The 56,435-nt window shown below is 63.8% G+C and carries 54 protein-coding genes and 3 pseudogenes (1 of these 57 only partly in view); 29 read left to right on the forward strand and 28 right to left on the reverse strand.

The annotated features are described in order from the left end of the window. Positions 1-134: 134 nt before the first annotated feature. The 3 genes from xdhC to xdhA are packed head-to-tail and all read right to left on the reverse strand — an operon-like array spanning position 135 to position 5,042. On the reverse strand, positions 135-1,172 hold the full coding sequence (xdhC, locus tag CCA01S_RS06960) for a xanthine dehydrogenase accessory protein XdhC (RefSeq protein ID WP_066456053.1): 1,038 nt from the start codon (positions 1,170-1,172) through the stop codon (positions 135-137). After that, positions 1,172-3,541 (reverse strand): xanthine dehydrogenase molybdopterin binding subunit, encoded by a 2,370-nt coding sequence (xdhB, locus tag CCA01S_RS06965; protein WP_373278637.1) that lies wholly within the window; start codon positions 3,539-3,541, stop codon positions 1,172-1,174. The genes xdhC and xdhB overlap by 1 nt, the downstream gene beginning before the upstream one ends. A 16-nt stretch (positions 3,542-3,557) precedes the next feature. Then, positions 3,558-5,042, reverse strand: a complete 1,485-nt coding sequence (xdhA, locus tag CCA01S_RS06970) for a xanthine dehydrogenase small subunit (protein ID WP_066456055.1) — start codon at positions 5,040-5,042, stop codon at positions 3,558-3,560. A gap of 75 nt (positions 5,043-5,117) precedes the next feature. Between xdhA and CCA01S_RS06975 the strand changes: the two genes are divergently transcribed. Continuing rightward, positions 5,118-6,071 (forward strand): LysR family transcriptional regulator, encoded by a 954-nt coding sequence (locus tag CCA01S_RS06975; protein WP_066456058.1) that lies wholly within the window; start codon positions 5,118-5,120, stop codon positions 6,069-6,071. Between the two features lie 133 nt (positions 6,072-6,204). Then, positions 6,205-7,611: an NCS2 family permease gene (locus CCA01S_RS06980; RefSeq protein WP_084386578.1), complete on the forward strand. Its 1,407-nt coding sequence runs from the start codon at positions 6,205-6,207 to the stop codon at positions 7,609-7,611. 85 nt (positions 7,612-7,696) lie between these two features. Here CCA01S_RS06980 and CCA01S_RS06985 read toward each other — a convergent pair whose 3' ends face one another. Then, a complete protein-coding gene (locus CCA01S_RS06985; RefSeq protein WP_066456067.1) occupies positions 7,697-8,626 on the reverse strand; it encodes a LysR family transcriptional regulator in 930 nt (309 codons plus the stop codon). Positions 8,627-8,724: 98 nt separating this feature from the next. Between CCA01S_RS06985 and uraD the strand changes: the two genes are divergently transcribed. Then, the gene (uraD, locus tag CCA01S_RS06990) at positions 8,725-9,255 is read left to right on the forward strand and encodes a 2-oxo-4-hydroxy-4-carboxy-5-ureidoimidazoline decarboxylase (protein ID WP_066456068.1); all 531 of its coding nucleotides are present in this window, start codon (positions 8,725-8,727) and stop codon (positions 9,253-9,255) included. Between the two features lie 133 nt (positions 9,256-9,388). Beyond that, positions 9,389-9,901, forward strand: a complete 513-nt coding sequence (locus CCA01S_RS06995) for an ureidoglycolate lyase (RefSeq protein ID WP_066456069.1) — start codon at positions 9,389-9,391, stop codon at positions 9,899-9,901. A 93-nt stretch (positions 9,902-9,994) separates the two neighbouring features. Here the strand turns inward: CCA01S_RS06995 and CCA01S_RS07000 are convergent, their stop codons facing one another. The 9 genes and pseudogenes from CCA01S_RS07000 to CCA01S_RS07035 form a co-directional block, all read right to left on the reverse strand. Then, positions 9,995-10,291 (reverse strand): hypothetical protein, encoded by a 297-nt coding sequence (locus tag CCA01S_RS07000; protein ID WP_066456075.1) that lies wholly within the window; start codon positions 10,289-10,291, stop codon positions 9,995-9,997. A 97-nt stretch (positions 10,292-10,388) separates the two neighbouring features. After that, positions 10,389-11,099: an ABC transporter ATP-binding protein gene (locus tag CCA01S_RS07005; protein WP_066456077.1), complete on the reverse strand. Its 711-nt coding sequence runs from the start codon at positions 11,097-11,099 to the stop codon at positions 10,389-10,391. Continuing rightward, positions 11,096-11,857 carry an ABC transporter ATP-binding protein gene (locus CCA01S_RS07010; RefSeq protein WP_066456078.1) on the reverse strand — a complete coding sequence of 254 codons (762 nt, stop codon included), beginning with the start codon at positions 11,855-11,857 and terminating at the stop codon, positions 11,096-11,098. Before CCA01S_RS07010 ends, CCA01S_RS07005 begins: the two co-directional genes overlap by 4 nt. A gap of 1 nt (position 11,858) precedes the next feature. Beyond that, positions 11,859-12,845: a branched-chain amino acid ABC transporter permease gene (locus CCA01S_RS07015; RefSeq protein WP_232304996.1), complete on the reverse strand. Its 987-nt coding sequence runs from the start codon at positions 12,843-12,845 to the stop codon at positions 11,859-11,861. A gap of 11 nt (positions 12,846-12,856) precedes the next feature. Beyond that, positions 12,857-13,777 (reverse strand): branched-chain amino acid ABC transporter permease, encoded by a 921-nt coding sequence (locus CCA01S_RS07020; RefSeq protein WP_066456082.1) that lies wholly within the window; start codon positions 13,775-13,777, stop codon positions 12,857-12,859. Positions 13,778-13,848: 71 nt separating this feature from the next. Continuing rightward, positions 13,849-15,018 carry an ABC transporter substrate-binding protein gene (locus CCA01S_RS07025; protein ID WP_066456085.1) on the reverse strand — a complete coding sequence of 390 codons (1,170 nt, stop codon included), beginning with the start codon at positions 15,016-15,018 and terminating at the stop codon, positions 13,849-13,851. A gap of 46 nt (positions 15,019-15,064) precedes the next feature. Then, a pseudogene (locus CCA01S_RS16000) lies at positions 15,065-15,265 on the reverse strand (4-oxalocrotonate decarboxylase); the annotation flags it as partial. Next, positions 15,262-16,224: pseudogene (locus tag CCA01S_RS07030) on the reverse strand (amino acid permease); the annotation flags it as partial. The pseudogenes CCA01S_RS16000 and CCA01S_RS07030, both read right to left, overlap by 4 nt. A gap of 164 nt (positions 16,225-16,388) precedes the next feature. Then, positions 16,389-17,057, reverse strand: a pseudogene (locus CCA01S_RS07035) (aminotransferase class V-fold PLP-dependent enzyme); the annotation flags it as partial. Here CCA01S_RS07035 and CCA01S_RS07040 point away from each other — a divergent pair. Further along, on the forward strand, positions 17,044-17,379 hold the full coding sequence (locus CCA01S_RS07040) for an Lrp/AsnC family transcriptional regulator (protein WP_066456088.1): 336 nt from the start codon (positions 17,044-17,046) through the stop codon (positions 17,377-17,379). The pseudogene CCA01S_RS07035 and the gene CCA01S_RS07040 overlap by 14 nt on opposite strands. A gap of 63 nt (positions 17,380-17,442) precedes the next feature. Here CCA01S_RS07040 and CCA01S_RS07045 read toward each other — a convergent pair whose 3' ends face one another. The 3 genes from CCA01S_RS07045 to CCA01S_RS07055 form a co-directional block, all read right to left on the reverse strand. Next, positions 17,443-18,375 (reverse strand): LysR family transcriptional regulator, encoded by a 933-nt coding sequence (locus CCA01S_RS07045; protein ID WP_084386579.1) that lies wholly within the window; start codon positions 18,373-18,375, stop codon positions 17,443-17,445. Positions 18,376-18,451: 76 nt separating this feature from the next. Continuing rightward, entirely contained in the window at positions 18,452-19,423 is a 972-nt protein-coding gene (locus tag CCA01S_RS07050; protein ID WP_198149919.1) for a DMT family transporter, read from the reverse strand. Continuing rightward, positions 19,420-20,337 (reverse strand): LysR family transcriptional regulator, encoded by a 918-nt coding sequence (locus tag CCA01S_RS07055; RefSeq protein WP_066456090.1) that lies wholly within the window; start codon positions 20,335-20,337, stop codon positions 19,420-19,422. Before CCA01S_RS07055 ends, CCA01S_RS07050 begins: the two co-directional genes overlap by 4 nt. 217 nt (positions 20,338-20,554) lie before the next feature. Between CCA01S_RS07055 and gcl the strand changes: the two genes are divergently transcribed. From gcl to yedF, 9 genes are all read left to right on the forward strand, one after another. Next, positions 20,555-22,336 carry a glyoxylate carboligase gene (gcl, locus tag CCA01S_RS07060; RefSeq protein WP_066456093.1) on the forward strand — a complete coding sequence of 594 codons (1,782 nt, stop codon included), beginning with the start codon at positions 20,555-20,557 and terminating at the stop codon, positions 22,334-22,336. Between the two features lie 66 nt (positions 22,337-22,402). Continuing rightward, a complete protein-coding gene (hyi, locus tag CCA01S_RS07065) occupies positions 22,403-23,179 on the forward strand; it encodes a hydroxypyruvate isomerase (protein ID WP_066456095.1) in 777 nt (258 codons plus the stop codon). 84 nt (positions 23,180-23,263) lie between these two features. Next, positions 23,264-24,148: a 2-hydroxy-3-oxopropionate reductase gene (gene glxR / locus CCA01S_RS07070; protein WP_066456097.1), complete on the forward strand. Its 885-nt coding sequence runs from the start codon at positions 23,264-23,266 to the stop codon at positions 24,146-24,148. A gap of 211 nt (positions 24,149-24,359) precedes the next feature. After that, positions 24,360-25,619 (forward strand): glycerate kinase type-2 family protein, encoded by a 1,260-nt coding sequence (locus CCA01S_RS07075; protein ID WP_066456104.1) that lies wholly within the window; start codon positions 24,360-24,362, stop codon positions 25,617-25,619. Positions 25,620-25,647: 28 nt separating this feature from the next. Next, positions 25,648-26,091, forward strand: a complete 444-nt coding sequence (locus CCA01S_RS07080) for a GlcG/HbpS family heme-binding protein (protein WP_066456107.1) — start codon at positions 25,648-25,650, stop codon at positions 26,089-26,091. Next, positions 26,088-27,521, forward strand: a complete 1,434-nt coding sequence (pyk, locus tag CCA01S_RS07085; RefSeq protein WP_066456113.1) for a pyruvate kinase — start codon at positions 26,088-26,090, stop codon at positions 27,519-27,521. The genes CCA01S_RS07080 and pyk overlap by 4 nt, the downstream gene beginning before the upstream one ends. 235 nt (positions 27,522-27,756) lie before the next feature. Beyond that, complete coding sequence (locus CCA01S_RS07090) at positions 27,757-29,931, forward strand: malate synthase G (RefSeq protein WP_066456116.1); 2,175 nt, start codon at positions 27,757-27,759, stop codon at positions 29,929-29,931. A 254-nt stretch (positions 29,932-30,185) separates the two neighbouring features. After that, complete coding sequence (yedE, locus tag CCA01S_RS07095) at positions 30,186-31,382, forward strand: selenium metabolism membrane protein YedE/FdhT (RefSeq protein ID WP_066456118.1); 1,197 nt, start codon at positions 30,186-30,188, stop codon at positions 31,380-31,382. Beyond that, a complete protein-coding gene (yedF, locus tag CCA01S_RS07100; RefSeq protein ID WP_103035467.1) occupies positions 31,379-31,636 on the forward strand; it encodes a sulfurtransferase-like selenium metabolism protein YedF in 258 nt (85 codons plus the stop codon). Before yedE ends, yedF begins: the two co-directional genes overlap by 4 nt. A 113-nt stretch (positions 31,637-31,749) precedes the next feature. On the opposite strand, the gene CCA01S_RS07105 is transcribed toward yedF, so the two are convergent. Together CCA01S_RS07105 and CCA01S_RS07110 are read right to left on the reverse strand one after the other, a co-directional pair. Next, positions 31,750-32,940, reverse strand: a complete 1,191-nt coding sequence (locus CCA01S_RS07105; RefSeq protein ID WP_066456120.1) for an acetylornithine transaminase — start codon at positions 32,938-32,940, stop codon at positions 31,750-31,752. Between the two features lie 66 nt (positions 32,941-33,006). Next, positions 33,007-33,900, reverse strand: a complete 894-nt coding sequence (locus CCA01S_RS07110; RefSeq protein ID WP_066456122.1) for an EamA family transporter — start codon at positions 33,898-33,900, stop codon at positions 33,007-33,009. A gap of 127 nt (positions 33,901-34,027) precedes the next feature. Here CCA01S_RS07110 and CCA01S_RS07115 point away from each other — a divergent pair, with 127 nt between their 5' ends. After that, the gene (locus CCA01S_RS07115) at positions 34,028-34,918 is read left to right on the forward strand and encodes an MOSC domain-containing protein (protein ID WP_084386580.1); all 891 of its coding nucleotides are present in this window, start codon (positions 34,028-34,030) and stop codon (positions 34,916-34,918) included. Between the two features lie 72 nt (positions 34,919-34,990). On the opposite strand, the gene dinB is transcribed toward CCA01S_RS07115, so the two are convergent. After that, the gene (gene dinB / locus CCA01S_RS07120) at positions 34,991-36,124 is read right to left on the reverse strand and encodes a DNA polymerase IV (protein WP_269747419.1); all 1,134 of its coding nucleotides are present in this window, start codon (positions 36,122-36,124) and stop codon (positions 34,991-34,993) included. A gap of 343 nt (positions 36,125-36,467) precedes the next feature. Here dinB and CCA01S_RS07125 point away from each other — a divergent pair, with 343 nt between their 5' ends. The 6 genes from CCA01S_RS07125 to CCA01S_RS07150 all read left to right on the forward strand — a co-directional run bounded on the left by CCA01S_RS07125 (position 36,468) and on the right by CCA01S_RS07150 (position 45,202). After that, on the forward strand, positions 36,468-36,752 hold the full coding sequence (locus CCA01S_RS07125; protein ID WP_232304997.1) for a heavy-metal-associated domain-containing protein: 285 nt from the start codon (positions 36,468-36,470) through the stop codon (positions 36,750-36,752). 254 nt (positions 36,753-37,006) lie between these two features. Continuing rightward, positions 37,007-37,969 carry a XamI family restriction endonuclease gene (locus tag CCA01S_RS07130; protein WP_066456270.1) on the forward strand — a complete coding sequence of 321 codons (963 nt, stop codon included), beginning with the start codon at positions 37,007-37,009 and terminating at the stop codon, positions 37,967-37,969. 4 nt (positions 37,970-37,973) lie between these two features. Then, on the forward strand, positions 37,974-39,563 hold the full coding sequence (locus CCA01S_RS07135; RefSeq protein WP_066456129.1) for an Eco57I restriction-modification methylase domain-containing protein: 1,590 nt from the start codon (positions 37,974-37,976) through the stop codon (positions 39,561-39,563). Positions 39,564-39,959: 396 nt separating this feature from the next. Further along, entirely contained in the window at positions 39,960-41,852 is a 1,893-nt protein-coding gene (locus tag CCA01S_RS07140; RefSeq protein ID WP_084386581.1) for a methyl-accepting chemotaxis protein, read from the forward strand. A gap of 16 nt (positions 41,853-41,868) precedes the next feature. Then, the gene (locus tag CCA01S_RS07145) at positions 41,869-43,596 is read left to right on the forward strand and encodes a putative bifunctional diguanylate cyclase/phosphodiesterase (RefSeq protein ID WP_198149921.1); all 1,728 of its coding nucleotides are present in this window, start codon (positions 41,869-41,871) and stop codon (positions 43,594-43,596) included. A 178-nt stretch (positions 43,597-43,774) separates the two neighbouring features. Continuing rightward, complete coding sequence (locus tag CCA01S_RS07150; protein ID WP_232304998.1) at positions 43,775-45,202, forward strand: bifunctional diguanylate cyclase/phosphodiesterase; 1,428 nt, start codon at positions 43,775-43,777, stop codon at positions 45,200-45,202. Between the two features lie 89 nt (positions 45,203-45,291). On the opposite strand, the gene CCA01S_RS07155 is transcribed toward CCA01S_RS07150, so the two are convergent. Both CCA01S_RS07155 and CCA01S_RS07160 read right to left on the reverse strand, forming a co-directional pair. Beyond that, on the reverse strand, positions 45,292-45,717 hold the full coding sequence (locus tag CCA01S_RS07155) for an organic hydroperoxide resistance protein (RefSeq protein WP_066456273.1): 426 nt from the start codon (positions 45,715-45,717) through the stop codon (positions 45,292-45,294). A 117-nt stretch (positions 45,718-45,834) separates the two neighbouring features. Continuing rightward, a complete protein-coding gene (locus tag CCA01S_RS07160) occupies positions 45,835-46,356 on the reverse strand; it encodes a MarR family winged helix-turn-helix transcriptional regulator (RefSeq protein ID WP_066456276.1) in 522 nt (173 codons plus the stop codon). A gap of 177 nt (positions 46,357-46,533) precedes the next feature. Between CCA01S_RS07160 and CCA01S_RS07165 the strand changes: the two genes are divergently transcribed. Continuing rightward, positions 46,534-46,815, forward strand: a complete 282-nt coding sequence (locus CCA01S_RS07165; RefSeq protein ID WP_373278635.1) for an antibiotic biosynthesis monooxygenase family protein — start codon at positions 46,534-46,536, stop codon at positions 46,813-46,815. Between the two features lie 85 nt (positions 46,816-46,900). Here CCA01S_RS07165 and CCA01S_RS16005 read toward each other — a convergent pair whose 3' ends face one another. Continuing rightward, positions 46,901-47,014: a virulence RhuM family protein gene (locus tag CCA01S_RS16005; protein WP_219726136.1), complete on the reverse strand. Its 114-nt coding sequence runs from the start codon at positions 47,012-47,014 to the stop codon at positions 46,901-46,903. Positions 47,015-47,040: 26 nt separating this feature from the next. Between CCA01S_RS16005 and CCA01S_RS16210 the strand changes: the two genes are divergently transcribed. From CCA01S_RS16210 to CCA01S_RS07195, 7 genes are all read left to right on the forward strand, one after another. Continuing rightward, positions 47,041-47,169, forward strand: a complete 129-nt coding sequence (locus CCA01S_RS16210) for a hypothetical protein (protein WP_258005638.1) — start codon at positions 47,041-47,043, stop codon at positions 47,167-47,169. Between the two features lie 42 nt (positions 47,170-47,211). Continuing rightward, the gene (locus CCA01S_RS07170; protein ID WP_066456150.1) at positions 47,212-48,357 is read left to right on the forward strand and encodes a hypothetical protein; all 1,146 of its coding nucleotides are present in this window, start codon (positions 47,212-47,214) and stop codon (positions 48,355-48,357) included. A gap of 10 nt (positions 48,358-48,367) precedes the next feature. Next, positions 48,368-48,652: a TOTE conflict system archaeo-eukaryotic primase domain-containing protein gene (locus CCA01S_RS07175; RefSeq protein WP_066456152.1), complete on the forward strand. Its 285-nt coding sequence runs from the start codon at positions 48,368-48,370 to the stop codon at positions 48,650-48,652. A gap of 186 nt (positions 48,653-48,838) precedes the next feature. Further along, entirely contained in the window at positions 48,839-49,156 is a 318-nt protein-coding gene (locus CCA01S_RS07180) for an HVO_A0114 family putative DNA-binding protein (RefSeq protein ID WP_043679151.1), read from the forward strand. A 128-nt stretch (positions 49,157-49,284) separates the two neighbouring features. Further along, positions 49,285-49,821, forward strand: a complete 537-nt coding sequence (locus tag CCA01S_RS07185; protein WP_066456155.1) for a type I restriction-modification system subunit M N-terminal domain-containing protein — start codon at positions 49,285-49,287, stop codon at positions 49,819-49,821. Then, entirely contained in the window at positions 49,818-50,033 is a 216-nt protein-coding gene (locus tag CCA01S_RS07190; RefSeq protein WP_066456158.1) for a type I restriction endonuclease subunit R, EcoR124 family, read from the forward strand. The genes CCA01S_RS07185 and CCA01S_RS07190 overlap by 4 nt, the downstream gene beginning before the upstream one ends. 70 nt (positions 50,034-50,103) lie before the next feature. Continuing rightward, positions 50,104-51,135 (forward strand): virulence RhuM family protein, encoded by a 1,032-nt coding sequence (locus tag CCA01S_RS07195; protein WP_066456165.1) that lies wholly within the window; start codon positions 50,104-50,106, stop codon positions 51,133-51,135. Between the two features lie 85 nt (positions 51,136-51,220). Here CCA01S_RS07195 and CCA01S_RS16375 read toward each other — a convergent pair whose 3' ends face one another. The 6 genes from CCA01S_RS16375 to CCA01S_RS07225 form a co-directional block, all read right to left on the reverse strand. After that, positions 51,221-51,631: an integrase domain-containing protein gene (locus CCA01S_RS16375; RefSeq protein ID WP_066456168.1), complete on the reverse strand. Its 411-nt coding sequence runs from the start codon at positions 51,629-51,631 to the stop codon at positions 51,221-51,223. A gap of 183 nt (positions 51,632-51,814) precedes the next feature. Next, positions 51,815-53,263, reverse strand: coding sequence for a tRNA uridine-5-carboxymethylaminomethyl(34) synthesis GTPase MnmE (gene mnmE / locus CCA01S_RS07205; RefSeq protein WP_066456279.1), 1,449 nt, complete (start codon positions 53,261-53,263; stop codon positions 51,815-51,817). Positions 53,264-53,394: 131 nt separating this feature from the next. Then, positions 53,395-54,102 (reverse strand): ABC transporter ATP-binding protein, encoded by a 708-nt coding sequence (locus CCA01S_RS07210; RefSeq protein WP_439951501.1) that lies wholly within the window; start codon positions 54,100-54,102, stop codon positions 53,395-53,397. Next, positions 54,099-54,872 (reverse strand): ABC transporter ATP-binding protein, encoded by a 774-nt coding sequence (locus CCA01S_RS07215; protein WP_066456174.1) that lies wholly within the window; start codon positions 54,870-54,872, stop codon positions 54,099-54,101. Before CCA01S_RS07215 ends, CCA01S_RS07210 begins: the two co-directional genes overlap by 4 nt. A 3-nt stretch (positions 54,873-54,875) precedes the next feature. Beyond that, positions 54,876-55,826, reverse strand: a complete 951-nt coding sequence (locus tag CCA01S_RS07220; protein WP_066456178.1) for a branched-chain amino acid ABC transporter permease — start codon at positions 55,824-55,826, stop codon at positions 54,876-54,878. Beyond that, on the reverse strand, positions 55,823-56,435 hold the 3' portion of the coding sequence (locus tag CCA01S_RS07225) for a branched-chain amino acid ABC transporter permease (protein WP_066456181.1). The gene runs 260 nt beyond the window's last position; only the last 613 of its 873 coding nucleotides appear in the window; its start codon lies off the right edge, out of view; it ends in the stop codon at positions 55,823-55,825. The genes CCA01S_RS07220 and CCA01S_RS07225 overlap by 4 nt, the downstream gene beginning before the upstream one ends.

Consider the following 56,435-nt stretch of genomic DNA (forward strand, 5'->3'; position numbering starts at 1 on the left):
TTGCTTGGGGCCCGACGGGCGCAGGCCGCCCCGGGCTGGTGGGCCGACGTCAGCAACGGCTGCGCCCCTGGCGCGGGCTGCACGATGCGGCGATCGACGCCGAAGAAAATGCCGACGTCAATATGGCGTCGGCGTCAATGCGCCAGCGCGACATCGGCCGGGGCCGACAGGGCCTCGCGGCGGGCCAGCTGCGTTCTCAGGCGCATCAGCTGCGCAGCCACCGACACGGCGATCACGGCGGGCTGCTTGCCTTCGATGCCGGGCTCGCCGATGGGACAGGTGATGCGCGCGTAGCGTTCGGGGGCGATGCCCCGGGCATCGAAGCGCTGGCGAAATTTGTGCCACTTGGTGGCCGAACCGATCAGGCCGACGTACGCGCAGTCGTCGCGCTTCATCAGCTGTTCGCACAGGTGCTGGTCGAGCGCGTGGTCGTGCGTCATGACCAGATAGCAGCTGCCCGCGGGCGCCTCGTCGATCACGGCTTCGGGCGTGTCGGTGGCCTCGATCGTGACGTTGGCGGCCACCGTGTCGGGGAACAGGTCTTCGCGGGCGTCCACCCAAGTGACCCGGCAGGGCAAGGTGCCCAGGATCGAGACCAGGGCCTTGCCGACGTGACCGGCGCCAAACACGACCACGTTCAGCGCATCAGGCACCAGCGGCTCGGTGAACACCGGGCAGTCGCGCGGGTCGGTCGGATCAAGCAGACGGCTGGCCTGAAAGCGGTTGATCGGGTGCGAGGCGGCGGTGGGCTCGTGCAGGCTGACCCAGGCGGGCAGCTGCGCGCGCCCCAGGCCCACCTCGCGCTCCAGTGGCTCTTGCCGCCGCAGGCGCGCCTGCGCCTCTTGCAGCCAGACGCGATCCGACTCGCGCAGGCGCTCGAACAAGAGCGTGACCAGCCCGCCGCAACACTGCCCCAGCGAGGCCGCCAGCGGCATGTCCCGCACCCAGCGGTCGGCCACTTCGGCCTTGGCCAGGTGCTCGCGGGCCACCCGCGTGGCCTGCCATTCGAGCTGGCCGCCACCGATGGTGAGCCACTGATGCTGTGCCGACACCAGCATCTTGGCACCGGCTTCGCGCGGGGCCGAGCCGCGCACCGAGGCCACGCTGATCAGCACCACAGGCTGCTGGCGCTCGATGCACCACAGCGCCTGATCGATCCATGCGGTTACCATCACACCGCGCCGCGTTGCCGCAGGCCCTCGACCGCACGCAAAATGGCTTCGGGGGTGGCGGGCGCGCACAGATCGGGCACCCCCTTGCCATCGCCCAGCGCAGCCACGGCATCGGTGATCGCATTGAAGACGCTCACCCCGTGCACCAGCGGCGGTTCACCCACGGCCTTGGAATGGTGGATGGAATCGACGTGGTTGCGCGCTTTGAACAGCTTGACGCGGAAATCACGCGGGCAGTCGCTGATGGCCGGAATCTTGTAGGTGGATGGCGCGTGCGTCGTCAGCCGCCCGTCTTCGCGCCAGACCAGTTCTTCGGTGGTCAGCCACCCCATGCCCTGGATGTAGCCGCCTTCGATCTGGCCGATGTCGATGGCCGGATTGATGGAGGCCCCCACGTCATGCAGGATGTCGGCGCGCAGCAGCTTCCATTCACCCGTGAGGGTATCGACCACCACTTCCGAGACCGCCGCCCCGAAGGCATAGTAGAAGAAGGGGTTGCCCCGGCTGGTGGCCTTGTCCCAGCTGATGTCCGGCGTCTTGTAGAAGCCGTCCGACCACAGCTGCACGCGATCCCAGTAGGCTTCTTCGACCAGCTGCGCAAAGGGCACCGTCTTGCCGTTGACGCTTACCTGGCGCCAGGCAAACACCACGTCGTCGGCGCTGCCGCCATACTTGCGCGCGGCGAAGTCGGCCAGCCGGGTGCGCAGCGTGAGCGCCGCGTCTTCCGCCGCCTTGCCATTGAGATCGGAGCCCGTGGACGCCGCCGTGGCCGACGTGTTGATGACTTTGTAGGTATCGGTGGCCGTGACGCGCACGCACTCCAGGTCGAGCCCCAAGGTGTTCGCCACGATCTGCGCCACCTTGGTGTTCAGGCCCTGGCCCATCTCGATGCCGCCGTGGTTGAGCAGCACCGAGCCGTCGCGATAGATGTGCACCAGGGCACCGGCCTGGTTGAAGGCGGGCACGTTGAACGAGATGCCGAACTTCACCGGCGTGAGCGCCAGGCCTTTTTTCAGCACCGGGCTGCGGGCGTTGAACGCGCGCACCGCGGCGCGCCGCGCGCGGTAGTCCGAGCTGGCTTCGAGCTCGCGGATGATGGGCTCCAGCAGATTGCCCGCCACCACTTCGCCATAGGGCGTGGTGTTGCGCGTCTTGGTGCCGTACAGATTGAGCAGGCGCACGTCCAGCGGATCCTTGCCCAGCTGGCGCGCCACGCGGTCGAGCAGCACCTCGGTGATGAGCGCCCCTTGCGGCGCGCCAAAGCCGCGAAACGCGGTGGCCGACTGCGTGTTGACCTTGCCGCACATGGTGTGGATGTCGGCGGCCGGAATGTAGTAAGCGTTGTCGAAGTGCGCCAGCGCGCGGCTGGCCACGGCCTCGGACAGATCGGCGGAAAAGCCCGAGTGCAGCGTCATGTCGAGCTTCACGCCCAGGATGCGGCCCTCGGTGTCGAAGCCCACGTCGTACTCGTAGTAGAAGCCGTGGCGCTTGCCGGTGATCATCATGTCGTCGTCGCGATCGACGCGCAGCTTGACGGGCCGGTGCAGGCGCGCGGCGCACACCGAGGCCACGCAGGCAAACAGCGCCGACTGCGATTCTTTGCCGCCAAAGCCGCCGCCCAGGCGGCGGCACTCGACCTCGACCTGATGGCGCTGCCAGCCCAGGGCGTGGGCCACGGCGTGCTGCATTTCGGTGGGGTGCTGGGTCGAGCACAACACCTGCATGCCGTCTTTTTCACGCGGGATGGCGTAGGCGATCTGGCCTTCCAGGTAAAACTGTTCTTGCCCGCCGCACGAGAAATTGCCGGTCAGGCGCACCGGCGCCGAGGCCAGCGCCTGCTGCACGTCGCCCTGGATGAGGCGCAGTTCGTCGGTGGTGCCCGCGCCGGCATCCTTGGCCTGCTTGGGCGTCAGCAGAAACGGCAATTCTTCGTAGCTGATCTTGCCCAGGCGGGCCGCGTTGCGGGCCTGATCCACGGTCTTGGCCACCACGGCAAACAGCGGCTGGCCGATGTACTGCACCACGCCATCGGCCAGGATGGGGTCGTCTTCGATCACCGGGCCGCAGTCGTTGACACCCGGGATGTCCTTGGCCGTGAGCACCGCCAGCACGCCGGGCGCCTGGCGCACGGCGTCGAGATCCATTTGCGTGACGCGCGCATGGGGCTTGTCGGACAGGCCCAGCGCGGCGTACACGGTATTGCGCAGCTCGGGGATGTCGTCGGTATAGACGGCCTCGCCGCTGACGTGCAGAACCGCCGATTCGTGCGGGCTGGCCGCCCCCGCGGCGGGTTCACCCACCGCCGGATGGGGGATGCTGTCGTTGCTGATGGCCAGCCGGTCGAGCTCGACCGGCAGATTGACACGCATGTTCATGATGGGCTCCTCAAGCAAGTTCGGCCAAGTTGGCCGTATTCACCTGATGCGTCGCCAGGGGCGCCCCAGGGGCAGTTTCGAGATAAAAGCGGTACAGCAGATTGCGCGAGGCGAGCAGGCGGTATTCACTGCTGGCGCGCATGTCGGTGAGCGGCTTGAAATCCTGGCCGATGGCCTGCATGGCGGCACGCACGTGGGCTTCATCCCAGGGCTGGCCCTGCACGGCGGCTTCGGTCGCCCGCGCGCGGCTGGGCGTGGCGGCCACCCCGCCAAAACCGGTGCGCAGCTGTTGCACGCGGCCTGTTTCGTCGAGCACCACGGCAAAGGCGGCGCAGACGGCGGAAATGTCCTGGTCGAAGCGCTTGGACAGCTTATAGGCGCGAAACCGGCGCCCCGCCACCTTGACCGGCACGCGCAGGCCTTGGACGAACTCGCCCGGCTCGGCGGCGTTCTTCTGATAGGCCAGGTAGAAATCTTCGAGCGGCATCTCGCGCACACGATTACCCTGGCGCAGGATGATTTGCGTGCCCAGGGCAATGAGCGCGGGCATGGAGTCGCCGATGGGCGAGCCATTGGCCACGTTGCCGCCCAGGGTGCCTGCGTTGCGGATGGGGAACGAGGCAAAGCGCTGGCGCAGCTCGGCCAGTTCGGGCACGTGCGCCACCAGGGCATCGTAGGCATCGTTGAGCAAGGCGCCCGCACCGATGACGAGATCGTCGCCTTCGGGGTGGATGTCGCGCAGTTCGCGCACCTGGCCGATGTAGATGAGGTGCGGCAGGTCGCGGTGCTGCTTGGTCACCCACAGGCCGACGTCGGTGCTGCCCGCCAGAATGCGGGCATCGGGATACCGCAGGCGCAGCTGGGCCAGCTGGGCCAGGGTGCGCGGCGCATGAAAGGTGTGCCCGTCGTAGGTGTACGAGAACACGTCGTCGCGCTGCAGGGCGGCCAGCGCCTTGGCGAGCGCGGCGCGGTCGAACTCGACCGCCGGGTATTGGTACATTTCGCCCGCGGCGCGCACGATGGGCTGGTAGCCCGTGCAGCGGCACAGATTGCCCGACAGGGCATCGTCGATTTCAGCGCGCGTGGGCGCGTCGCCGCTGGGGTCATGCGCCAGGTACATGCCCCACAGGGACATCACGAAGCCGGGCGTGCAAAAGCCGCACTGCGAGCCGTGGCAATCGACCATGGCCTGCTGCACGGGATGCAGCGAGCCGTCGGGCTGGCGCAGGTCTTCGACCGTGTAGAGTGCCTTGCCGTCGAGCGTGGGCAGGAACTGGATGCAGGAGTTGACGGCGCGCATGGCAACGCCGCCCTGGCCGTCGGGCTCGGCCACCAGGACGGTACAGGCGCCGCAGTCACCTTCAGCGCAGCCTTCCTTGGTGCCCATGCAGTTCAGATCTTCGCGCAGATACTGCAGCACCGTGCGCGTGGTGGGCTGGTCGGTGACCTCGTGAACCTCGCCACGATACTGGAAGCGAATGGCTGTTGTCTCCATCGTGATACCTTTTATAGTGATGCTGGATATGCGGCCAAGATAGCATCAAGCTGCCAAGCCCGGCATTCTCAATTCATGATGGTCATTATCAAGATGGACAGTCACCTGTTACGCACCCTGCAGATTCTGCTCACCGAGCAAAGCGTGTCGCGCGCGGCCATCAAGCTGGGCCTGTCGCAGCCGGCCATCAGTAATTCGTTGCGTCGCTTGCGCGACCTGACCGGCGACCCGATTCTGGTGCGCAGCAAAACGGGGATGGTGCCCACCGAACGCGGGCTGGAACTGCTGGCGCACGCCAACGACGCGCTGGCCGCCATCGAACGCATCACGCAACCCCCCGGGGCGTTTGACCCGGCGCAATCGACGCGTGAATTTCACTTGGGGGCGCCAGACTATCTGGATGCCATGTTCTTGCCGAACATCGCCGAAATTTTGCGCCGCGAAGCACCCCATGCAAAATTCATCGTACACCCGATCAACGCCGATTACGACTACGCGGGCGGGCTCGAAGACGGGGGGCTGGACGTGGTCATCGGCAACTGGCTCGAACCCCCGCCACAGATGCACATGGCGCGCCTTTTCGACGACGAAGTGGTCTGCATGGTGGGCAGCCAGAACCCGGTGGCGCACCGCGAACTGAACCTCAAGCAATACCTCGAACTGCCCCACCTCGCACCCTTTCCGTACGTTTCCGAACGACAAAGCTTCATCGACGGCTACCTGGCCGCCGAAGGCCTGCGGCGCAACATCCAGATGACCATCCCCTACTTCGGGCAGGTGGCCGGCATGCTGCTGCGCACCGACCTCATCTTCACCACCGGGCGGCAGTTCGCGCAGCATTACGCGCGCTATCTGCCCATCACCGTGCTGCCCTCGCCCTTCGCCTTTCCGCCCATGCGCTTCTACCTGCTGTGGCACCGCCGCTGCCATGGCGCCCCCGAAGTCATCTGGCTGCGCCAGTGCATCGTGCGCGTGGCCTCGATGCTGCAGGCCAGCCTGAACAGCCGGGCCAACATCAGCACAGATTGATAATCGTCATCAGGGCCAGTCGCGCACAGCCCAAAACCTTGTCCCTAGAATGGTTCAGGCCAGTCCCGTCCGGGGCTGCGCCCACCCCATAAAGTCGGCCCACGAGCCGACGCCCATTCAGGAGACAAGGCTCATGAGCGAGCAGGAACAGGTATTGCCTGCGGGTTTCCAAACCGCCGCAAGCGTGGCAGCCTCCACATCCCCCATTGCCCAACCCGCCGACGGCTGGCTGGAGCAGCACTTTCAACTCTCGGCGCGTGGCACCAGCGTGCGCCAGGAAACCCTGGCCGGTTTCACCACCTTCCTGGCCATGGTGTATTCCGTCTTCGTCGTCCCGGCCATGCTGGGCAAGGCGGGCTTTGACACCTCGTCGGTCTTCATCGCCGTCTGCCTCACCAGCGCCTTCGGCTCTTTGCTGATGGGACTGTGGGCCAACCTGCCCATTGCCGTGGGCTGTGCGATCTCGCTCACGGCCTTCACCGCCTTCGACCTGGTGCTGGGCCAGGGCCTGTCACCCGCCGTGGCGCTAGGCGCCATCTTCCTCATGGGCCTCATCTTCACCGGCATTTCCATCACCGGCGTGCGTACCTGGATTCTGCGCAACCTGCCAACGGGCATCGCCCACGGCACGGGCATCGGCATCGGCCTGTTCCTGCTGCTGATCGCCGCCAATGAAGTCGGGCTGGTGGTGAAAAACCCCGGCCCCGGCCTGCCGGTGTCGCTGGGGGCGCTGAACGCCATGCCCGCCCTGCTCTCCATCCTGGGGCTGGCCGCCATCTTCGGCCTGGAACATCGCAAGGTGCCCGGCGGCATCCTGCTGGTGATTCTGGCGCTCTCCGGCATCGGCCTGGCGCTTGACCCCGGCGTTACTTACAAGGGCCTGTTCGCCCTGCCCGAACTGACCGGCGGCCACTCCATGATCGGCGCGCTCGACCTGGGCGGCGCGCTCAATGCAGTGGTGCTGCCCAGCGTGCTCGCCCTGGTGATGACCGCCGTCTTCGACGCCACGGGCACCATCCGCGCCGTCGCCGGCCAGGCCGGGCAGCTGGACGAACAGGGCCAGATCATCAACGGCGGTCGGGCACTGACTGCCGACTCAGTGAGTTCCATCGTCTCGGCGGGTCTGGGCGGCGCCCCGGCGGCGGCCTACATCGAATCCGCCGCGGGCACCGCGGCGGGCGGCAAGACGGGGCTCACCGCCACCATCGTGGGGCTGGGTTTTCTGGCGCTGATCTTCTTCTCGCCGCTGGCCGCGCTGGTGCCCGCCTACGCCACGGCCCCCGCCCTGATGTACGTCGGGCTGCTGATGCTGGGCGGCGTACGCAAGCTGCACCTGGACGACACCGTGGACACCATGGCGGGCATGGTCTGCGCCGTCTTCATCGTGCTCACCTGCAACATCGTCACGGGCATCATGCTGGGCTTTTGCACCCTGGTGATCGGCCGAGTGTTCGCCGGCGAATGGCGCAAGCTGAACGTGGGCACCCTGGCCATTGCCGGCGCCCTGGCCGTGTTCTATCTGGGCGGCTGGGCCATTTGAGGCAGGGCCTTTGAGGCCATCCCGGCATACTGGGAGCGGATGGTTGGCCTGCCTGTCTGGACGTGACGATTCCGGCGGGCGGGTTTCAGACCAGCATGGCCCGCCCGCAATCCCCCAGCAAATGCCGCAACCACTGATGAGAGGGCGCATGATGATTGCGGGCGTGCCACAACTGGTAGAAGCGCATGAGCGGAAATTCGATGGGCGACTCGACGATGGCCAGCGGCAGCAAGCCCGCGTAATAGCGGGCGAAGTGCCGCGTGGTGGTGAACACCAGGTCGGTGCCCGGCAGCAGATAGGGGGCCAGCATGAACGACTGCGCCTCGACGCATTCCTCGCGCTGGATGCGCAGGGACGTGAGCACGGTGTCGATCATGCCGCGCTGCGTCATGGAATACGGCGTGGGCACGACGTGCTGCACGCGGCGGAAGTCGTCCACGGTCATCTTGCGCGCGGCCAGGGGATGGTCGGCGGCCATCAGGCAGACGATGGGGTCTTCGATGAGCACCGACAAGTGCATGCGGTCGGGCGGCTCGGGCCAGTTGCCGATGACCACGTCCAGTTCGCCCTCGGCCAGCGACTGCTCGAAATCGAAGTCGGGCCCCAGCGCATGCAGCACCAGGCGCGCGTGCGGCGCCTCGCGCCGGAAGCGCGCCACCGCCGAGGCGGCGAACGCCGGCGCCAGGTAGTCGGGCGAGCCGATGCGAAACGTCTGGCGGCTGCTGGCGGGGTCGAACGCCTCGCCGCTTTCGAGCATGGTGTCGATCGAGTCGAGCGCCACCTTGGCATGTTCAAGGATGGCCAGCGCCCGGTCGGTGGGCACCATGCCGCCCTTTTCACGCACCAGCAGGGGGTCGTGGAACACCAGGCGCAGGTTTTTCAGCGCCACGCTGATGGCGGGCTGCGACTGGTTGAGCTTCAGGGCGGTGCGCGAGACGCTGCGCTCAGTCATGAGCATGCAGAACACTTTCAGCAGGTAGGTATCCAGCGTGGCATTGCTGCGTCGTGTGACCATGGGGGGAAGTTCCTGTCTGGTGAATGCGCATCAGCTTATACCACTTATACGTTGCCACACCCTTCTTTTGACCGTTGATCCACCGTAGACTTCTCATCATGACGACACCCAATATTCTCACCATGACTCTCACCGAGCTTTCCGCGCTGCCGCAGCCCGAGTTCGTCGCCGAACTCGGGGCCATCTTCGAGCACTCTCCGTGGATTCCCGAGCGCGCCTGGGCGGCGCGCCCCTTCGCCGACGTGGATGCCCTGCACCAGGCCATGATGCGCGTCGTCCAGGCCGCGGCCCCCGCCGAACAGCTCAAGCTCATCACGGCCCACCCCGAACTGGCAGGCAAGGAAGCAGCGGCGGGCACGCTGACCGACCACTCTACCGGCGAACAGCGCGGCGCGGGGCTGGATCAATGCAGCGCCGACGAACTGCAGCGGCTGCGCAGCCTGAACGCGCGCTACCGCGAGCGCTTCGGCTTTCCCTTCGTGATCGCCGTCAAGGGCCGCAACCGCTACCAGATCATGGACGCCATCGAGGCGCGGCTGCTGCATGACCACGACACCGAATTCGCCACCTGCCTGGATCAGATCGGCCAGATCGCCCGCTTTCGTCTGGACGCGCAATTTGCGGCCTAAACTATAGGCACCACAGACACACGTCCAACACCGGGGACACACCCGGGCAATCCTCGTCGCCATCCGATCGCGCACCGACAGGCCGCCTGCTTCGCGATGGCTTCAGACCGACCGGGCACACAAGGATCACACCATGAATACCGTCACGCCAACCCGCCTGAAAATCGAACCCCTCACGCGCGAGGCCTTCGTGCCGTTTGGCGACGTCATCGAAGCCGACGACACGGTGAAGCATTTCACCATCAACGAAGGCAACACCGAGCGCTACCACGACTTGGCCCACATCGATCCGGGCGCCGACGGGCGTGCCATCGTGTCCATCTTCCGCGGCCAGCCACGCACCCTGCCCTTCACCGTCACCATGATGGAGCGCCACCCCAAGGCCAGCCAGGCCTTCATCCCGCTGTCCGAACGCCCCTACCTGGTGGTGGTGGCCCAGGCCGACAGCACCCCCACGGTGGACGACCTGCGCGTGTTTCTGTGCCAGGGCACCCAGGGCGTCAACTACGCGCGCGGCGTGTGGCACCATCCGCTACTGGGCCTGGATGCCGTGTCGGATTTTCTCATCATCGACCGCGCCGGGCCGGGCGACAACTGCGACATCGTGCAGATGGAAGCCCCCAGCATCATCCCCGAACTGGGCTGACGCCACAGGGCGACACCAGGCGGGCGGCAGGCCCGCCTGTACGCCCGCACTCGCTACGCGCGAAAGGCCATCCAGCGAGGGCCACCCAGCGATTCAATCCATCCAGATTTCATCCTGCGTTTCACCCGGCAGCGTCACCTCGGCCAGGTCGCGCAGCAACTGGTTGGACCCGGCATCGAACATCAGCTTCTGGCGCAGGTGCTCCAGTTCCGCGGCGTCCCGGTGATGTGAAATCAAGGCCACCTCGCCGACCGGGCCACCGAAGCGGATTTTCAGTTCAAGCGTCAGACCGTGCTGGTCATGCAGATACTGTACCCGCTCGCGCAACAGGCGCAAGGCCTCGTCGTAGTAACCATTACGCATGCGTACACGGCGAACAAAGGTGATCATATCGGTCTCTCCATTGGCCCGGCACCCCGGTGAATGCGTCTCAGGCGTTTTATGTGACAGTGTGACAAAGCGGGCTCACGGGCCCGCGTGGGTGTCGCTACGCGCCCAGATACCGCTGACGGGCATCGGCATCCGCCCGCAAGGCGTCCGAATCGCCATCCCAGACGATCTGTCCTTTTTCAACGATGTAGTGGTGATCCGCCAGGTGCAAGAGCGGCGCCAGGTTCTTGTCGATGACCAGAATCGCCATGCCTTCCTGACGCAACAGCGCCAGGGCGGCCCAGATTTCCTGGCGCACCAGGGGCGACAGGCCTTCGGTGGCCTCGTCCAGGATGAGCAGATCGGGGTTGGTCATGAGCGCCCGGCTGACGGCCAGCATCTGCTGCTCGCCGCCCGAGAGCTGGTTGCCAAAGTTGCTGGATCGCTCTTTCAGCCGCGGAAACAGCTGATAGATACGTGCAAGCGTCCAGGGATTGGGCTTGTGATGCCGGTCGGCGGCCGTGGCCACCAGGTTTTCTTCGACTGTCAGGTTGGGGAACACCTGACGGCCTTCGGGCACCAGGCCAATGCCACGCTGCGCCACCCGATGACTGGGCAGATTCTGGATGTTGGCGCCATTGAACAGCACCTGCCCCTGCCAGCTTGGGTGCATGCCCATGATGCTTTTGACGGTGGTGGTCTTGCCCATGCCATTGCGCCCCAGCAAAGTGACGCACTGCCCGGCATCCACCCGCAGGCGCATGCCATACAGCACCTGGCTGCGACCATAGCCAGAGACCAGGTCTTCGACCTTCAATAACGTCGTCATGCGGGCACCTCTTCATCGCCCAGATAGGCTTCGCGCACTTCGGGGCTCTGGCGGATGGTCTCGACATCGCCACAGCAGATGACCTTGCCGTAGAACAGCACGCTGATCCGGTCGGCCAGGGAAAACACGGCGTCCATGTCGTGCTCGATGAGCAGGATGCCGTATTGGCCTTTCAGGCGCCGCAAAATGTCGACCATCATGTCCGAGCCCGTATCGCCGTGCCCCATGCCTGCCATGGGTTCGTCCAGCAACAACACCTTGGGCCGTGCCGCCAGGGCCATGGCAATTTCAAGCTGACGCTGCTGGCCATACGACAAGGACATGGCGGGCGTATCCCGCCGCGAAGACAAGCCCATCAGGTTGATCAGCTCATCGGCCCGGTCGGCCAAGGCCGGGGTCTCGGTGGCCGGCGTCCAGAAGTGAAAGCCATGGCCTTCGCACCCCTGCACCGCCAGCACGACGTTTTCCAGCACGGTGAACGGCTGGATGACCGACGTGATCTGGTATGAACGACCGATGCCGGCCCGTACGCGTTGGGCCATGGACAGGGCATCGATGGCTTGCCCGCCCAGGCGGATACTGCCTTCATCACTGGGGATTTCACCCATGATCTGGCTGATGAGCGTGGTCTTGCCCGCCCCGTTGGGGCCAATGATGGCATGCAGCTCACCGGGCTGAATATCGAGATCGACGTGATCGGTGACCAGCAAGCCGCCATAGCGCTTGACCAGACCGCGGATGGATAGCAAAGGCTGCATCTCAGTGCCCCTCTTTATTGGTGCCCACCATGCCCCACAGGCCATTGCGCAGGAACAGCACGATAAGCACGATGATCGGCCCCATGATGATCATCCAGTGATCGGTCAAGCCCTTGAGGACTTCTTCGAGCAGCAGAAACCCGGCGGCCCCAACGACAGGCCCCACCAAGGTGCTGGCGCCCCCCAGCAAGACCATGATGATGAGTTCGCCAGACGAGATCCAGGCCATATAGGCAGGCGAAGCGAAAGCGGTGAGATTGGCCAGGAAATACCCGGCCAGACCGCAGAGTTCGGCTGAAAACACATAGGCCAGCAGCTGATAGCCCAAGGGCGTCGTGCCCACGGCGCGCACCCGCCGAGCATCCATGCTGCACGCCCGCAAAATGAGGCCAAACCGCGAGCGGATCAGGCGCCGTAACAGCCACAGGCTGACAGCCAAGGTGGCCAGCAAGGCCAGATACAGGGCCACCGGACTGCCCGTGAGGCCGCCAAACTGACTGAGTTGACGGATGGGCAAGCCTTCGTCACCGCCATATTGCTTGAGCCCCACCGCCAGAAAATAAAACATCTGCGCCAAGGCCAGCGTAATCATGATGAAGGCGATGCCTTGCGTGCGCAGGGCAATCAGGCCCACCGGCGCGGCAATGAGAGCCGTGACCACCAGCACCAGCAGCAGATGCGCAACACCGCTGTCCTGCCCGTAATGCGAGGCAATGGCGACACAGTACGCCCCGATGCCGATATACATGGCATGGCCGAAGCTCACCATGCCGCCATAGCCAAGCGCCAGGTTCAGGCCGACTGCGGCCAGGGCAAACACCAGGATGCGGCTGAACTGCAACAGCACATACGGACTATCGGTCTGGCTGGCATAGACGGGCACCAGCAACAGAAAGAGAAAGAGCACCGCGGTCAGCACACCGGCCCAAGACCGGTCGGCCGATCGGCGTGTCCAGCGGGTGTCCCCGAGCGAGGATTCCATTTTCATTCGATCGCCCCTTAACGCTTCTTGACCGGAAACAGACCTTCGGGCTTGACGGCCAGCACCACCACCATCAGCACATAGACCGCCAACGAAGAAATGGCCGCCCCCAGCGTGCTGGCCAGCTCTTGGGCCAGCGACTGACTGAGCACCGTCGGCACCACCGTGCGACCCAAAGTGTCCACCAGGCCCACGACCAGCGCCCCCAGAAAGGCCCCGCGAATGGAACCGATGCCGCCGATGACGATGACCACCAGCGTCATGATGAGGATGGAGTCCCCCATGCCGGGCTGCACCGACAGGATGGGCCCCACCATGGCGCCGCCCAGGCCCGCCAGCCCGGCGCCCAGGGCGAAGATGAAGGTATTGAGCCAGCCGATATTGACCCCCAGCGCAGCCACCATGCCGCGGTTGCTGGCCCCGGCGCGGATCAGCATGCCGATACGGGTGCGCTCGATGAGCAGATACAGGCCCAGGGCCACCAGCAGCCCCACCAGGATGATGAGCAGGCGGTACAGCGGATAGGGGGTATCGAGCACCATCACGGTCGATGACAGTGCGTCGGGCAGGCTCATGAAGACGGGGGCCGAGCCCCAGATCATGCGCACGGCTTCATTGCAGAACAGCATGACGCCAAAGGTGGCCAGCACCTGATCCAGGTGCGCACGCGGGTAGAGCCGATAAAAGCCGAAGCGATCCAGCACAACCCCCAGCAACATCGCCCCGCCCAGGCCCACCACGATGGCGAGCGTGAACGAGCCGGTATGACTGAACGTCGCCGCGGCAAAATAAGCCCCCATCATGTACAGGGCGCCATGCGCCAGGTTGATGAAGCTCATGATGCCAAAGACCAGGGTCAGGCCAGCAGCCAGCAAAAACAACAGGATGCCGTACTGCAGGCCGTTCAAGGCCTGCATGAACAATAGCTGCGGACTCATGTCCGTCCTCCGTGGCGGGCGGCAAAGCCACCCGCCGATCAGGGCTGAATCAGGGGCGACTCAGAGGCGACTCAAAGCTTGCACTCCTCGAAATAGGCGTCCGCATGGTCGGGCAGCGGCTTGGCAATGGTCTTGAGGGATACCTTGCCCTGTGCATCCTTGGCGACCTGGAAGGCGTAGAAGTCTTCGATGGGGAAGCCGTTGACGTTGAACTTGTAGGCGCCACGCAGCGAGGCATAGTCGGCCGCGCGCAGGGCATCCCGGAAGGCCTGCTTGTCATCCACCTTGCCGTCCACCTTCTGGATGGCGCTGTCGATCAGCAGGGCCGAATCGTAGGCCTGGGCCGCGTACTGCGAGGGGATGCGCTTGTATTTCTTTTCGAAGGCCGCAACAAAGGCCTCGCTGGTGGCGTTCTTGAAGTCCGGCCCCCAGAAAGTACCCGCATAGGCCCCCAGGGCGGCATCGCCCAGCGCAGGCAGCGTGCTGCCGTCCACGGTCGAGACCGTCAGCAGCGGGATCTTGCCCATCAGGCCAAACTGCTTGTACTGCTTGACGAAGTTGACCCCCATGCCCCCCGGCAGAAACACCCACACGGCCTCGGGCTTGGCGGCCGACAAGGCCAGCAGTTCAGCCGAATAATCCTGCTGACCCAGCTGGGTGTAGACCTCACCGGAAATGCGCCCTTTGTAGAAGCGCGTAAAGCCCTTGACCTGATCTCGACCCGACTGATAGTTGGGCGTGATCATGTAGACGTTCTTGTACTTCTGGTCGGTGGCGAACTGGCCCATGACCTCGGCCTGCTCGTCGTTTTGCCAGGCAGCGAAGAAAAAGCCGGCATTGCACTGATTGCCCGCCAGGGGGGCCGGCCCGGCATTGGAGCCCACGAAGGTCATGTGGGCGTCGGCCAGTGGTTTGGCGATCGCCATCATGACGTTGGAGAACGTCACCCCGGCCACGATATCGACCTTGTCTTTTTCCAGGAATTTTTGCACCGCCTGCACGCCCATGTCGGGCTTGAGCTGGTCGTCTTCCTTGATGAAGGTGATGTCCTGCCCGCCCAGCTTGCCGCCGCGCTCTTCCAGGGCGAGCGTGAAGCCATCGACCATGTCCTGGCCCAGCGCCGCGCCCGCACCCGACAGCGTGGCCAGAAAGCCGATCTTGACCTCGGCGAGGGCCGACCCGGCGGTCAAGCCCAATGACAGCGCCAGCGCCGCCGACAGCACGGTTTTCCGAAGTGCCATGGTTGTCTCCTGAATTTAATAATTTAGTTATAAAGTATTGGCAATCTTACACGAAGCTGAGCGATGTGCTGCCCATATTCTGCATGTGCAGGGTGACTTGATCGCCCGCTGCCACGGCCACCGCCTCGGTGATTCCCCCGGTCAGGATCAAGGTGCCTGCCGGGATCTCGCGGCCGCGCTGCCCCAAGTGATTGGCGAGCATGGCCACGGCATTGGCCGGGTGCCCCAACACAGCCGCCCCCGCGCCCGTGCCAGGCTGAAGAGCATGCGCGTGGAGATATACAGCATGCTGTTCATGGCCGACAATGCCGCCACGATGACGATGAAGTTGAGGATGCTGTCGGCGTAGGGAATACCCACGCCCTGCATCACCGTGACGAACGGGCTGGTCGTGCCCGGTGCCACCAGCGTTTTCCAGGGCACCAGCATCACAATCAGCGACAGGGACAGCAGATAGAAAATCGCCAGGCGTGCAATGGTCGCCTTGAAGGCCGAACGCACGGCCTGCTTGGGGTGCTCGGCCTCGCCCGCCGCCACCGCAATCATCTCGATACTGAAATAACTGAAGATGGAGATGATGACCCCCGTCCACACACCACGCCAGCCAAAGGGCAGGAAGCCGCCATCGCTGGTCAGATTACCGACGACGGTCGAGGTCTGATATGAACCAAAGAGCACGCCCAAGGCCAGCAAAATGAAGGCAACGATGGCAAAGACCTTGGTGGCCGAAAACCAGTATTCCACCGAGCCAAAGGCCTTGACGCTATAGGCATTGACGCCGATGAGCGCCCCCGAGAAGCCCACGATCCAGACCCAGGCGGGCATGCCGGGAAACCAGAATTTCATGTATTCGGCCACGGCCGTCACTTCGGTGCCCACGGCCAGCACGATGCTGGACCAGTAGCCATAACGCACCAAGAACCCGGCCAGCGGGCTGATGTAGTGCTCGGCATAGGCGCCAAAAGAACCGGACGTGGAATGCTGCACGGTCATTTCAGCCAGGCAGCCCATGAGCAACAAGGCAATCACCCCGCCGATCACGTAGCTGATGACCACGCCCGGCCCGGCAAAGCCGATGGCAAACTTGCTGCCCAGAAACAGGCCGGTGCCAATGGCACCGCCGATGGCGATCATGCCCATCTGGCCGGCGGTCAATTTTTTATGCAATCCCGCTTCACGGGACTGAATCTTGTCGAACCCACTCATGGTTTGTCTCCTTCCTTGGATGGGGTTTTGCTGCTTTGTTCGTGGCCGCGCGGTGGCGTGCCCAGGGCGGTGATCCCGCCCTTTTTCTTCTGCGTGCTCTTTGGTGATGGCCGGGTGGTCGGCAAATGCCCCACCCGATCGCAGGCGGCATCCGCCGCGGCCGCTCAGGTCACCAGGCCACGGGCGCGGAATTTTTCCTGATCCCACTCGCCTTGCACCAGCACCGCTTTCAAATGCCGCACAGCTTCCCAGATATCGATGAAGCGCAGATACAGCGGCGTGACGCCAAAGCGCATCACCTCGGGCTCGCGGTAGTCGCCGATTACGCCGCGCGCAATCAGCGCCTGCACCACGGCATAGCCCTCGGGGTGGCGGAAGCTGACATGGCTGCCACGGTACGCGTGATCGCGCGGCGTCACCAGGGTCAGGTTCTGGCCCGCGCATTCCTGCTCGACCAGGGCAATGAAGAGATCGGTCAGGGCCAGCGACTTGCGGCGGATCGCCTGCATGTCGGTCTGCGCGAAGATGTCCAGGCCGCAGGCCACCAGCGCCATCGAAACGATGGGCTGCGTGCCGCACAGAAAACTGCGGATGCCGGGATCGGGCGCGTATTCAGTGGACATGTCAAAGGGCCGCGCATGGCCCCACCAGCCCGACAGCGGCTGCCAGGATTCCGCACGCAGACGCGGATGAACCCACAGCATGGCGGGCGAACCCGGGCCGCCATTGAGATACTTGTAGGTGCAGCCGATGGCAAAGTCGGCATCCGCCGCATTCAGATCCATGGGCACGGCACCAATCGAGTGGCACAGATCCCAGATGACGAGCGCGCCCAAGCTGGGCTTTCGCATCGAGGCTTTCGTGCAGCTCGACATCGGCCAGCTCAACGAAGCCGAGCACCAGTATTTCGCACGCGAAATCCAGGCCATGGACGAAGTGGTCAACGCCTTCATCATCACCGGCCAGGCCAACTACCTGCTGTACGTGCGCACGCGCGACTTCGAAGAATTCTCGCAATTCATCGTCAACCGCCTGAACAAACTGCGCGGCGTCACTCGCATCCACTCGCAGATCGTGCTCGACAAGCTGAAGTCCAAGGGCAAGTTCATCCCGATCGGCGGGCGCCACGACGGCCCCATCGGCACAGAACCCTGAATCGGCGCAGCCCCCCGGGATGGCGCCAGACGCCGGGCACCGTGCACCCGGCGGCGGCCCGGCCTACGCCCGCGTGCCCACTTCCTTGAGCACGTCCACGAAAGTGGCCGCCGCGGGCACCAGCTGGCGCCCGGCACGCACGCTGTAGCCGATGGTGCCAAAGGGCAGGCGTACGTGGATGGGCACCTCGAACAGCACCCCCACCTGGATGAGTGGCCGGGCCGCCACGCTGGGCAGCATGGCCAGGGCATCCGAGCGCGCCAGAATGCCCAGATTGGTGAGCATGGACAAGGAAACGATCTGGTTGGCGGGGATATCCAGCCCACGGCTGACGAAGAACTGTTCGACCTGCCGACGCACGGGCGAGGCGTTCGAGGGCACGATCCAGGGGTAGCCCAGGACGTCTTCGACCGTGCAGGTCGGCTGGCGCGACAAGGGGTGCTTGGCGCGCGCCACGATCATCAATTCGTCCTGGTAGATGGCGTGCATCTCGACGCCCTCGCCCGGGTTCTCGGGCAGGCGCCCCACGATGACGTCCAGCTCGCCCACCTGCAGCATGGGATACAGGATGTCGTTGGTCGCCTCTTGAATCGCCAGCCCCACCTTGGGGTGGCGCTGCTTCATCAGCGCCACGCTTTCGGGCAAGAGCCACGCCGAGGCCGAAATAAGCGTGCCGATGGCCACCAGGCCGCCCTCGCCGCCGCGCAGCGCCGTGAGTTCTTCGCTCATGGCCCGGGCATCGCCCAGCATGGGGCGGATGCGCTCGAGCAGGTGTTCGGCGAACACCGTCAGGCGCACCCCCTTGCTGTGCCGCTCGAACAGCGTGACGCCCAGCAGGTCTTCAAGCTGGCGCACGATCTTCACCACATTGGGCTGCGTCATGTGTACGGCCTCGGCGGCCTTGTGCATCGAGCCCAGGGTGGCGACCCGCTCGAACACCAGCAACTGCTTGAATTTCAGATCGCGTATGCGCGCCAGACTGTCATCGAACATCATCAGCCAACCCTCACGAACACCTGCGGCAGGCCCCCGCCCGAGCCACGGCCATGGCGCCGGACACCGCCACGCCCGGCTATTTTCCGCCCGAGCGCAGGCTGACCACCACCAGCGCCACGGCAATCAGCACCATGCCGACGAGTTCGAGCGCGCCGGGCTGTTCGCCCAGCTGCAGCCAGCCCGCCAGCACCCCCACCACGGGCACGCCCAGGGACGACATGCTGGCGACGCCCGCCGACAGGTGCTGCAGGGCAAAGAGCCACAGAAACCAGGCCAGCGCCGTGGCGATGGCCGCGTTATAGAGCAAGGCGCCATAGAAGTACGGGGCCGGGTCGATAGGCCGCTCGGGCACGATCCAGGCCGCCAGACACAGGGACAAGGCGCCAAACAGCATCTGCCAGGCGGTCAGGGGCAGCGCATCCATGGGATGGTCGCGCTTGATCCACTTGGCCACGATGGTGGCCAGCGCCCAGCACAGGCCGGCGGACACCGCCAGTATTTCGCTCATGAAGTCGGCGTGCAGCGTCCAGGGTTCGAGAATCAGCACCAGGCCCAGCGCCGCGAGCGCCAGGGCCAGCCACTGCAGGCCGCGGATGCGCTCGCCAAAGGCCACCCAGGCCATGGGAATCACCCAGAACGGCATGGTGTAGACCAGAATCGACGTCTTGCCCGCCCCGCCCTGCAGCAAGGCCACCTGGATGAGCGCCGAAAAGGCCCCGGTCTGCAGCACCCCCAGCAAGACCACGCGCGGCCAGGCGCGGATGCGCATGGGGCGGCGCAACAGCACCAGCACCACCATCAGCAACAGGGCGCCAAAGAGCGTGCGCAGCGCCGAGAAATCGAAGGGCCCCACGTAGGCCAGCACCGATTTCATCACCACCCAGTTGTAGCCCCAGCCCAGCGCCATGCCGGCCAGCGCCAGCAGGGCAATCCGTTCGTTGCGCCGCGCCGCCTGCCGCTGCGCGACATCGTGCGCGTCGGCACGCGCGGTCGAGGTCGAGGAAGCCGCGTTCGCGGGGGGCGCGGCGTGAGTTTGCTTCGTGTTCAAGATTTTCCCTGTCCTTCCCAATAACCGGGCTCATGATAATGGCTTCTGAGGTCGTCGATGAAGTAGCGCACCTTGGCGGGCAGATAACGCTGCTGGGGGTACACCGCCTGGATGTCGTAGGCCGGCAGGGCGAACTCGTCGAGCACGGTGATCAGCTCGCCGCGCTTGAGTTCGCGCTGGATTTCCCAGGTGGAGCGCCAGCCCACGCCCAGACCCTGGCGCACCCAGTCGTAGAGCAGTTCGCCATCGTTGCAGGCCAGGTCGCCGCGCACCCGCACGGCAAAGGGCCTGCCGTCGCGCACGAACGTCCAGCCCCGATGCTGGCCGCCTTGCAGGTTGAAGGCCAGGCAGTTGTGGCGCACCAGGTCTTCGGGCACCCGCGGCACGCCATGCGAGGCAAAGTACCCCGGCGTGCCGCACACCACGCGCCGGTTGGGAAACAGGCGCACCGCCACGTAGTTGGGGTCGGTGACTTCGCCGATGCGGATGGCCATGTCGTAACCTTCGCGCACCAGATCGACCACACTGTCGGTGAAGTTGAACGACAGGGCGAGATCGGGATAGCGCGTGCGAAACGCCAGCGCATGGGGCGCCACGTGCTGGCGCCCGAACGAGGCGGGCGCCGACACCACCAGATGACCGCTGAGCGTGCGGCGGCGCGCGGTGATGCTGGCGTCGGCCGCATCGAAATCTTGAATGAGCTGCTGGCACTGTTCAAGGTAGCGTTCGCCCAGCTCGGTGAGCACCAGCCCACGCGTGGAACGGTGCATCAGCTGCACCCCCAGGCGCTTTTCCAGCGCCGTCAGGCGCCGCCCCATCACCACCGGGGTCACGCGCTCGACCAGCGCCGCAGCGGCAAAACTCCCTTTTTCGGCAATCAATACAAAACTGCTGATGTCGGTGTAGCGGCCCACATTGCCTCCTGTCCTTCTTGGCGATAAATGCCCTTGTGTGACAAGGCTTATCTCTGTTTTCAGAACGACTGCCTGATTGAAAATTCTACCGCATGACACGTCAATCAAATACTTTTAGTATCGATAGAAACTAGACCCGCTGGGATTCCAGTGCCGTCATGCTTTCTTTATGCTGGTCTCAAACTCGCACACCTCTGGAACAGATCAAGGAGAAATCATGGCTCGGATGAGAGCAGTAGACGCCGCCGCGGCAGTCTTGCAAAAAGAAGGGATCACCACCCTGTTTGGCGTGCCTGGCGCCGCCATCAACCCTTTGTACTCCGCCCTGCGCAAAAATGGCAGCTTCAAGCACGTGCTGGCGCGCCACGTCGAGGGCGCCTCGCACATGGCCGAAGGCTACACGCGTGCACAAGCCGGTAATATCGGCGTGTGCCTGGGCACCTCGGGCCCGGCGGGCACCGACATGATCACGGCGCTGTATTCGGCCTCGGGCGACTCCATCCCCATCCTGTGCATCACCGGGCAGGCCCCGCGCGCGCAGCTGAGCAAGGAAAGCTTCCAGGCGGTGGACATCGAAACCATTGCCAAGCCCGTCACCAAGTGGGCCGTGATGGCGCGCGAACCCGAACTCGTGCCGCGCATCCTGCAGCAGGCCTTCCACATCATGCGCTCGGGCCGTCCCGGCCCGGTGCTGGTCGATCTGCCCTTCGACGTGCAGATGGCCGAAATCGAATTCGACATCGACACCTACGAACCGCTGTCGGTCTACAAGCCCTCGGCCACGCCGGCCCAGGCGGCCAAGGCGGTTGAAATGCTCAACGCCGCCGAGCGCCCCCTGCTGGTGGCGGGTGGCGGCATCTTCAGCGCCGACGCGGCCCCGCTGCTGCAAGAATTCGCCGAACTCACCGGCGTGCCCGTCGTGCCGACGCTCATGGGCTGGGGCGTCATCCCCGACGACCACCCGCTCATGGCCGGGATGGTCGGCCTGCAGACCGCGCACCGCTACGCCAACGCCAGCCTGCTCGCGTCCGACTTCGTCATGGGCATCGGCAACCGCTGGGCCAACCGCCACACGGGTTCCACCGCCGTCTACACCGAAGGCCGCACCTTCGTGCACATCGACGTCGATCCCACCCAGATCGGCAAGGTCTTTGGCCCGGACTACGGCATTGCCTCGGACGCCGGCGTGGCGCTCACGCTGATGATCGAAGAAGCCAAGCGCCTGAAGGCCGCCGGCAAGCTGCGCGACCGCGGCGCCTGGGCACAGGCATGCCGCACCCGCAAGGGCGAAAAGTCAATGCAGCGCAAGACGCACTTCGAACAAAGCCCGCTCAAGCCGCAGCGCGTGTACGAAGAGCTGAACCGCGCTTTTGGCCGCAACACCCGCTACGTCACCACCATCGGCCTGTCGCAGATCGCCGCCGCCCAGCTGCTGCACGTCTACGGCCCGCGCCACTGGATCAACGCCGGCCAGGCGGGCCCCCTGGGCTGGACGGTGCCCGCCACGCTGGGCGTGGTGGCCGCCAACACGGGCGACGAAATCGTGGCGCTGTCGGGCGACTACGACTTCCAGTTCATGATCGAAGAGCTGGCCGTGGGCGCGCAGTTCAAGCTGCCCTACATCCACGTGGTGGTCAACAACGCCTACCTGGGCCTCATCCGCCAGTCGCAGCGCGGCTTCGATATGGACTACTGCGTGCAGCTGTCCTTCGACAACATCAATGCACCCGAAACCGACGGCTATGGCGTGGATCACGTCAAGGTGGCCGAGGGCCTGGGCTGCAAGGCCATCCGCGTGAAGAAGGTCGAGGAAATCCAGCCCGCCATCGCGCAGGCCCGTGCCTGGATCCAGGAATTCCAGGTGCCCGTCGTGGTTGAATTCATCCTGGAGCGTGTCACCAACATCTCCATGGGTAACGACATCAACGCGATCAACGAGTTCGAGGAAATGGCAGAGCGCGGCGAAGACGCCCCCACCGCCATCACGCTGCTGGATTAAACCCGGCGCGTGCCGGGCCACCGCCTGCGGGCGGTGGCCCGGCCTCGAATCAACAGGAGTCATCACATGCCTAAATTTGCTGCCAACCTCTCGATGCTGTTCACCGAGATCGACTTTCTCGACCGCTTCGCCGCGGCCGCCAAGGCCGGTTTCAAAGGCGTCGAATACCTGTTTCCCTACGCCTACGCCAAAGAAGAGCTGGTCAAGCGCCTGAAGGACAACGGCCTGGAACAAGTACTGCACAACCTGCCGGCGGGCAACTGGGAAGCGGGCGAGCGCGGCATCGCCTGCCACCCCGACCGCGTCGAAGAATTCAAGCAGGGCGTGGCCCAGGCCATCGACTACGCCCACGCGCTGAACTGCCCGCAGGTGAACTGCCTGGCCGGCAAGGTGCCCGCGGGCGTCGATCAAGCCACCGCCCACAAGACCTTCGTCGAAAACCTGCGCTACGCCGCCGCCGAACTGAAAAAAGCCGGCATCCGCCTGGTGATGGAACCCATCAACACCTTTGACATCCCGGGCTTTTTCCTCACCGGCACCAAGCAGGCGCTGGCCATCATCGACGAAGTCGGCTCGGACAACCTCAGCATCCAGTACGACATCTACCACATGCAACGCATGGAGGGCGAGCTGGCCAACACCATCAGCAAGCACCTGAAGTCCATCGGCCACATCCAGCTGGCCGACAACCCGGGGCGCAACGAACCGGGCACGGGCGAGATCAACTACCAATGGCTGTTCCGCCATATCGACCAGGTGGGCTATACCGGCTGGATCGGCTGCGAATACAAGCCGGCGGCGCGCACCGAAGACGGCCTGGGCTGGATCAAGGCGCTGGCCTGAACCTCACACGACACCACCAGCCCTGGCGCCCGTCCATCCGGGCGGGCCCCTCGGGCGCCACAGACATCAACAAGGAGAATCCACATGGCTAAGATCGGTTTCATCGGCCTGGGCATCATGGGCACCCCCATGGCGGCCAACCTCATCAAGGGCGGCCACACGCTCACCACCTTCACCCACGGCAAGACCCCGCAAAGCCTGCTGGACGCGGGCGCCACGGCGGCGGCCAACAGCACCGAAGTGGCCAAGGCCGCGGACATCATCATCGTGATGGTGCCCGACACGCCCGACGTCGAAGCCGTGCTGTTCGGTGAAAACGGCGTGGCCGCCGGCCTGTCCAAGGGCAAGACCGTGATCGACATGAGCTCGATCTCGCCCGTGGCCACCAAAGAATTCGCCAAGAAGATCAACGCGCTGGGCTGCGAATACCTCGACGCCCCGGTGTCGGGCGGCGAAGTCGGCGCCAAGGCCGCCAGCCTCACCATCATGATCGGCGGCAGCCAGGCTGCCTTCGACCAGTGCAAGCCCATCTTCGAGCTGATGGGCAAGAACGTCACCCTGGTGGGCGGCAACGGCGACGGCCAGACCACCAAGGTGGCCAACCAGATCATCGTGGCACTCACCATCGAAGCCGTGGGCGAAGCCCTGGTGCTGGCCTCCAAGGCCGGCGCCGACCCCGCCAAGGTGCGCCAGGCGCTGATGGGCGGTTTTGCCAGCTCGCGCATTCTCGAAGTGCACGGCGAACGCATGGTCAAGCGCACCTTCGATCCGGGCTTCCGCATCACCCTGCACCAGAAAGACCTCAATCTGGCACTCACCACGGCCCGCCAGCTGGGGCTCTCACTGCCCAGCACCGCCGTGGCGCAAGAGCTGTTCAACGCCTGCGTGGCCCACGGCGGCGCCGCCTGGGATCACTCCGGCATGGTGCGCGCCCTGGAAATCATGGCCAACCACGAAATCGGCCAGTAAGCCCCGTGCAACCGCCCCACCGGGTTTGTCGGCAGCCGCCCGCAAACCCGGTGGCCCCCGTCCGGGCCGCCCCGGCATCCGGACGGGACAGCGCATCGCCCGATCAAGCGGGCAGGGCCTGAGCATCAGACCCTGCCCAGTTGACCGGCTCCCGGGAAGCCATCACCATGGTCGTTTCCCCCCAACGCCACGCTCATCCGCAAGGAATCTCATGATCGAGCCCCGTGATCTCCTGACCCGTCTGTTTCACACCGCCGTACGCGCCGCGCAGCCCGAACACTGCATCGCAGCCTTCCTGCCGAAGGCCCCCAAGGGGCGCACCATCGTCATCGGCGCGGGCAAGGCCTCGGCCGCCATGGCGCAGGCACTCGAACAGCACTGGCCCGGGCCGCTCGAAGGCGTGGTCGTCACGCGCTACGGCTATGCCGTGCCCTGCAAGCGCCTGGAAATCCTCGAAGCCGCGCACCCGGTGCCGGATCAGGCAGGCGAAGACGCGGCACGGCGTCTTTTCAAGCAGGTACAAGGCCTTACTGAAGACGATCTCGTCATCTGCCTCATTTCGGGCGGGGGCTCATCGCTGCTGCCGGTGCCCGGCGCCGGAGTCACGCTGGCCGACAAGCAGGCCATCAACCGCGCGCTGCTGAAGTCCGGCGCCACCATCTCCGAGATGAACTGCGTGCGCCGCCACCTCTCGGGCATCAAGGGCGGGCGCCTGGCCGCCGCCTGCGCCCCGGCGCGCGTGGTCAATCTGCTGATTTCCGACGTGCCTGGCGACCAGCCCTGCGACATCGCCTCGGGCCCCACCGTGGCCGACCCCACCACCTGCGCCGACGCGCTGGACATCGTGCGCCGCTACGGCATCGAACTGCCCGCGGGCGCGCGCCAGCTGCTCGAATCCAGCGCGGGGGAAACCATCAAGCCGGGCGATCCGCGCCTGGCCCGCGTCGAAACCCACCTCATCGCCACCCCCCAGATGGCGCTCGAAGCCGCCGCCGCGGTGGCCCGCGATGCGGGCGTCACGCCCGTGCTGCTGGGCGACCGCATCGAAGGCGAAGCGCGTGACGTGGGCAAGGTGCTGGGCGGCATCGCCTTGCAGGTGCGCGACCACGGCCAGCCGATAGCGGCGCCGTGCGTGCTGCTCTCGGGCGGTGAGACCACGGTCACGGTGCGCGGCCAGGGGCGCGGCGGGCGCAACGTCGAGTTCCTGCTGTCCCTGGCCATCACGCTGGACAGCGCGCGCGCAGTGTACGGCCTGGCGGGCGACACCGACGGCGTGGACGGCCAGGAAGAAATCGCCGGTGCGCTCATCACCCCCGACACGCTGGCCCGCGCCTGGGCCGCCAACATGCCGCCGCGCGCCCACCTGGACGACAACGATGGCCACGGCTTCTTTGAAAAGCTGGGCGATTCGCTGGTCACCGGCCCCACACTGACCAATGTGAACGATTTTCGCGCCATCCTGATCCTGTGATCAGGTGGACACCCTGAGGAGACACTCCATGAAAACGATCCGTGTCCTGACCCTGGACGATGCCCGCCGCATGGCCCATGCGGCCGAGAAAGAAGCCCGCGACAACGGCTGGAACGTCAGTATCGCCATCTGCGACGCGGGCGGACACCCGATCTGGCTGCAGCGCATGGACGCCGCCCCGATCATGAGCGCCATGGTCGCGCCCGACAAGGCGCGCGCCAGCGTGCTCAGCGGCAAGCCCAGCAAGGTCTACGAAGACATGGTCAACCAGGGCCGCATCGCCGCCCTGTCCATGCCGGTCGTGCCGCTCGAAGGCGGCGAACCCATTTATTTCGACGGCCAGATCGTCGGCGCCGTCGGCGTCTCGGGCGTGCAGGCCGGGCAAGACGCCCAGGTGGCACGCGCCGGCGTCGCCGCCCTGGACGGCACCGACCACCTGGCCGAACACCTGTACAAAGGAAAACAGGCATGAACCCCGAACGCCGTGCCCGCATCCTGGCGACCCTGGGCCCCGCCAGCTCCACCCCCGAGCAAATCCGCGCGCTGGTCGATGCCGGCGCCAACGTCTTTCGCCTGAACTTCAGCCACGGCAGCCACGAAGACCACGCCGAACGCTACCGCATCATCCGCCAGATCGAGCAGGATGTGGGCCGCCCCATCGGCATTCTGATGGATCTGCAAGGGCCCAAGCTGCGCGTGGGCAAGATCGCTGGCGGCAAGGTCGTGCTGCAGCCCGGCCAGGCGTTCCGCCTGGACCTCGACCCCGCTGAAGGCAGCGCCCAGCGCGCCAACCTGCCGCACCCGGAAATCTTCGCCGCGCTGGAAGACGGCACCGACCTGCTGCTGGACGACGGCAAGCTGCGCCTGCGCGTCGAGCGCCACGGGCCGGACTTCGCCGAAACCACGGTGGTGGTGGGCGGGCCGCTGTCCGACCGCAAGGGGGTCAACGTGCCCGGCGTCATCCTGCCGATCTCGCCGCTCACCCCCAAAGACCGCGCCGATCTCAGCTTCGGCCTGTCGCTGGGGGTGGACTGGGTGGCGCTGTCTTTCGTGCAGCGCCCCGAAGACATCGTCGAGGCACGCGGCCTCATCGGCGACCAGGCCTGGATCATGGCCAAGCTGGAAAAGCCCGCCGCCATCGAACACCTGGACGCCATCATCGACCAGGCCGACGGCATCATGGTGGCGCGCGGCGACCTCGGGGTCGAGCTGCCCCCGCAGCGCGTACCCGTGCTGCAGCAGCGCATCGTGCGCCATGCGCGGGCGGCGGGCAAGCCGGTGGTCGTGGCCACCCAGATGCTCGAATCGATGATCACCGCCCCCGTGCCCACGCGCGCCGAAGCCTCGGACGTCGCCACCGCCGTCTACAGCGGCGCCGACGCCGTGATGCTCTCGGCGGAATCGGCCTCGGGCCAGTACCCGGTCGAGGCCGTCACGATCATGGCCAACATCATCCGCGAAGTCGAAGCCGACCCCTCCTGGCGCGCCAACCTGGACGCCACGCACAGCCCGGCGGAAGCCAACATCCCGGACGCCATCTGCTGCGCCCTGCGCCGCGTGGCCGGCCTGCTGGAACCCGCCGCCACGGTGGCCTATACGGCCTCGGGCTTCAGCGCCCTGCGCGCCAGCCGCGAGCGCCCCACGACGCCCATCCTGGCCCTCACCCCCGAGCAGCGCACCGCGCGCCGCCTGGCACTGGCCTGGGGCGTGCGCCCGGTGCACTTTCCCGAACAGCTGCGCGAATCCAGCGAGATGATCCGCTGCGCCACCAACGCCGCCGAGCAATCCGGGCTCGCCCAGGCGGGCGACACGCTCATCGTCATCGCCGGCCTGCCCTTCGGGCGCAGCGGCAGCACCAACCTGCTACACATCGCCCAGGTGCCCCCGGCAAACGCCCGCTGAACCGACGCCGCCGGGCAAGGCCCCGGCAGGCCGCCCGGCGCGCACAGAAATACGCATTATCCGATTTGGCATATAGCCAGCCCGCTTCTCCGGAAGCGGGCTTTTTCTTTACCTGCCAGGCGCCGGACAGGCCGTGCCGGACGGGCGGCAACCGCATCCGCACCCTTTAACTCTTATACAAGACTGCCTATAATCGAGGATTGACTTAATGATTTATGCTCAGCCAAGGAACATCATGACCGATCGTCTCGCCAGCCATGGACTTCAGGTCGCAGCCGTGCTGCACCAATTCCTCGAACAAGAGGCACTGCCAGGCACCGGGGTACAGCCCGCCGCCTTCTGGGAAGGGCTGGCGGCCATCGTGCATGATCTGGCCCCCAAGAACCGCGCCCTGCTGGCCGAACGCGACCGCATCCAGGCCGCCCTGGACGACTGGTACGGCAAGCATCCCGGCGCCGTGGCCGATCCGGCCGCCTATCGCGCCTTCCTGAAAGAAATCGGCTACCTGAAAGACGTGCCCGCCGACGTCACCGTCACCACGGCCAACGTCGATACCGAGATCACCCAGCAGGCCGGCCCGCAGCTGGTCGTGCCCGTGATGAACGCGCGCTACGCCCTGAACGCCGCCAATGCGCGCTGGGGCAGCCTGTACGACGCGCTCTACGGCACCGACGCCATTTCCGAAGCCGACGGCGCCACGCGTGCCGGCGGCTACAACCCGGTGCGCGGCGCGCGCGTCATCGCCTTCGCGCGCCAGTTCCTGGACGACAGCATCCCCCTGGCGCAGGGCTCGCACAGCGACGCCACGGGCTATGCCGTGGTGGGCGGCGCGCTGCAAGTCACCCTGAAAAACGGCAGCACCACCGCGCTGGCCAACGACCAGGCCTTCCTGGGCCATCGCGGCGACGCCGCCGCGCCCGAGGCGCTGGTGCTCCGCCACAACGGCCTGCACTTTGAAATCCAGTTCGACGCCAACTCGGCCATCGGCAAGACCGACGCCGCCCACATCAAGGACGTGGTCGTCGAAGCCGCGCTGACCACCATCATGGACTGCGAAGACTCGGTCGCCGCCGTCGATGCCGACGACAAGGTCGTGGCCTACCGCAACTGGCTGGGCCTCATGAAGGGCGACCTCGCCGAAGACCTCGTCAAGGGCGGCAAGACCATCACGCGCCGCCTGCACGCCGACCGCAGCTACACTGCGCGCGACGGCGGCACCGGCACGCTGCACGGCCGCTCGCTCATGTTCGTGCGCAACGTCGGCCACCTGATGACCAACCCGGCCATCATCGACCGCGACGGCCACGAAATCCCCGAAGGCATCCTGGATGCCGTGTGCACCTCGCTCATCGCCATCCACGACCTCAAGGCGCGCAAAAACTCGCGCACCGGCTCCATCTACATCGTCAAGCCCAAGATGCACGGCCCCGACGAAGTCGCCTTCGCCAGCGAAGTCTTTGGCCGCGTCGAACAGCTGCTGGGCCTGGCGCCCAACACCATCAAGATGGGCATCATGGACGAAGAGCGGCGCACCAGCGTCAACCTCAAGGCCTGCATCGCCGCCGCCAAAGCGCGCGTGGTCTTCATCAACACGGGCTTTCTCGACCGCACCGGCGACGAAATCCACACCTCGATGCGCGCCGGCGCCCTGGTGCGCAAGGGCGACATGAAATCCCAGGCCTGGATCAAGGCCTACGAGCTGAACAACGTGCAGGCGGGGCTGGAATGCGGCCTGCGCGGCCACGCCCAGATCGGCAAGGGCATGTGGGCCATGCCCGACCTGATGGCCGACATGCTCAAGCAGAAGATCAACCACGTGAAGGCCGGCGGCAACACCGCCTGGGTGCCCTCGCCCACCGCCGCCACGCTGCACGCCCTGCACTACCATCAGGTGGACGTGGTCGAAGTGCAAAAGGCGCTCGAAGGCCACCACGAAGACTACACCGACCGCATCCTCACGGTGCCGGTGGCGGCCGACCCGCACTGGTCGGCTGACGAAGTGCAGCAAGAGCTGGACAACAACTGCCAGGGCATCCTGGGCTACGTGGTGCGCTGGGTCGACCAGGGCGTGGGCTGCTCCAAGGTGCCCGACATCCACAACGTGGGCCTGATGGAAGACCGCGCCACGCTGCGCATCTCCAGCCAGCACATCGCCAACTGGCTGCTGCACGGCATCACCGACAAGGCGCAGGTCGAAGCCACGCTGCGCCGCATGGCCGCCGTGGTCGACCAGCAAAACGCGGGCGACGCCGCCTACGAACCCATGGACGGCCACTTCGACACCTCCTGCGCCTTCAAGGCGGCCAGCGACCTCATCTTCAAGGGCCTGGAACAGCCCAACGGCTACACCGAGCCGCTGCTGCACCGCTGGCGCCAGGTCAAGAAAGCCGAACTCGCCGCCAAGGCGTAATCCGGTCAGCCGTACGGCCGCCGCCTGCGTGTCAGGCGGCGACACCGCCCAAGGCCGCTGCGTGTCATCGACGCCAGCGGCCTTCTTGCGTTCACGCCAGCCCCCTTGGACAGGCCCCTTGCTTATGCGGCAAGAGGGGGTAGAATCCACTCGGCAGAGTCACCCCGCTGACACGCGTATCTTTCAGGGCCCACCCTCAAAGACGCGCCTGATCACTCAAAGCGGGCCATTTCGACCCTCCTGGTACTACACACATGACTTTCTCCGACTTCCGCCACCAGTATCTGGTGCGCTTCTGGTCGCCCATACCCGCGCTCATGGCGCTGGGCGTGGCCTCGGCCTACTACTTTGCCATTACCCACACCTTCTGGGCCGTCACCGGCGAATTCACCCGCTGGGGCGGGCAGATCGTGCGCCTGTTCGGGGCCAACCCCGACCAATGGACGTACTTCAAGCTCATCGGCCTGCAGGGCTCGGTCTTCACCCGCGTCGATGGCGTGATGATCATCGGCATGTTCCTCGGCGCGCTCTGTACCACGCTCTGGGCCAACAACTTCCAGCTGCGCCAGCCCATCAGCAAGCGGCGCGTGGCGCAGGGCCTGGTAGGCGGCATCATCGCGGGCTTTGGCGCGCGGCTGGCCATGGGCTGCAACCTGGCGGCCTTCTTCACCGGCATTCCCATGTTCTCGCTGCACGCCTGGGCCTTCATGCTGACCACGGTGGCGGGCGCCTGGGTGGGCGTCAAGCTGTGCCTGCTGCCTTTCCTGCGCACGCCGCTGCGCGTCAAGGCAAAGGCCAGCCCGCTCTTTGCCGACCCCGCCACGCTCAAGCGCCGCGCGGCCCTGCAAAGCAAGCTGGGCCTGCTGGTGGCGGCCCTGGCCATCGCCTTTGCCGCCTGGCGCTTCGACACCTCGGCCGTGCTGGGCCTGGCAGTGGTCTTCGGCCTGTTTTTCGGCGGCGTCATCGAGCGCGCGCAAATCTGCTTCACCAGCGCCGCCCGCGACCTCTGGACAACGGGTCGCACCAAGATCGCCTACGGCATCCTGCTGGGCATGATCGTGGCCTGTTTCGGCACCTTCGGCGCCATCGCCCTGGGGGTCGCCCCCAAAATCTACTGGATGGGGCCCAACGCCGTCATCGGCGGGTTTCTGTTCGGTATCGGCATCGTGCTGGCAGGGGGCTGCGAAACCGGCTGGATGTACCGCGCCATGGAAGGCCAGGTGCACTTCTGGGTGGTGGGCATCGGCAACGTCATCGGCGGCACCCTGCTGGCCTACTGGTGGGACGAGCTCGGTGGTGCGCTCGCTACGCCCTACCCCAAGGTCAACCTGCTGGAGCTTCTTGGCCCCAACACCGCCCTGCTGTTCAGCGTGGCGGGCCTGAGCCTGGGCCTGCTGCTCGTGTATTTGAATTCCCGCCGCTTTATCGTCAACCGGAGTGTCGCCGCATGACTACCGCAACCATCACCCAAGAACCCGACCTGTCGCTCGACCTGCGCGGCGAGCACTGCCCGTACAACGCCATCGCCACGCTGGAAACCCTGGCCACCATGAAAGCGGGCCAGCTGCTCGAAGTGGTGACCGACTGCGCCCAGTCGCTGCACGGCATCCCCGAAGACACCAAGACCAAGGGCTACGACTGCCTGGCCGTCGAGCAGCACGGGCCGCTGTTCCGGTTCCTGATCCGGGTGCCCGCCACGGCCTGAACCAAACCAGGCCATCACGGCGGCCACCCGGCAAAAGGCCCTTTCAAGCACGGGCTCGAAAGGGCCGATCATCCCGAGCCACCGACGCGGGCCGATGGCTCAACCTGCCGTGCCTACCCACGCACCTGCGCCACCAGCGCGTCCAGCCAGGCAAGCATGGTGTCGATCTCATCGGCCGACACGTTCAGGGCAGGCATGAAGCGCAGCAGGTTGCCGCGCGGGGCATTGAGCAGCAGGCCTTCGGGGGCGCGGTCGCGCGCGGCGGCCACCAGCGCGGGGCCATCGTCGCGATCCATCACCAGCGCACGCAGCAGGCCCAGGCCGCGCTCGCCGCGCATGCCCCATTTGTCGGACAACGCCGTGAGGCCCGCCGACAGCTGTTGCGCGCGCGCATTGACGCCGTCCATGAAACCGGGGGCCGCCAGCACGTCGAACACCGCCACGCCCACCGCCGTCATGAGCGGATTGCCATTGTAGGTGCCGCCCTGGTCGCCGTGCTCGAAGCAGCACACGGCTTCGCGCGCGCACAGCGCCGACAGCGGCACGCCGCCGCCTATGCCCTTGCCCAGCGTCATGATGTCGGGCTCGATGCCGGCGTGCTGGTAGGCGAACATGCGGCCCGTGCGGCCCATGCCGGTCTGCACCTCATCGACGATGAGCAGCAGCCCGTGTTCGCGCGTGAGTTCGCGCAGGCCCTGGAGAAATTCGCGCGTGGCCGGAATGACGCCCGCCTCGCCCTGCACGGGTTCGAGCATCACGGCCACGGTCTGATCATCGACCAGCGCGCGTACGGAATCGAGATCGTTGAGATCGGCCTTGGGAAAACCATCGACCTGCGGCGCGAATTTCACGTCCCAGCCCGGCTTGCCCGACGCCGACATGGTGGCCAGCGTGCGGCCATGGAAGCTGTGATCGAAGGTGATGATCTTGTAGGCCCCCTTGCGGTGCAGCTGACCCCACTTGCGCGCAAGCTTGATGGCGCCCTCGTTGGCCTCGGCACCGCTGTTGGCGAAGAACACGCGATCGAAGCACGAGGCCTCGACCAGGCGTCGGGCCAGATCGATGGACGGCTGGTTGTAGAACGCGGGCGAGGGATTGATGAGTTTTTGCGCCTGGCGCGTGACGGCCTCGACCATGGCGGCGGGGTTGTGGCCCAGGCAGTTGACCGCCCAGCCCTGGATGAAATCCAGGTAGCGCTTGCCGTTGTGATCCTGCAGCCAGGCGCCCTGGCCGCTGACGAACACCAGTTCGGGACGCGACGTAATTTCCATCAGGGCATTGATCCCTGCACGATCGATGGTCATGAGTAAAGATTTCCAGTAAAGAAAAGGCGAAAAGGCCTGACACCAGGGCGTCGTCAAACGATTATTTTAGGTCTGTTGCGCGCCGTGCCGCAGCGCGGCCCACCAGCGAGCCCCAAAGAGATTGACCGCGAGTCCGATCAATACCACAGCGCCGCCCAGCCACTGCCACATCCCCAGTTTTTCATCCAGCACCCAGTCGGCGCACAAAAGCCCGACCACCGGGATCAGCAGGCTCAGGGGCGCCACGCGGGCCACCGGATGGCGTGCCAGCAGGCGCCCCCACAGCACATAGCCGATGAGGGTGGCGATACCCGACAGATACACCACCACGGCCACCGTCTGCCAGCTGAGGTGCAACAGGCTGGCGGCAATGCGATCCGGCCCTTCGAACACGGCGGACAGCAGCAGAAACGGAATGGGCGGCAGGAGCGCCCCCCAGACCACCATCGACAGCATGCGCACCTGCCCGGCGCACTTGAGCACGATGTTGCCCGCAGCCCAGCTGAGCGCCGCCAGCAAGGTGAGCACGAAGCCCACCCAGGGCACCGCCGTGGATTCGGCCCCCATGTCCAGCATCACCAGGCCGACGATGGCCAGGCCGATGCCCAGCACGTGGTGCGCGCGCACGGCTTCGTGCAGCACCAGGGCGGCAATGGCCACGGTGAAGAAGGCCTGCGCCTGCAAGACCAGCGATGCCAGGCCCGCGGGCATGCCCAGGTAGATGGCCAGAAACAGAAAGACGAACTGTCCCAGGCAGATGGTGGCACCATAGCCCGCCACGTAGCGCCAGGGAATGCGCGGGCGCGGCACGAAGAACAGCGCCGGGAACGCCACGAAGAAAAACCGCAAGGCGCCCAGCAGCATGGGCGGCACTTCATCGACCCCGAATTTGATGACGACGAAATTTGCCCCCCAGACCACGATCACGACCAGGGCGGCCAGTACATCTTTCAAGGGCATGAAGGCTCCTGCGAGGGAAAAACGGGGATGAGAACAGGAATGTCCGAACCCAGCCATGCTACGGTATTTTCTGTCGCGCAGGTCGCCCGCCGGGTCTGCCCACGATTAGAATATCCTCCTATTTTCCATGCCCGTTCCTTTGACCATGCGCCTGACCATCCACAGTCTGTACAGCTATCCCGTCAAATCCTGCGCGGGCATCCGCCACGACCAGATCCAGGTGTCCGGCGCCGGGCTCGAATACGACCGCCACTGGGTCATCGTCGATGCCCACGGCGTGTTCATGACCCAGCGCCAGCACCCGCGCATGGTACTCATCCAGCCGCGCCCCCAGGCCGACGGCCTGTGGCTGCAGGCCCCGGGCCAGGACGACTGCTTCGCACCCGTCATCGGCGACGACGCCGCGCCCGTGCCCCTGAGCATTTTCCGCTCCCCCACGCTGGGCGCCGACCAGGGCGATGCCGCGGCCCAGTGGCTCAGCCAGTTTCTGGGCGTGCCGTGCCGCCTGCTGCACGTACACCCCCAGGCGCACCGCCTGGCCAGCCTGCAGCACGTCACCCACTGGATTCAGACCCATCCCGACTGGCCCGATACCTTCCTGCCCGTGAACCGCCACGCCTTCGCCTTTGCCGATGGCTTTCCGTTCCTCGTCACCAACCAGCACTCGCTGGACGAACTCAACGGCCAGCTGCAGGCGGACGGCCACGAACGCGTGGACATGATCCGCTTCCGGCCCAACATCGTGCTGCAGGGGCTGGAGCCCTACGACGAAGACCACCTGGCGGGCTTTCGCACGCAAGGCCTGGGCTTCGCCTTCGTCAAGCCCTGTGCCCGCTGCCCGATCCCCAACGTCGATCCGCTCACGGGCAACACGGCGGCCGAGCCGGGCCGCACGCTGGCGCGGCACCGGCAGTTCGAGCAGGGGGTGCTCTTTGGCGTCAACGCTATCGCCGCGCTGCCCGAAGGCGAGCACTGGCTGCGCGTGGGCGACGCCATCGAGCCCGAATTCGACTTTTAAGCGCCCGGCAGCGTCGAAACGCAACATCGTGACGCGACAACACACAGCGCGCACCCGCCCGGGGTCGGGCCATCAATACAAAGAAAGCTGCACGGGATGTGGCCCCGCGCCCGACTCATCGACGGGTTCGAGCTTGCTGACGCGTACGCCCAGCAAGCGCAGGCGGCGCTCGAAGGCGACCCGCTTCAGGCACTGCCCAGCAGCCCGGTGGATGGCATCCGCCGAGCGGATCGTCTCGTCCAGTGTCAGGTCGCGCGTGACGATGTGAAAATCGTCAAAGCGCAGCTTGACGCCGACGGTGGCACCACACACCCCCTTGCGCGCCAGGTCGTGTGCCAGTTGCTCGCACAGCTCACGAAAAATTTGCGACAGTTGCGCGCGGTCGCGCACCACGTGCAGGTCGCGCTCAAAGGTGGTCTCGCGGCTGAGTGAACGCGGCTCGGACTCGGTCACCACGGGCCGCTCGTCGATGCCGTGAGCCACGTCCAGCAGCCACTGCGCCATGCCCAGGCCGAACTCGTCCTGCAACCGGTCGGGCGGCGCCGCCGCCAGCTGCGCCACCGTTTCGATGCCCATGGCCCGCAGGCGGCGCGTAGCCTTGGGGCCAATGCCATTGACCTTGGACACGGGCAGCGGCCAGATGCGCCGTTCAAGATCGCCGGGCCCGATGAGCGTGATGCCATCGGGCTTGTCCAGGTCGGAGGCAATCTTGGAGAGCAGCTTGTTGGGCGAGATGCCGATCGAGCAGCGCAAACCCGTGGCGTCCCACACGGCCTGTTTCAGGCGCCGCGCCAACGTGGCGGAATCCTCGGGCAGCGCGGTGAGGTCGATATAGATTTCGTCGATGCCCCGGTCTTCGATGTGCGGTGCGATGTCGGCCACCGCCGCCTTGAAGAGGCGCGAATAATGTCGATAACGGACAAAATCCACCGGCAACACGATGGCCTCGGGCGCCAGGCGCGCGCCCTTCATCATGCCCATGGCCGAATGCACCCCCAGCGCCCGCGCCTCGTAGGTGGCCGTGGTGATGACGCCACGCCCGACGTAATCGCGCAGACGCGCATACACACCGTTTTCGGGCCGCGGCCCGCGCCCGCCGATCACCACGGCCTGCCCGCGCAATTCGGGATAGCGCAGCAGCTCGACCGACGCAAAAAAGGCGTCCATGTCCAGGTGAGCAATTCGGCGGGCGGGAAAATCGGGCACGATGCAAGCAGGGTAAAAGCACAGTAGCGGGACGAACACGGCAGCACGTCCCGCCGGACGAATCCCCGTATTTTATGCTGGATGGATGAACAGCACCGCAAGGCGGCGCGCAACATGTGGCGTGCGACATGCACGAGCCCAAAGCGGCAAGCGGCAGGGCCCATGCCACGTTGCACACCCAGGCCAACACACACGGAGCTCCCGGATCAGCTGGCGAGCCAGGGAAGGCACACTAGCGCCCAAGAAGCACCGGCGCTGCTATACTAGCCAGCTCTTAAGATACCTTTAAAATGTATCTATAACCCTGCCCTGTTCAAGGGCACTGCCCCGTTCGCGAGGACTCATGCAAGCCGAAACCCTGAAACGCTCTGTGCAGAAAACCGCCACCATGCAACTGGTGGGCCTGCGTGGCCCCGCGTGTGCCGACAAGGTCGACCACGCCCTGGCCGCGCTCCCCGGCGTCTCTGAAGTCAGCGTCTCGCTGGCCGACGAAAAAGCCACCGTCACCTTCGACACCGCCCATGTCTCCGTCCAACGCCTGCAAGTCGCCGTCGCCGACGCCGGCTACGAGGCCCTCAAGCCCGTCCACGGCGAAGACGGCAACTGCTGCGGCGGGTGTGGGGGATAATTTCAGACGATGGACAGCCCCTGCGGGCTGTCCATCGCAGAAATTATCGGAGCGGCCTGCAGGCCGCTCCCCAAACCGCCACGAGCGATCACCTCTAAGCCCCCATGTCATTTTGGTCGCATTCTTTCCAGGCCCAGGGTTCCTGTCCATGATAGGATCAAAAGCCGGATAACGACCAGCGGTCATCCCCCACACAGGACGGCACACATACTGCGGCCCGATACTGGGCAACGATGATTCGCCAGCGACAAAAAATGCCCATCAACCTCGACAAGCCACATCAATGGAAAGCCGACGTCGCGGCATCCGTTGATATGTACAACAACTGGTTCATGGACTTTGCCCCCCAGGCATTCAGGGCAACCAGGAAGAAAACCACTGCCGACGTCAAAGCCGCACTTCAGATCACAGACAACCTGACAAACATACAGGCGGCCACACTGCGCGCGCATCCGGAGACTTTGCCCACTCTGCGCATGTCGGCGTGCCCTCCACTCGCTGTAGATCGGCTCATCGGCCTGTCTGGCGTCGCACCGAATCTCGTCAAACGCATGGAACTCGACGGGCGCCTGCCTCCTCGCATGTCCGCCGCGGACACATTCCGAGATTTACTCAAACTTGCCACCATCATCGAACGCTTGGCAGACCCAGACATCTTCGTGTGGCTCGGCCGCGACACAGCAGCCACCAAAACCGAGATTCACCGTGCAGCAACGATCGTCGCCGATCGTCTTTGCGGAGCCGTCGCCAACCCCATCATCCGAAACGCACAAGAACAGCGACAACTTGCTGCCCTCAAGGACTGGCTGGAACAGCGGGGCTACGCTCAGCTACCGGCTGGCGACAACACAAAATTCAATGCTTTGCAGCCAGGCACGTTTGGTTTTCGCCTGAACGTGCCAGTCAAACTGGAAGGCGGAGTCACATCGGTCAACATCCCAGTGGATGCTGTCATCATGCCTAAAGCATCAAAGGCAGGCAGTCTGCCGATTTTCTTCGAGGCAAAATCCGCAGGCGACTTCACCAATACCAATAAGCGCCGCAAAGAAGAAGCGACCAAAATGGCTCAGCTTCGCCATACGTACGGCAAGCACGTCAGCTTCAACCTTTTCCTATGTGGCTACTTCGACAGCGGCTATCTTGGCTACGAGGCCGCCGAAGGGATCGACTGGGTGTGGGAACACCGCATCAACGACCTGGCTTTGTTCGGAATCTGAAACTATGACGAACACGCTCAAAGCCGATGACTCCGCAGAAGAGGCTCGCCGCGCCTTGCAAGCACAACTGGACGCGCTCAAGACACAAGAGGCACGCAACAGGCTTGGTCAGTTTGCAACGCCCACCCAGCTGGCCCGCGACATTCTCGCTTACGGCCTGAATCTGTTGCCAACAGAAGAGAATATCCGCTTCCTGGATCCGGCCATCGGAACAGGTTCTTTCTATTCCGCACTCAGAACCACCGTCAAACACCGGCACGTAGCATGGGCGCGCGGCTTCGAAATCGACCCTCACTACGGATACCCAGCGCAAAATCTGTGGCAAGAAGCACCACTCGATATCACCATCGGAGATTTCACACAGCAATTTCCACCAACACAGAACACAGACCAGGCCAACCTGCTCATCTGCAACCCTCCCTACGTCCGACACCATCATCTGAGCAGTCAGGACAAACAGAGGCTGCGCAGCGCAGCCCACAGTGCTGCACATATCGATATACCTGGCCTGGCAGGCCTTTACTGCTATTTCATGGCCCTCTCGCACCGATGGATGAGCGATGGGGGCATCGCCGCCTGGCTCATTCCCAGTGAGTTCATGGATGTCAACTACGGCAGGGCGCTCAAAGCCTACCTGTTGCACGAGGTGACTCTACTGCACATCCATCGTTTCGACCCTAACGACGTTCAATTCGATGACGCCCTGGTGTCATCAGCCATCGTCTGGTTCAAAAAGCAAAAGCCGCCGACAGAGCACGAAACCATATTCTCTTACGGTGGCACACTCGACAACCCGAAGTACAGCAAACGTATACGCGCGCGTGACCTCGATCCAGCCATGAAATGGACGCGCTTTCCAAAGCAGGACATCGCGGTTGTACACGAAGGCTACCAGTTGGGCGATCTGTTCACCATCAAGCGAGGGTTGGCCACAGGCAATAATGGTTTCTTCATCCTGGACGAGGCCCAGGCCCATACACTCGGCATTCCGGCACAATTTCTGCGCCCCGTTCTGCCAAGCTCCAGATACATCAAAAGTGACGAGATCAAAGCCGACGACCAAGGAATGCCATTACTGGATAAACGCTCCTTGCTGCTGGACTGCGACCTGCCAGAAGACGAGATACAGATCCGCTACCCAGCCCTGTGGGCGTATCTGCAGACAGGCCTGAACGACGTTGCGCAGGGTTACCTCTGCCGATCGCGCAGATACTGGTATGCGCAAGAGCGCCGCGCAGCAGCTCCCATCGTCTGCACCTACATCGGGCGCAGTGATCGGGAAGGCAGGCCTTTCCGTTTCCTGCTGAACGGTAGCCGGGCGACAGCCACGAATGTCTACCTCATGCTCTACCCATCACCCTTGCTGGCCGCTCATCTGCAATACAACCCCAAGGCATTGCGCCAATTATGGCTGGCGCTCAATGCCATCAGCAAAGAGACATTGCTCGAAAATGGTCGGGTCTACGGTGGCGGCATGCATAAACTCGAACCCAAAGAACTGGCTCATGTGCCCGCCAATGATCTTGCCGCATTGATAGGCCTAGGTAAAAAACGCTGCGAACAACAACTCGAACTGATTGCGTCCCATTCGTAGCTGTCGCAGCGGCTTCCTCGCCTACGTCAGCGCCTGTAAGGTGATATTGAGGTCAGTGATACGCTCAAGGCAATTGCCCTGGCAGCCCGCCACGATCCCTCTTCAGCAATGTTTCTGGCAGTTACATAAATGTGCAAAAACATGAACACCTGTTCATAAAACACGCATAAAGACATCGGCCTTTACCGGGCGCAATGCGAGCAAGGGCTATCCTACGACACATGTGGCTACACCCATCCGTCTCTCGTACATTCAAACACCGCGCGAGTGCTCCCCAAATTTTGCCTGTAGCTAGCAAGAAATCCTTATCAAATCAGAAACGGCAGCACAGGTCGAAATTTTTCTCATATTTGACAGAAGCACCCGGCATTCGCCCAATCCAGGCCACGACAACCCGTGGCCCGCGCCAAAGCCATTGCCCGATGGGTACACGACACCTGCTTCATGACCTGGGAGCCGTCTCGGTCAGCAAGAGAACAGACACCCATGAACATACGCAACCGAAAAATCAGCACGCGACTCGCCATTGGCTTTGGCGTGCTGCTGTTATTAATGGCGCTCGTGGCCGCCATTGGCATTTATCGCCTGTACGACAACATCAAGCTGGCTACGGCAAGCGGTGAACGCGAAGTGGCAACCGCCATGATCAGCGAGTGGAAGACGCTGCACAACGAGAACAACGTGCGCACCATCACCGAGCCCGTGGTACGCCAGGTCGATCCCGCCATGGCGGATCAATTGAAACAGGCGATGGCAGCCACGGTGAAGCGCATCTCGGCCTTGCAGGCGAAAGTGGACGCACGCTTGACCGATCCGAAGGCCCGCGAACTCTTCGACGCGATTGCCGCCAAACGCAAGGCATACGTCGATGCGCGCAGCGCCGCCCAGGAGGCGCAAAGACAGGGTCGCACCCAAGAGGCCGATCAATTCTTCAAGCACGACATCGATGCGTACCTGGAAGCCTATTCGCAAGGCATCAGCCGGCTCCTGGAATACCAGAACAGCCTGGGAGACAGTGCCGAGCAGACCATGCGCACGACCAACCATACCGGGATTCTCGTCGTTGCCATTGCGAGCCTCATTGCGCTGCTGATCGGTATTCTCTACTCCAGCCACGTCGAGCGCGGCATCACGCATCCACTGGCACGCGCACTGAAGGCGGCTGAAGCCATCTCGCGGCGCGACCTGACGGTGGAAATCCGCGCGCGCTACCAGGACGAGATGGGGCAGCTCATGCGCGCGCTGGCCGCCATGACACAGAACCTGCGCGAGGTCATCCAGGACGTACACAGCGGCACAGCTGCAATCGCGTCGGCTGCGGGCCAAATCTCGGCGGGCAACACGGATCTGGCTTCACGCACCGAAGAGCAGGCCGCTTCGCTGACGGAAACGGCGGCCACCATGGAGGAAATTACGGCAACGGTACGCCAAAATGGAGAAAACGTCGCGCAAGCCACGACGCTTTCCGGGGCCGCCTCCAAGGTGGCCAGCGAGGGCGGGGAAGTCGTGCACGAGCTGATCGCAACGATGAGCGAGGTGGATAAAAAATCCAAGGAAGTCACCGAAATCACCGCCGTCATTGAATCCATCGCCTTCCAGACCAATATTCTTGCCCTGAACGCAGCCGTCGAAGCGGCACGCGCCGGCGAACAAGGACGGGGATTCGCCGTCGTGGCAAGCGAGGTACGCGCGCTTGCCCAGCGCAGCGCGGCGGCAGCCAAGGACATCAAGACGCTCATCGAGGCATCGGTCGTGGCGACCTCTCAGGGTGCCCGACAGGCGGAACGCACCAGCGAGGCCATGCAGAACATCGTCGAGAGCATCCAGCGCGTGACCGACATCATGGTCGAGATCAATGCCGCCAACCATGAACAGGTCAGTGGCATCGAGCAGATCGACACGGCGGTGACACAACTCGACAGCGTCACCCGCCAAAACGCCTCCCTCGTCGAAGCATCGGCCGCCGCCGCCGCAAACTTGAGCAAACAGGCCGACGCGCTCGCACACTTGGTCGATACCTTTCAACTGAGCGCATCCGCCCCGGCCAACGAAACATCTGCGGGATACCGGGCAGACAGCAGCCCCCGCACACCAACGCTGCCTGGAAAGTCCACCCACCCCGCGCCGCGGCGCATGCGCGCGCCAAAGCCAGACACCAGCCGCCACACGCCCGGAGAGCAACCGGCGCCGCATTCGACGTCGAAAGCCGTCAGCAACATCACCGATGTCGTGCTGCGCGCCCCCGGGCGCCCGGCCCCCGATCAACCTGAAGAATGGACTTCCTTCTAGATGGACGCTCGATGCCATGAACGGAAATGAAAAGCAAACCGCAGCGCAAGGCTCCGCTCCTTTGCTTCTGCACATCGACGACAGCAACGGCGAGTGCCTTTACTCGAATGCCGCGACACAGGCGTACGAAGGGGTTTGTGACGCCCAGGCGCTTGCGCAAGAAAGCCTTGGGCGAACCGATTCCGAGCATTCCGGCCTCGCCCGCCTCGTGCGCGGGCATTATCGCGTCGGGCGTACGCAGTTGGTAGAGAAGGCAACCGGGCAACACGAGGTTTTCGATACCGTCAGCATCCCGGTAAAAGAGGCACGCACCGGCGCCGACGCCATCTGCACGCTCATGACGCCCAGTGAGATCAAAAGCCATGAAATGCCCACCAGCAAGGCGGAAACCTATGACAGCCTCACCGGCCTGGCAAGCTGGAACCTGCTGCATCAACGCCTGGCACACGCCCTTGCCCAGCTCCAGACCGAGCACACCACCCCTGGCGCACTGCTCGTACTCAATCTCGACGGTTTTGGGCTGATCAACCGGGTTCGTGGCCGCGAGATAGGCGACACGGTGTTGCGCATTGCCGCCAAACGCCTGTTGAGCATTGCACGCGCAAGCTGCACCGTGGCGCGCATCGAGGGCGCGCATTTTGCAGCGCTCGTGCCCGAGCTGAACACGCCGCCAGACAGCCAGGCACGCTACGTCATGGGCATCGCGCACCGGATGCAGCTTGCCATCGGCGCCGACCCCATCGTCATTGGGGATGCAAGCTACGAGATCAGCGTCAGTATCGGCGTGGCGCTGCTGCGTGTCGGAGATATTTCGGCCAATGAAATGTTGCGCGAGGCCGAGGCGGCCTCTGCGCGCGCCCGCAAGGAAGGGGGCGGGCGCATCGTCTTCTACGAGCCGAAACTGCAGACCTACCTGGCCGAACGCCTGGAGATCACCCAAAGCCTCGCGCGCGCGTTGGAGACCAAGGAGCTCAAGATGTTCATCCAGCCCCAGTACGCCCATGACGGCACGGTTACCGGCGCGGAACTCCTGGCACGCTGGACGCACGCGACGCGCGGCGTGATTTCGCCGGCCATCTTCATCCCGCTGGCCGAAGAATCCGGCCTGATCGAACGCCTGACGCACTGGTCGATCGAAGTGGCCTGCCAAACGGCATTCGAGCTGCGGCGGCTCGGATCAACACACCCGCTCTCGGTCAACATCAGCCCAAAGCTTTTGACCAACCACCGCCTCATCGACTTCGTGCGTGAAACGCTGGCGCGCACCGAGGTGCCGGGTTCGAGCCTGATGTTTGAAGTCACCGAGGGCATCCTGATCGACGACGTCGAACTCGTCGAGCATCACATGCAAGAACTGCAAAAAATGGGGATTCGGTTCTCCGTCGATGATTTCGGCACGGGATATTCCAACCTGGTACTTTTGAAGCGCCTGCCGCTGTCGGAACTCAAGATCGACCAAAGCCTCGTGCGGGATATTCCCGCCGATCTCGACGATATTGCGATCGCCCGGATGATCCTCGGCATGGCCAGGCAGCTGAACTTGAACGTGGTGGCTGAAGGCGTGGAAACCCTCGAGCAGGCCAAATTTCTCTGGGAAAACGCCTGCGGTTCGCTGCAAGGATACCTCATGGCGCGGCCCCTCCCGATTGCGCACTGGCTGGAGGCCGTGCGCACCGGGCGCACGGCCCCCGGACAGGCAAACGAAAAACCCGGCAAAGACCAAAAACTGATTCCATCCTGCTGATGCAAGCCACTTTATCCGCGATCAGTCATTTACCGGTACTAAAAACATGGTTGGAACACATCAGGCCAGGGCCTCCATCGCGCATCTGTACCACGCAGCTGCACGCCGCAAACGATTCTTTTCCGACTTTCTTCCAAACCTGCTGGTCGTGCTCGTCAGCATTGCCACAGTCGTCGGCGTGTGGTTTGCCGCCGCGCGTTATTCCACCGCAGAGCTTGCGCGGCTGGAAGAACGCATGAAATCCGTGAGCGCGGATCTGGTCGTTGCGCTCTCCGAGGAAACCGAACACACGCTGGATACCGCCAGGCAGGCTGCGGCCTTCATTGCAAGTACCTACGAGCAGGATCACCAGCGCCTGGATCTTTCCTACTGGTCGGCCATGCACAAAATGGATATCTTCCCCTCGGCAAGCGTGCTCGATGCGCACGGCGCCGTCGTCACGACGAGCGAACAGCAGGATTCATTCGATTACAGCACCCTGCCCGTTTTTCAGGACGCATCCAAGATGGCCCCGGCGCAATTCATCATCGGACACCCGGTCATCGAGGCGTCCGGTCAATGGCGTATTCCCACATTCACACGAATTTCAAACCCCGACGGCAAGTTTGCCGGCATGGTCGTGATTTGGCTCAGGGTTGACAGTTTCGCCGACACTTATCGACGCACAGCGCTGGCGCCCAAGGACGCCATGGCCGTGGTCGGCAACGACGGGGGCATGCGCATGCTGTTTGGCCAACTGGCCGAAGATGGCTCATACCGTCGGCACCTGCACAATATCCTCACCTCGCCAGAACCGGCCGGCGCCTTCATCGCCTTCAACACCGACGAAGCGGCAAACACGGACACGAAGGCGCACATCATCGCTTATGGGCCAGTGGCGCACTATCCACTGCTCGCCGTGGTCAGCCTGGATTATGACCATGCCTTCACGCTGTTCTATGCGCGCAGGCGGGCCTACTACGAGGTCGCGGCCACGGTCAGCATCGTTGTCACGCTGCTTGCCGCGGCCCTTCTGTTCTTGCTGGGCAAACAACGTAAAACCGCGCAAAAACTGCAAGAGGCGCTTGCTGAAGAGGCGCTGCACGATGCGCTCACGGGGCTTGCCAATCGATCGCTTTTTCAGGATCAATGCGAGCGCGCCGTCGCCAGGGCACGCCGTCATGCGCACAGCGTTGCCGTGCTGTACCTGGATCTGGATGAGTTCAAACCCATCAACGACCAGTACGGGCATGCCGTTGGCGACCTGGTGCTGCAAGAGGTGTCCACACGCTTGCGAAGCTGCATCCGCGCCTCTTCCGAAGATTTGGTCGCACGCCTGGGCGGCGACGAATTTTGCATCATCCTCTCGAACATCACCCGCGCACAGTGCGGGATGATCGCAGAAAAAATCCTGCACGCCATCACCATCCCCATGGTGGTTGGCTATACGCGCTTCGAGCTCACGGCAAGCGTCGGCGCAGCACTTTTCCCCGACGAAACAGAGGGCGTGAAAGAACTGATCGACCTCGCGGATCGGGGAATGTACAAAGCCAAGCGCGCGGGCAAAAACAATTTCTGCTGGGGCGCGGCGCCCCCCAGGCTTGCAAAGGTGGCCTGCGGCCTTTGACAACCGTGCCGCTCAAATCTGTACAGGCTTGAGCGGCACGTGTCATGGTGCAAGCGGATGCCCCGGCGCGTGCGGGGCGTGGGCCAACCTTAGGCGACGGTGAGCGTCACCTTGATGTTGTTGCGCGTGGCGTTGGAGTACGGGCACACGACGTGCGCCTTTTGCACCAGGTCGTTCAACTTGGCGTGATCCACGCCGGGAGCCGAGATTTTCAGCTCGACGGCAATGCCGAAGCCCGTGGGGATGGGGCCAATACCGACCGAACCGGCCACCTGGGTGTCGGCGGGCAGCGTGACGTTTTCTTTGCCTGCCACCAGCTTCAGGGCGCCCAGGAAGCACGCCGAATAGCCTGCGGCGAACAGCTGTTCGGGGTTGGTGCCCGCACCTGCGTCGCCACCCAGTTCTTTGGGCACGGACAGCTTGATGTCCAGACGGCCATCCGACGATTTGGCGCTGCCATCACGGCCGCCGGTTGCAGAGGCGTGGGCGGTATAGAGAACGTTTTCAACAGTCATCATGGACTCCTTGTGGTGCATTGTGTGAGAGAAAGCACCGGCACCGTACGGCGGCTTCCTGGCAAACCTCGCGATCCGGCCTTGACGCCCGCCCCAAATCACAGGGCACGCGCCGGATCACGTCGTTGAATCTATCGTGCCCGCGCCCGGGGTGCCTGCTTGAAGGGCGCCTGCCTGAGCGCGCAGCAAATGCGTACGCAGGGTTTCGAGCTGGGCCTTGAGCTGCTGCGCCTGGCCAGGGGCAAAGCCCGTGGCGCACATCACCCCCTGGGGGACATCGCCTGCCTGGCGCCTGAGATCACGCCCTGCGGGCGTGAGGCTGATGAGCACCTGCCGCTGATCGGCCTGCGCACGTTCGCGCCGGATGAGCCCCAGCGCCTGCAGGCGCTTGAGCAGCGGGGTGAGCGTAGCCGAATCGAGATACAGGCGCTCGCCCAGGGCGGACACCGTGATCCCGTCGGTTTCCCAGAGCACCAGCATCACCAGGTACTGTGGATAGGTGAGCCCCAGCCCGGCCAGATACCGGCGATACACCTTACCCATGGCCAGGTGCGCCGAATACAGTGCAAAGCACAGCTGCGCATCGAGCGTGAGGCATCGAGGTGGCTGATCTGCAACAAGGGAAGCCGAAGAGGTCATGGCAATCATCATACATAGCACGCTATTTAATTGCAAGCGATATAAATTGGTGTGCGTGGCAGCGCCAGGCGGTGCGACGGCCCCCCGGTTTGACAGCGTGCCCGCCCATTGCCGACACTGTCATCCTCTGACTCATCCATCCTCTGACTCATACAGGAAAACAGCATGATCCGCGAAATGGCCCATATCACTGTCAAACCCGGCACCCAGGCCGACTTCGAAGCCGGCGTGCAAAAGGCGCTGCCCCTGTTTCAACGCGCCCGCGGGTTTCACCGCCTCGAACTGCACCACGTGATCGAGCATCCCGAGCAATACGTGCTGCAAATCCACTGGCAGACCCTGGAAGACCACATGGAACACTTCCGCAAATCCGAAGACTTCCAATCCTGGCGCGCCCTGGTGGGCGGCTTCTTTGAAAAAGCCCCCGATGTGGTGCACACGCAGGTGGTGGGGGAATAACTCTTCAGGGCTGACGGGCGCCGCGCGGCGGCCTCAGTCTTCCTTGCCTGTAGACGACTTCTGCGGCTGTCTGCCCATGGATTGCTCAATGCAGCAATTTGTTCTGCAGCTCCGTCAGGATAGAGCCGCCACTTTTCAGGCGTTCGTCGTCCATCGTGTAGCCTTTGATGGCAAATTCTTCGACGATGCCGGCGCCCACTTGCGGAACTGCACGGCAGGATCACTATGGCCGAAGCCATCCGCCTGACCGGCGGCAACCGCAACACGCTCAAGCAGCACTTCCGTGCGCTGGTGGAGCAGGGGCATTTGGTCCAGCAGGGGGGCGGGCGTGGAACTTGGTACGAATTGCGCTGAGTCGTCTGCCAAATCCAGAAAGACCAATCGGACATCAGTATCATGAGTGAATACCAGTACTACGAATTCGCGGCCATTGATAGGCCGTTGACCCGTACCGAGATGGCCGAACTTCGCGCTGTCTCCACCCGCGCCGACATCACACCCGGCGGCTTCACCAATCACTATGAATGGGGCGATCTCAAGGCCGATCCTGCCGAATGGATGCGGCGCTATTTCGATGCCTTTGTCTATTCGGCCAATTGGTGCGGTTGCCATGTTTCGCTGCGACTGCCAAAGGCCGTTTTCCGCAAGGGCGAGCTGGATGCTTTCGCCCGTTCGGCTGCATTGTCATTCGAATCCAGCGATTCGCACTGGATTGTCAGTTGGACACTGGAGGAAAGCGAGGATTATGACCGCTTTACTGAAGACGACGGCAGTGGCTGGATGCGCAGGCTGATTCCCTTGCGCGATGAGTTGATGCGTGGCGATTTGCGGCCTCTGTACCTGGGCTGGTTGGCTGCTGGCGATGCCTTGCACGATGACATGCTGGAGCCGGAAGTACCTTGTGGATTGGCCGACCTCTCGCCAGCGCAGCAGGCCTTGGTCGAATTTCTGGAAATCGACCCGGATCTACTTGTAGCCGCCAGCATGAGCAGTGCTGCAGCCACGTCGCCGCACGACGAAACGCTGCAAATATCCACTTGGCTGGATACCTGGCAGACAGCGGATATGCAGGATGTGCTCAAGACCATTGCATTGGGCCGGGGCCAGGAGGCAGAACGCCAGGTGAAGTCGCACTACGCGGCATGGCTCAAGGCACAACGCCCGGCATCTTCGGGTGCTGCCCGACGCCAAGTGGCGGAATTGCAAGAATTGGCGCAATCGGCTGCCGCAACCAGGCGGGCTCGCGAAGCTCAGGCTCATGCAAAACGCGAAGAGGAGCGGCGCCAGAAACGCGAGGGTGAATTACGCCGGATTATGGACTCGCCGGACAAATACTGGAAAGCGGCAAGTGAACAGGCATATCGCGGAAGTGCATCCGGCTACGAAAAAACGGTCAGTCTGCTGAAGGTACTTGCTGAAGGGTATGCGTTGGTTGTCGGCCCAGACGCCTTCGATCGCCAGTTGCGGCGCTTCCTTGTCCCTCACGCCAAGCGGGCGGCTCTGCTGCGTCGCTTGGCCGAAGCGGGCTTGTGGTTAGGATAAAGCGCAGGCGATGACTGGCCGCGACGACGAACTCGCCCGCCTTCGTGCCGAGAACGCTCGCTTGATCACCCTGCTCGAAGCGCACGGCATCGCCTGGCAAACGCCTGCGCCGATCCTCAAGCCCTCGGCAACCTTATCGTTGACCACAGACGAGAAAGTCACGCTCTTTGGCCAGTTGTTCCGGGGCCGCACCGACGTTTACCCAGTCCGCTGGGAAAGCAAGGCTGGCAAAAGCGGCTACTCCCCTGCCTGTGCGAACGAGTGGCGCCCAGGTGTCTGCGAAAATCCGAGCTGATGTTGGCGCAGTGGAAGGACGTGCATCTGGACGGTGGCGAATGGCACATCCTGGTCGAGAACTCCAAGACCGGCAAGCCGCACATCGTCTACCCCTGCCTTTTCCTTTGTAGCAGGCATTTGTGATCGACGATGATTATCAGACACTGATACAATATTGAATCAACGTGTCATTGGATTTGCGATCATGAAGCGCTGTATTGTGGGTATCCGACAGCCAGAAGGTTCGCCACCGAAGGGAAGCGAAACGCCCAGTATTTGGTTTCCCTCGCTGGCATCACTGGCAGCGGTGCTGTCGGACGACAACCGCCGCCTGCTGCGCCTGATCCATGACAAACAACCCAAGTCCCTGACCGAACTTGCCGAACTCAGCGGCCGCAAGGTGCCGAACCTGTCACGCACTCTGAGAATGATGGCCGATTACGGCCTGGTATCGCTGCAGCGCAATGTTCGGGATGTTCAGCCGACAGCGCTGGCGACTGAGTTTCTGGTTGTGCTGGATTGATGGGAGCGGACATGAGGATAGCTTGCTGATAAACCAGGCAGAACAACAGCTCGACAAGAAATTGCCCCATTTTCGGCACACGCTCCGTGCTTGCGCCAAACCAGAAAAATTGAAACAGGAACAACCCTATGACCAGCACCCAACAGCGCGCCGCCGTGCAACGACAGATTTGGCAGATCGCCAATGACGTACGCGGCGCGGTCGACGGCTGGGATTTCAAGCAATACGTGCTCGGCACCCTGTTCTACCGTTTCATCAGCGAGAACTTCGCCAGCTACATTGAGGGCGGTGATGACGACATTGACTATGCCCGACTGCCTGACGGCGTCATCACTGCGGACATCAAAGATGATGCCATCAAGACCAAAGGCTACTTCATCTATCCCAGCCAGATGTTCGCCAACGTAGCCGCCGGTGCCAACGCCAACGAAACTCTGAATACCGATCTAGCTCGCATCTTCGCCGCCATCGAAAGCTCGGCCAGCGGCTACCCGTCCGAGTTCGACATCAAGGGTCTGTTCGCTGATTTCGACACCACCAGCAACCGCCTCGGTAACACCGTCAAGGAAAAGAACGCCCGTCTTGCCGCCGTGCTCAGGCGTGTAGCCGAACTCGACTTCGGCGGCTTCGACAGGCCGAGCAGCAGCGCGAGGCTCAGGAGTTGATCAACGATGAGGCGCTGAATGCGGAGGCAGCCAGACGGTACATCAGCAGCTCACTGAGACGTGAATTCGCCAGCGAGAACGGCACCGAACTCAATGCTCTCTTGCCCAAGATGAGTCCGCTCAATCCGGAGTACCTGACAAAGAAACAAAGCGTCTTCCAGAAGATCGCTGCATTCGTCGAAAAATTCAAAGGCGTAGGTGGGCAGGTGTAACCGACCAGAGTTATCGCACAGGCGGTAAAGCATGCTTGGTCGACGTACAGACCACGTGGAGATACTTGGTATGAATGGCAAAAAATTGATCCGCAACAGCACAGCCGAGTTTCTGATCTTCACTGGCCAGGCCGGCGAACAGAGCATCGAGGCCCGCTACGAGGACGAGACCCTGTGGCTGTCGCAGAAGCTGATGGCTGAACTGTTCGGGGTGGATGTGCGCACCGTCAGCGAGCATCTGAAGAACATCTTTGCCAGCGATGAACTGGCCCAGGAAGCAGTTATCCGGAAATTCCGGATAACTGCCAACGACGGTAAGAACTATCAGACCCAGTTCTACAATCTCGACGCCATCATCTCCGTCGGCTACCGGGTCAACTCCATACGCGCCACCCAGTTCCGCCAGTGGGCGACTGGCGTGCTGCGTGAGTTCGCCATCAAGGGCTATGTGCTGGATCGCAAGCGCATGGAAAACGGCAGTTTTCTGGGCGAGGACTACTTCGAGCGTCTGCTGGAAGAAATTCGCGAGATTCGCCTCAGTGAACGACGCTTCTACCAGAAGATCACCGACATCTACGCCACCAGTGTGGACTACAACAAGGACGCACCGACCACCAAGGCATTCTTCGCCAAAGTACAGAACAAACTGCATTACGCCATCCACGGCCATACCGCTGCAGAGTTGATCCGCAAGCGGGCCGATAGCAGCAAGCCACATATGGGGCTGACTTCCTGGGCGAGCGCACCCGAAGGCAAGATCCTGAAAACCGATGTGGCCGTGGCCAAGAACTACCTGACCAAGGACGAGTTGGATTCATTGGGTCGTATCGTCAACGCCTATCTGGAACTGGCCGAGGATCGTGCTCGTCGCAAAATCCCCATGAGCATGGAAGACTGGTCCAAGCGTCTGGACGCCTTCCTCGAATTTGATGAACGGGAAGTGCTACAGAACAGCGGCAAGATTTCTGCAAAGCTTGCCCAGACACATGCGGAAAGTGAATTTGAGAAGTACAGAATTGTGCAGGATCGCCTGTTTGACAGCGATTTCGACAAAGCAGTGAAAAAACTGACGTCCGGTGAGCCGAACACCCGAGATGACTGATAAGGCTCAAATTCCCAAATAGATCGACGTCACTTTCAGCCTTTCATGCCCAAGTTCATGGCTGATCTGCTGTCGAGCGTGTTGGTCAGTCATTCTCTGACCGCATCTGCGCATACCGATGCCGCAGCCCGTGCATGTTGCTCAGCCCTGCCGCCTTGCACTGCCCATCGTAGACATGCCGCTGCTGGATGTAAGTCTTGTGCGATGGAATCAAAGATCCCAGGCCAGCCAAGCGATAAGCCTCATCCAGCACTGCACGCTGTTCCGGCGTCGCGATGGGCACCGTCCGATCGCGCCCTCCTCTTGCCCATGATCCCTTGATGGCGATAGGCGGGCGTTCTTCAGCGTCAGCGCGGGATATTTGCCCAGCGTCAGCTTCTCGTACTTGCCATTCAGGCGGTAGCGGTAACGCCAGACGATACCCCCGGTCGTCGGTGACCGTGTAGGTCTTGTCTCTGGGCTTGAGCGCATTGAGTGCGTTGTTGGTCAGTGCCATCTCATCCTCCGTATGCCCAAGTAGAGGGAAAAAAGCAATAAACCCGCTACTTGGAACTAAACTTGGACATAAGATTGAGTAGCTTCGACTGTATCCCCGAGCCACTCAGTAGACAAAAACCCCTTTATTCATGCGGCTTACAGGCGCATAACTGGGCACCAGTGGACATCCCTGGATCCCACTTCACTTCCCAATACAAAACGACGAAAAAATGACCCCTAAAAGATCATCGGAAGTGAACTGCCCCGTGATCTCGCACAACGACTCGTGCGCCAGGCGCAATTCTTCGGCAAACAGATCGAGCACCTGATCGCTGTGCGCGGCGTGCTCGCGCGCCAGCGCCAAATGCGCGCGGGCGTCTTCCAGCGCGCGCACGTGGCGCTCGCGGGCCAGCCAGGGAGACTCCGCCCCCGGCGTCCAGCCGGCGATCCGCAACAGACGGGCTCGCAGGGTGTCCAGACCCACCCCGGTACGCGCCGATATCCGCAAGATTTCATCCGCTGCCGGGCCGAATTCCAGGCCCAGATCCGGTGACGGCGCCTGCGAGGCAGAAGTCGGCCCAGCCTTCTTCACCATGGACGAGCCGTGGGGTGCGGGTGCGGCCACCTCCAGCAAATCCACCTTGTTCAGCACCCGCAGCACCGGCGTGCCCGCTGGCAGCCGACGCACGATCTCGGCGTCCAGCGGGTCGTCCGGGTGGCGCGCGTCCTGCAGATGCAAAATCACCTGCGCGCGGGCAATCTCGGCCCAGCTGCGTTCGATGCCGATGCGCTCGACCGTGTCCTCGGTTTCCCGCAGGCCGGCGGTGTCCACGATGTGCAGCGGGATGCCCTCGATGTGAATCTGCTGGATCACCCGGTCGCGCGTGGTGCCCGCAATCGGTGTGACGATGGCGACGTCTTCGCCCGCCAGCGCATTGAGCAGGCTGGATTTGCCCACATTGGGCTGGCCCGCCAGCACCACGTGCAGGCCCTCGCGCAGCACCAGGCCCTGGCGCGCGGTGCGCAGCACCCCGTCCAGCGTGGCCGTCACCGCGTCCAGGCGCTTTGCCGCCTGGTATTTTTCGAGAAAGTCGATTTCCTCTTCGGGAAAATCGAGCGTCGCCTCGACCAGCATGCGCAACTGCACGATGCGCTCGCTCAGGGCGTCGATTTCAGCCGAAAACGCCCCTGACAAAGACGCCATGGCGCTGCGCGCCGCCGCCGTGGAGCTGGCCTCGATGAGGTCGGCCACGGCCTCGGCCTGGGCCAGATCGAGCCGTTCGTTGAGAAACGCCCGCTGGGTGAACTCGCCCGGCTGCGCCAGCCGCAGGCCGATCGCGGCACCGCGCGCCAGGCAGTCGTCCAGCACCCGGCGCAGCACCGCCGGGCCGCCATGGCCCTGCAGTTCGAGCACATCTTCCCCAGTGTAGGAATGCGGGCCAGGGAAAAACAGCGCCAGCCCTTCGTCCAGCGTCTCGCCTTGCTGATTGCGAAACGGCAGGTAGTGTGCGTGGCGCACACGCAGCGCCTGGCCGCACAGGGCCTCGGCCCACGCCGACAGATCGGGCCCGGACACGCGAATGACGCCAATGCCGCCGCGCCCAGGCGCAGTGGCGATGGCAATGATGGGGTCTGTCGATGATGCACTCATGAAACAACGCCAAAAGATCAGGTGACGATCCCCGGCAAACAGCAAAGCACCAGGGTACGGCCAACATGATATCGGGAATCCGTCGCAAGCCCGGCAAGCGGTGCCGCCATACGGCTGTACCCGCCACGCCGCTACACCGACAAATACCGATGCTGCGTCTCGGTGTCCGTCAGCAGCGCGGCGCTGTCGGCAGCGTGCACCACGCGCCCTTTTTCCAGAATGTAGGCGCGCCGGGCGTGGGCCAAGGCAAAGTGCACACTTTGATCTGTGAACAATATCGTGGTCGTCTTGGCCAGATCATCGATCAGCGCGCCGATTTGCTCGACGATCACCGGCGCAAGCCCTTCGTTGGGCTCGTCGAGCAACAACAGCAGCGGCTCGCTCATCAGCGACCGGGCCACGGCCAGCATCTGTTGCTGCCCGCCCGACAAAGTACCCCCGGCCTGCTTGGCCAGGCCTGCCAGCATGGGGTACTGGTCAAAAATGCGCTCCACCGTCCAGCGCCCCTGGCCGCCTGGGCGACGATACTGGCTGACTTCCAGGTTCTCTTGCACCGTCAGCGTCGCAAAGATGCGCCGGTCTTCGGGCACCAGGCCGATACCGCGACGCGCGATGCGCCATGCCGCCCGACCCGCAATGTCCTGGCCATTGAAGACGATGCGTCCGCTGCGCGGCGGCGTCAGGCCCATGATGCTGCGCAAGGTCGTACTCTTGCCCGCCCCATTGCGCCCCAGCAGGCACACGGTCTCGCCCGGCTGCAGCGCCAGCGACACCCCTTGCAAGGCATGGCTTTCACCGTAATACGTATGAATGTCCTGTACGTCCAGCAGCATGCTCATGCCCCCAGTTCGGCATCCGCATGGCCCAGATAGGCCTCGCGCACGCGCGGGTCGGCCCGCACGACGGCGGGCGCATCCAGTATCAAGGACGCACCATGGTGCAGCACCAGAATCCGGCTGGCCAGGTCGAACACCACGCGCATATCGTGCTCGGTGATCAAAAACGTATAGCGCCCCGTGCGCATCAGGCCTTGCACCAGTTCGACCACGCGCCCGGTTTCATCGGGCGTCATGCCCGCCGTGGGCTCGTCCAGCAAGACCAGTTGCGGCTGCGTGGCCAGCACCACGGCGATTTCCACCAGGCGCTTGTCGCCATAGCTGATGGTGCCCGCACGCTGCTCGGCCAGATGCGACAAAGACAGCTGCTCCAGCAGCTGGGCCGCCTCTTGCCGCACCGGCGGGTTGGCCCCCGCACGATTGGCCCAACGTCGCCCTTCGCCACGCCGGGCCGTGACGGCCACCTCGACGTTTTCGCGCACGCTCATCTCGGTAAAGATATTATTGATCTGAAACGAGCGCGACACCCCCAGGCGGCTGATGACGTGGGGCGGCAACCCGGCAATGTCCTTGCCATTAAATAGAATCTGCCCCTGAGTGGGCAGCATGCGCCCCGAGAGCAGGTTGTAGAACGTGGTCTTGCCCGCACCATTGGGCCCGATGATGGCCAGCGTTTCGCCGCGCCGCACATCCAGATCGACCCCGGCCACCGCCAGATTGCCGCCAAAGCGCTTGCTCAAGCCGCGCACCTGCAAAATGAAGTCATCGGCCACGCATCACCTCTTTTGTGCCCGCAGCTGAACCCAGTCCAGCAGGGTGCCCAGCACCCCCTTGCGAAAGAACATGACCATGACAGCCAGGATGATGCCCAGAAACAGCATCCAGGCCTGCGTCAGGCTGGTGATCCAGTTTTCCAGCAGGACGAACAGCGCCGCCCCCAGAAACGGCCCCAGGAACGTGCCGCCACCCCCGAGGATCGTCATGAGCACGGGCTCGGCCGACATCGTCCAGTGTGCCATCTCAGGGCTGGCGATGCGCAGAAAAGGCGCCATCAGGCCACCTGCCAGCCCGGCGAAGCCACCCGCGACCGTAAAGGCCGCCAGCCGATAGCGGCGCACATCGAGACCGCAGAACGACACCCGCTCCGGGTTCTGACGAATGGCGCGCAGCACCAGGCCGAACGACGAACCGCCAATACGGTACAAAGCAAAGCCTGCCAGCACCACAATCACCAGCACCACGTGGTAATACACCGCCGGATTGGCCAGATTGAGATCAAGCCCAAAGCCCAGCGACTGCACGGTAAAGCCCGAGATACCGTCACTGCCATTGGTAACCGAGCGCCACTGATGGATGATGCCGTAGACCATCATGCCAAACGCCAGGGTGAGCATGGCAAAGTAGACTTCATCGAGGCGTACGCAAAAAAACCCGATGACCAGCGCGAGCGCCATCCCCACCACAAACGACACCACCAGGCAGGCCAGCAAGGGCCATTGCCACGACTGCAGCAGCATGGCCGTGGCATACGCGCCCACCGCATAGAACGCCGCATGGCCAAAACTGAGCATGCCGGTGTAGCCAAAGATCAGGTTATAGCTGGCCGCCAAGAGGCCCAGAACCAGAATCTGCGTCGCCAAAAACAGATAAAAAAAGGGCGCCAGCCACGGCAAGGCCACGAGCAGGCCCAGCGCGACCAGGCCGACAAGCACCGTCAGTCGATTCATGTCGGCCTCCGGGGATTCATCAGGCCTCGGGGCCGCACCAGCAGCACCAGCGCCATGCCGATGAAGGGCAGCACCAGATTGGCATCGGGCAGATAGCGCCCGCCCAGACCATGGATGAGCCCCAGGATGATCGCCCCCAGCAGGGCGCCGGGAAAGCTGCCCAGCCCGCCGATGACCACCACGATGAAGCTTTCGATGATGATCTTGTCGCCCATGCCGGGATCGATGGCCCGCATGGGGGCGGCCACGACCCCGCCCAGAGCGGCCAGCCAGGCGCCAAAGGCAAAGACGCTGGTGAGCACCAGCCGCGTATTGATGCACAGCACTTGCGCCATTTCGCGATCGAGCGCCGCAGCCCGCATCACGCGCCCCAGGCGCGTGCGATTGAACAGCAGCCACAGGCCCAGCAAAGTGAGCAAGCCGACAGCCAGCACGAACACGCTATAGCGTGGATACGACAAGGTATCGGTGATCTGCACGCTGCCCTGCAACAGCGCGGGTGCCTGCACCAAGTGAATGCCGGTGCCCCAGATGAGACGCACCGACTCGTTCAGGATGAGCAGCAAGGCAAACGTCAGCAGCAGGCTGTCGGCAATGTCGCGCTGATAC

Source organism: Castellaniella caeni NBRC 101664, assembly GCF_001592225.1.
GTDB lineage: Bacteria > Pseudomonadota > Gammaproteobacteria > Burkholderiales > Burkholderiaceae_B > Castellaniella > Castellaniella caeni.

Bases quoted from the DNA above. Each gene is read 5' to 3' on its own strand.
- xdhC (WP_066456053.1), bottom strand. From the start codon at position 1,172: ATGGTAACCGCATGGATCGATCAGGCGCTGTGGTGCATCGAGCGCCAG.
- xdhB (WP_373278637.1), bottom strand. From the start codon at position 3,541: ATGCGTGTCAATCTGCCGGTCGAGCTCGACCGGCTGGCCATCAGCAAC.
- xdhA (WP_066456055.1), bottom strand. From the start codon at position 5,042: ATGGAGACAACAGCCATTCGCTTCCAGTATCGTGGCGAGGTTCACGAG.
- CCA01S_RS06975 (WP_066456058.1), top strand. From the start codon at position 5,118: ATGATGGTCATTATCAAGATGGACAGTCACCTGTTACGCACCCTGCAG.
- CCA01S_RS06980 (WP_084386578.1), top strand. From the start codon at position 6,205: ATGAGCGAGCAGGAACAGGTATTGCCTGCGGGTTTCCAAACCGCCGCA.
- CCA01S_RS06985 (WP_066456067.1), bottom strand. From the start codon at position 8,626: ATGGTCACACGACGCAGCAATGCCACGCTGGATACCTACCTGCTGAAA.
- uraD (WP_066456068.1), top strand. From the start codon at position 8,725: ATGACGACACCCAATATTCTCACCATGACTCTCACCGAGCTTTCCGCG.
- CCA01S_RS06995 (WP_066456069.1), top strand. From the start codon at position 9,389: ATGAATACCGTCACGCCAACCCGCCTGAAAATCGAACCCCTCACGCGC.
- CCA01S_RS07000 (WP_066456075.1), bottom strand. From the start codon at position 10,291: ATGATCACCTTTGTTCGCCGTGTACGCATGCGTAATGGTTACTACGAC.
- CCA01S_RS07005 (WP_066456077.1), bottom strand. From the start codon at position 11,099: ATGACGACGTTATTGAAGGTCGAAGACCTGGTCTCTGGCTATGGTCGC.
- CCA01S_RS07010 (WP_066456078.1), bottom strand. From the start codon at position 11,857: ATGCAGCCTTTGCTATCCATCCGCGGTCTGGTCAAGCGCTATGGCGGC.
- CCA01S_RS07015 (WP_232304996.1), bottom strand. From the start codon at position 12,845: ATGAAAATGGAATCCTCGCTCGGGGACACCCGCTGGACACGCCGATCG.
- CCA01S_RS07020 (WP_066456082.1), bottom strand. From the start codon at position 13,777: ATGAGTCCGCAGCTATTGTTCATGCAGGCCTTGAACGGCCTGCAGTAC.
- CCA01S_RS07025 (WP_066456085.1), bottom strand. From the start codon at position 15,018: ATGGCACTTCGGAAAACCGTGCTGTCGGCGGCGCTGGCGCTGTCATTG.
- CCA01S_RS07040 (WP_066456088.1), top strand. From the start codon at position 17,044: ATGACGAGCGCGCCCAAGCTGGGCTTTCGCATCGAGGCTTTCGTGCAG.
- CCA01S_RS07045 (WP_084386579.1), bottom strand. From the start codon at position 18,375: ATGATGTTCGATGACAGTCTGGCGCGCATACGCGATCTGAAATTCAAG.
- gcl (WP_066456093.1), top strand. From the start codon at position 20,555: ATGGCTCGGATGAGAGCAGTAGACGCCGCCGCGGCAGTCTTGCAAAAA.
- hyi (WP_066456095.1), top strand. From the start codon at position 22,403: ATGCCTAAATTTGCTGCCAACCTCTCGATGCTGTTCACCGAGATCGAC.
- glxR (WP_066456097.1), top strand. From the start codon at position 23,264: ATGGCTAAGATCGGTTTCATCGGCCTGGGCATCATGGGCACCCCCATG.
- CCA01S_RS07075 (WP_066456104.1), top strand. From the start codon at position 24,360: ATGATCGAGCCCCGTGATCTCCTGACCCGTCTGTTTCACACCGCCGTA.
- CCA01S_RS07080 (WP_066456107.1), top strand. From the start codon at position 25,648: ATGAAAACGATCCGTGTCCTGACCCTGGACGATGCCCGCCGCATGGCC.
- pyk (WP_066456113.1), top strand. From the start codon at position 26,088: ATGAACCCCGAACGCCGTGCCCGCATCCTGGCGACCCTGGGCCCCGCC.
- CCA01S_RS07090 (WP_066456116.1), top strand. From the start codon at position 27,757: ATGACCGATCGTCTCGCCAGCCATGGACTTCAGGTCGCAGCCGTGCTG.
- yedE (WP_066456118.1), top strand. From the start codon at position 30,186: ATGACTTTCTCCGACTTCCGCCACCAGTATCTGGTGCGCTTCTGGTCG.
- yedF (WP_103035467.1), top strand. From the start codon at position 31,379: ATGACTACCGCAACCATCACCCAAGAACCCGACCTGTCGCTCGACCTG.
- CCA01S_RS07105 (WP_066456120.1), bottom strand. From the start codon at position 32,940: ATGACCATCGATCGTGCAGGGATCAATGCCCTGATGGAAATTACGTCG.
- CCA01S_RS07110 (WP_066456122.1), bottom strand. From the start codon at position 33,900: ATGCCCTTGAAAGATGTACTGGCCGCCCTGGTCGTGATCGTGGTCTGG.
- CCA01S_RS07115 (WP_084386580.1), top strand. From the start codon at position 34,028: ATGCCCGTTCCTTTGACCATGCGCCTGACCATCCACAGTCTGTACAGC.
- CCA01S_RS07125 (WP_232304997.1), top strand. From the start codon at position 36,468: ATGCAAGCCGAAACCCTGAAACGCTCTGTGCAGAAAACCGCCACCATG.
- CCA01S_RS07130 (WP_066456270.1), top strand. From the start codon at position 37,007: ATGCCCATCAACCTCGACAAGCCACATCAATGGAAAGCCGACGTCGCG.
- CCA01S_RS07135 (WP_066456129.1), top strand. From the start codon at position 37,974: ATGACGAACACGCTCAAAGCCGATGACTCCGCAGAAGAGGCTCGCCGC.
- CCA01S_RS07145 (WP_198149921.1), top strand. From the start codon at position 41,869: ATGAACGGAAATGAAAAGCAAACCGCAGCGCAAGGCTCCGCTCCTTTG.
- CCA01S_RS07155 (WP_066456273.1), bottom strand. From the start codon at position 45,717: ATGACTGTTGAAAACGTTCTCTATACCGCCCACGCCTCTGCAACCGGC.
- CCA01S_RS07160 (WP_066456276.1), bottom strand. From the start codon at position 46,356: ATGACCTCTTCGGCTTCCCTTGTTGCAGATCAGCCACCTCGATGCCTC.
- CCA01S_RS07165 (WP_373278635.1), top strand. From the start codon at position 46,534: ATGGCCCATATCACTGTCAAACCCGGCACCCAGGCCGACTTCGAAGCC.
- CCA01S_RS16210 (WP_258005638.1), top strand. From the start codon at position 47,041: ATGGCCGAAGCCATCCGCCTGACCGGCGGCAACCGCAACACGCTCAAG.
- CCA01S_RS07170 (WP_066456150.1), top strand. From the start codon at position 47,212: ATGAGTGAATACCAGTACTACGAATTCGCGGCCATTGATAGGCCGTTG.
- CCA01S_RS07175 (WP_066456152.1), top strand. From the start codon at position 48,368: ATGACTGGCCGCGACGACGAACTCGCCCGCCTTCGTGCCGAGAACGCT.
- CCA01S_RS07180 (WP_043679151.1), top strand. From the start codon at position 48,839: ATGAAGCGCTGTATTGTGGGTATCCGACAGCCAGAAGGTTCGCCACCG.
- CCA01S_RS07185 (WP_066456155.1), top strand. From the start codon at position 49,285: ATGACCAGCACCCAACAGCGCGCCGCCGTGCAACGACAGATTTGGCAG.
- CCA01S_RS07195 (WP_066456165.1), top strand. From the start codon at position 50,104: ATGAATGGCAAAAAATTGATCCGCAACAGCACAGCCGAGTTTCTGATC.
- CCA01S_RS16375 (WP_066456168.1), bottom strand. From the start codon at position 51,631: ATGGCACTGACCAACAACGCACTCAATGCGCTCAAGCCCAGAGACAAG.
- mnmE (WP_066456279.1), bottom strand. From the start codon at position 53,263: ATGAGTGCATCATCGACAGACCCCATCATTGCCATCGCCACTGCGCCT.
- CCA01S_RS07210 (WP_439951501.1), bottom strand. From the start codon at position 54,102: ATGAGCATGCTGCTGGACGTACAGGACATTCATACGTATTACGGTGAA.
- CCA01S_RS07220 (WP_066456178.1), bottom strand. From the start codon at position 55,826: ATGAATCGACTGACGGTGCTTGTCGGCCTGGTCGCGCTGGGCCTGCTC.